Source organism: Burkholderia sp. B10, from assembly GCF_004368385.1.
GTDB classification, from domain to species: domain Bacteria; phylum Pseudomonadota; class Gammaproteobacteria; order Burkholderiales; family Burkholderiaceae; genus Burkholderia; species Burkholderia vietnamiensis.
Genome location: NZ_PQMX01000001.1, coordinates 113,904 through 166,322, shown reverse-complemented (window position 1 = coordinate 166,322; position 52,419 = coordinate 113,904). Strand labels below are relative to the sequence as shown.

General features: G+C 69.3%; 67 protein-coding genes (2 of these 67 running past the window's edge). 43 read left to right on the top strand and 24 right to left on the bottom strand.

Translation table 11 applies throughout. The annotated features are described in order from the left end of the window. The 9 genes in view from C3Y15_RS00725 to C3Y15_RS00685 are tightly spaced (at most 32 nt apart) and all read left to right on the top strand, a layout consistent with a single transcriptional unit that may run on beyond the window. Positions 1-302, top strand: partial view of an outer membrane lipoprotein carrier protein LolA gene (locus tag C3Y15_RS00725; protein ID WP_059457749.1) — the end only. Its footprint begins 337 nt before the window's first position; 302 of the gene's 639 nt are visible here — the last part of the coding sequence; its start codon lies beyond the left edge, outside the window; it ends in the stop codon at positions 300-302. After that, on the top strand, positions 302-2,710 hold the full coding sequence (locus C3Y15_RS00720; protein WP_059493959.1) for an MMPL family transporter: 2,409 nt from the start codon (positions 302-304) through the stop codon (positions 2,708-2,710). The genes C3Y15_RS00725 and C3Y15_RS00720 overlap by 1 nt, the downstream gene beginning before the upstream one ends. Then, the gene (locus C3Y15_RS00715) at positions 2,707-3,894 is read left to right on the top strand and encodes a beta-ketoacyl-[acyl-carrier-protein] synthase family protein (protein ID WP_059493776.1); all 1,188 of its coding nucleotides are present in this window, start codon (positions 2,707-2,709) and stop codon (positions 3,892-3,894) included. Before C3Y15_RS00720 ends, C3Y15_RS00715 begins: the two co-directional genes overlap by 4 nt. A gap of 1 nt (position 3,895) precedes the next feature. Next, entirely contained in the window at positions 3,896-4,399 is a 504-nt protein-coding gene (locus C3Y15_RS00710) for a hotdog family protein (protein ID WP_011880096.1), read from the top strand. Then, positions 4,396-5,121: a 3-ketoacyl-ACP reductase FabG2 gene (locus tag C3Y15_RS00705; RefSeq protein ID WP_046424858.1), complete on the top strand. Its 726-nt coding sequence runs from the start codon at positions 4,396-4,398 to the stop codon at positions 5,119-5,121. Before C3Y15_RS00710 ends, C3Y15_RS00705 begins: the two co-directional genes overlap by 4 nt. Next, the gene (locus tag C3Y15_RS00700) at positions 5,121-6,350 is read left to right on the top strand and encodes a beta-ketoacyl-ACP synthase (RefSeq protein ID WP_059493778.1); all 1,230 of its coding nucleotides are present in this window, start codon (positions 5,121-5,123) and stop codon (positions 6,348-6,350) included. The genes C3Y15_RS00705 and C3Y15_RS00700 overlap by 1 nt, the downstream gene beginning before the upstream one ends. Next, a complete protein-coding gene (locus tag C3Y15_RS00695; RefSeq protein ID WP_059493780.1) occupies positions 6,347-7,570 on the top strand; it encodes a beta-ketoacyl synthase N-terminal-like domain-containing protein in 1,224 nt (407 codons plus the stop codon). Before C3Y15_RS00700 ends, C3Y15_RS00695 begins: the two co-directional genes overlap by 4 nt. A gap of 32 nt (positions 7,571-7,602) precedes the next feature. Further along, positions 7,603-8,028, top strand: a complete 426-nt coding sequence (locus C3Y15_RS00690) for a hypothetical protein (RefSeq protein WP_059493782.1) — start codon at positions 7,603-7,605, stop codon at positions 8,026-8,028. Positions 8,029-8,038: 10 nt separating this feature from the next. Further along, positions 8,039-8,473, top strand: a complete 435-nt coding sequence (locus tag C3Y15_RS00685; protein WP_034192755.1) for an excinuclease ABC subunit A — start codon at positions 8,039-8,041, stop codon at positions 8,471-8,473. Between the two features lie 46 nt (positions 8,474-8,519). Here the strand turns inward: C3Y15_RS00685 and C3Y15_RS00680 are convergent, their stop codons facing one another. Then, positions 8,520-9,239 (bottom strand): class I SAM-dependent methyltransferase, encoded by a 720-nt coding sequence (locus C3Y15_RS00680; protein WP_034192754.1) that lies wholly within the window; start codon positions 9,237-9,239, stop codon positions 8,520-8,522. A gap of 109 nt (positions 9,240-9,348) precedes the next feature. On the opposite strand from C3Y15_RS00680, the gene C3Y15_RS00675 reads away from it, so the two are divergent. Next, entirely contained in the window at positions 9,349-10,641 is a 1,293-nt protein-coding gene (locus tag C3Y15_RS00675) for an NAD(P)/FAD-dependent oxidoreductase (protein WP_059493785.1), read from the top strand. Positions 10,642-10,750: 109 nt separating this feature from the next. On the opposite strand, the gene C3Y15_RS00670 is transcribed toward C3Y15_RS00675, so the two are convergent. Beyond that, positions 10,751-11,230: a rubrerythrin family protein gene (locus C3Y15_RS00670; RefSeq protein WP_059493787.1), complete on the bottom strand. Its 480-nt coding sequence runs from the start codon at positions 11,228-11,230 to the stop codon at positions 10,751-10,753. A 219-nt stretch (positions 11,231-11,449) separates the two neighbouring features. On the opposite strand from C3Y15_RS00670, the gene C3Y15_RS00665 reads away from it, so the two are divergent. Genes C3Y15_RS00665 through C3Y15_RS00650 form a run of 4 tightly spaced genes read left to right on the top strand, consistent with a single transcriptional unit; the run spans position 11,450 to position 14,444 of the window. Further along, positions 11,450-11,734: a PepSY domain-containing protein gene (locus C3Y15_RS00665; protein ID WP_059493789.1), complete on the top strand. Its 285-nt coding sequence runs from the start codon at positions 11,450-11,452 to the stop codon at positions 11,732-11,734. 2 nt (positions 11,735-11,736) lie between these two features. After that, positions 11,737-12,360, top strand: coding sequence for a cytochrome b/b6 domain-containing protein (locus C3Y15_RS00660; protein WP_059493791.1), 624 nt, complete (start codon positions 11,737-11,739; stop codon positions 12,358-12,360). Beyond that, complete coding sequence (locus tag C3Y15_RS00655) at positions 12,335-13,066, top strand: response regulator transcription factor (protein WP_059493793.1); 732 nt, start codon at positions 12,335-12,337, stop codon at positions 13,064-13,066. Before C3Y15_RS00660 ends, C3Y15_RS00655 begins: the two co-directional genes overlap by 26 nt. Next, positions 13,044-14,444 carry an ATP-binding protein gene (locus tag C3Y15_RS00650; RefSeq protein WP_224024583.1) on the top strand — a complete coding sequence of 467 codons (1,401 nt, stop codon included), beginning with the start codon at positions 13,044-13,046 and terminating at the stop codon, positions 14,442-14,444. The genes C3Y15_RS00655 and C3Y15_RS00650 overlap by 23 nt, the downstream gene beginning before the upstream one ends. Before the next feature lie 35 nt (positions 14,445-14,479). Here the strand turns inward: C3Y15_RS00650 and C3Y15_RS00645 are convergent, their stop codons facing one another. The 15 genes from C3Y15_RS00645 to iscU all read right to left on the bottom strand — a co-directional run bounded on the left by C3Y15_RS00645 (position 14,480) and on the right by iscU (position 25,497). Continuing rightward, positions 14,480-14,926 (bottom strand): hypothetical protein, encoded by a 447-nt coding sequence (locus C3Y15_RS00645; protein ID WP_059493795.1) that lies wholly within the window; start codon positions 14,924-14,926, stop codon positions 14,480-14,482. Positions 14,927-15,063: 137 nt separating this feature from the next. Next, a complete protein-coding gene (locus C3Y15_RS00640) occupies positions 15,064-15,540 on the bottom strand; it encodes a hypothetical protein (protein WP_106919386.1) in 477 nt (158 codons plus the stop codon). Between the two features lie 5 nt (positions 15,541-15,545). After that, entirely contained in the window at positions 15,546-15,872 is a 327-nt protein-coding gene (locus tag C3Y15_RS00635; RefSeq protein ID WP_014725844.1) for a (2Fe-2S) ferredoxin domain-containing protein, read from the bottom strand. A gap of 15 nt (positions 15,873-15,887) precedes the next feature. Then, positions 15,888-16,187 (bottom strand): ferredoxin family protein, encoded by a 300-nt coding sequence (locus C3Y15_RS00630; RefSeq protein WP_011880112.1) that lies wholly within the window; start codon positions 16,185-16,187, stop codon positions 15,888-15,890. Continuing rightward, positions 16,184-17,494 (bottom strand): FAD-dependent monooxygenase, encoded by a 1,311-nt coding sequence (locus C3Y15_RS00625; RefSeq protein ID WP_011880113.1) that lies wholly within the window; start codon positions 17,492-17,494, stop codon positions 16,184-16,186. Before C3Y15_RS00625 ends, C3Y15_RS00630 begins: the two co-directional genes overlap by 4 nt. 11 nt (positions 17,495-17,505) lie before the next feature. Continuing rightward, positions 17,506-18,612: an electron transfer flavoprotein subunit alpha/FixB family protein gene (locus tag C3Y15_RS00620; RefSeq protein WP_059454637.1), complete on the bottom strand. Its 1,107-nt coding sequence runs from the start codon at positions 18,610-18,612 to the stop codon at positions 17,506-17,508. After that, entirely contained in the window at positions 18,609-19,457 is an 849-nt protein-coding gene (locus C3Y15_RS00615) for an electron transfer flavoprotein subunit beta/FixA family protein (RefSeq protein ID WP_014725846.1), read from the bottom strand. The genes C3Y15_RS00620 and C3Y15_RS00615 overlap by 4 nt, the downstream gene beginning before the upstream one ends. A 14-nt stretch (positions 19,458-19,471) precedes the next feature. Further along, complete coding sequence (gene nifW, locus C3Y15_RS00610; protein ID WP_014725847.1) at positions 19,472-19,810, bottom strand: nitrogenase stabilizing/protective protein NifW; 339 nt, start codon at positions 19,808-19,810, stop codon at positions 19,472-19,474. A 6-nt stretch (positions 19,811-19,816) separates the two neighbouring features. Beyond that, complete coding sequence (gene cysE / locus C3Y15_RS00605; RefSeq protein ID WP_124259701.1) at positions 19,817-20,611, bottom strand: serine O-acetyltransferase; 795 nt, start codon at positions 20,609-20,611, stop codon at positions 19,817-19,819. Continuing rightward, complete coding sequence (gene nifV / locus C3Y15_RS00600; RefSeq protein WP_046424825.1) at positions 20,608-21,744, bottom strand: homocitrate synthase; 1,137 nt, start codon at positions 21,742-21,744, stop codon at positions 20,608-20,610. Before nifV ends, cysE begins: the two co-directional genes overlap by 4 nt. Positions 21,745-22,051: 307 nt before the next feature. Next, entirely contained in the window at positions 22,052-22,387 is a 336-nt protein-coding gene (locus C3Y15_RS00595; RefSeq protein WP_059493798.1) for a 2Fe-2S iron-sulfur cluster-binding protein, read from the bottom strand. Between the two features lie 19 nt (positions 22,388-22,406). Continuing rightward, positions 22,407-24,281, bottom strand: coding sequence for a Fe-S protein assembly chaperone HscA (hscA, locus tag C3Y15_RS00590; RefSeq protein ID WP_059493799.1), 1,875 nt, complete (start codon positions 24,279-24,281; stop codon positions 22,407-22,409). A gap of 45 nt (positions 24,282-24,326) precedes the next feature. Beyond that, entirely contained in the window at positions 24,327-24,650 is a 324-nt protein-coding gene (iscA, locus tag C3Y15_RS00585; protein WP_011880121.1) for an iron-sulfur cluster assembly protein IscA, read from the bottom strand. A 7-nt stretch (positions 24,651-24,657) separates the two neighbouring features. Continuing rightward, positions 24,658-25,032: an iron-sulfur cluster insertion protein ErpA gene (erpA, locus tag C3Y15_RS00580; RefSeq protein WP_011880122.1), complete on the bottom strand. Its 375-nt coding sequence runs from the start codon at positions 25,030-25,032 to the stop codon at positions 24,658-24,660. 27 nt (positions 25,033-25,059) lie between these two features. Further along, positions 25,060-25,497: a Fe-S cluster assembly scaffold IscU gene (gene iscU / locus C3Y15_RS00575; protein WP_046424817.1), complete on the bottom strand. Its 438-nt coding sequence runs from the start codon at positions 25,495-25,497 to the stop codon at positions 25,060-25,062. A gap of 307 nt (positions 25,498-25,804) precedes the next feature. Here iscU and nifA point away from each other — a divergent pair, with 307 nt between their 5' ends. The 15 genes from nifA (at position 25,805) to C3Y15_RS00500 (ending at position 36,845) form a co-directional block, all read left to right on the top strand. After that, on the top strand, positions 25,805-27,514 hold the full coding sequence (gene nifA / locus C3Y15_RS00570; protein WP_059493801.1) for a nif-specific transcriptional activator NifA: 1,710 nt from the start codon (positions 25,805-25,807) through the stop codon (positions 27,512-27,514). Positions 27,515-27,894: 380 nt separating this feature from the next. Beyond that, positions 27,895-29,484, top strand: coding sequence for a nitrogenase cofactor biosynthesis protein NifB (gene nifB / locus C3Y15_RS00565; protein WP_059493803.1), 1,590 nt, complete (start codon positions 27,895-27,897; stop codon positions 29,482-29,484). Between the two features lie 42 nt (positions 29,485-29,526). After that, on the top strand, positions 29,527-29,721 hold the full coding sequence (locus C3Y15_RS00560) for a 4Fe-4S binding protein (protein WP_011880126.1): 195 nt from the start codon (positions 29,527-29,529) through the stop codon (positions 29,719-29,721). Positions 29,722-29,783: 62 nt separating this feature from the next. Beyond that, entirely contained in the window at positions 29,784-30,188 is a 405-nt protein-coding gene (locus tag C3Y15_RS00555; RefSeq protein ID WP_059454644.1) for an iron-sulfur cluster assembly accessory protein, read from the top strand. A 16-nt stretch (positions 30,189-30,204) separates the two neighbouring features. Next, the gene (locus C3Y15_RS00550) at positions 30,205-30,777 is read left to right on the top strand and encodes a hypothetical protein (protein ID WP_059493805.1); all 573 of its coding nucleotides are present in this window, start codon (positions 30,205-30,207) and stop codon (positions 30,775-30,777) included. Continuing rightward, positions 30,774-31,718, top strand: coding sequence for a 4Fe4S-binding leucine-rich repeat protein (locus tag C3Y15_RS00545; RefSeq protein ID WP_081052187.1), 945 nt, complete (start codon positions 30,774-30,776; stop codon positions 31,716-31,718). Before C3Y15_RS00550 ends, C3Y15_RS00545 begins: the two co-directional genes overlap by 4 nt. After that, complete coding sequence (locus tag C3Y15_RS00540) at positions 31,711-32,106, top strand: nitrogen fixation protein NifZ (protein ID WP_034192744.1); 396 nt, start codon at positions 31,711-31,713, stop codon at positions 32,104-32,106. Before C3Y15_RS00545 ends, C3Y15_RS00540 begins: the two co-directional genes overlap by 8 nt. Before the next feature lie 14 nt (positions 32,107-32,120). Next, a complete protein-coding gene (locus tag C3Y15_RS00535; protein ID WP_226246403.1) occupies positions 32,121-32,387 on the top strand; it encodes a nitrogen fixation protein NifZ in 267 nt (88 codons plus the stop codon). After that, entirely contained in the window at positions 32,384-32,740 is a 357-nt protein-coding gene (locus C3Y15_RS00530) for a hypothetical protein (protein ID WP_041494367.1), read from the top strand. Before C3Y15_RS00535 ends, C3Y15_RS00530 begins: the two co-directional genes overlap by 4 nt. Before the next feature lie 19 nt (positions 32,741-32,759). Beyond that, positions 32,760-33,938, top strand: a complete 1,179-nt coding sequence (locus C3Y15_RS00525; protein WP_059493807.1) for a cysteine desulfurase family protein — start codon at positions 32,760-32,762, stop codon at positions 33,936-33,938. A gap of 27 nt (positions 33,939-33,965) precedes the next feature. Continuing rightward, on the top strand, positions 33,966-34,184 hold the full coding sequence (gene nifT / locus C3Y15_RS00520; RefSeq protein ID WP_059454647.1) for a putative nitrogen fixation protein NifT: 219 nt from the start codon (positions 33,966-33,968) through the stop codon (positions 34,182-34,184). 1 nt (position 34,185) lies between these two features. After that, positions 34,186-34,464 (top strand): hypothetical protein, encoded by a 279-nt coding sequence (locus C3Y15_RS00515; protein ID WP_059454648.1) that lies wholly within the window; start codon positions 34,186-34,188, stop codon positions 34,462-34,464. Continuing rightward, positions 34,454-35,617 (top strand): DegT/DnrJ/EryC1/StrS family aminotransferase, encoded by a 1,164-nt coding sequence (locus C3Y15_RS00510; protein WP_011880136.1) that lies wholly within the window; start codon positions 34,454-34,456, stop codon positions 35,615-35,617. Before C3Y15_RS00515 ends, C3Y15_RS00510 begins: the two co-directional genes overlap by 11 nt. Before the next feature lie 11 nt (positions 35,618-35,628). Continuing rightward, positions 35,629-36,468 carry an SIR2 family protein gene (locus tag C3Y15_RS00505; protein WP_059493809.1) on the top strand — a complete coding sequence of 280 codons (840 nt, stop codon included), beginning with the start codon at positions 35,629-35,631 and terminating at the stop codon, positions 36,466-36,468. 80 nt (positions 36,469-36,548) lie between these two features. Further along, the gene (locus tag C3Y15_RS00500) at positions 36,549-36,845 is read left to right on the top strand and encodes a 2Fe-2S iron-sulfur cluster-binding protein (RefSeq protein WP_011880138.1); all 297 of its coding nucleotides are present in this window, start codon (positions 36,549-36,551) and stop codon (positions 36,843-36,845) included. 114 nt (positions 36,846-36,959) lie between these two features. On the opposite strand, the gene C3Y15_RS00495 is transcribed toward C3Y15_RS00500, so the two are convergent. The 7 genes from C3Y15_RS00495 to C3Y15_RS00465 all read right to left on the bottom strand — a co-directional run bounded on the left by C3Y15_RS00495 (position 36,960) and on the right by C3Y15_RS00465 (position 40,422). Further along, positions 36,960-37,196, bottom strand: coding sequence for a zinc ribbon domain-containing protein (locus tag C3Y15_RS00495; protein ID WP_014725861.1), 237 nt, complete (start codon positions 37,194-37,196; stop codon positions 36,960-36,962). Between the two features lie 24 nt (positions 37,197-37,220). Next, positions 37,221-37,655, bottom strand: a complete 435-nt coding sequence (locus tag C3Y15_RS00490) for an ArsC/Spx/MgsR family protein (protein ID WP_059461447.1) — start codon at positions 37,653-37,655, stop codon at positions 37,221-37,223. Between the two features lie 14 nt (positions 37,656-37,669). Beyond that, positions 37,670-38,437 (bottom strand): ankyrin repeat domain-containing protein, encoded by a 768-nt coding sequence (locus C3Y15_RS00485; RefSeq protein WP_059493811.1) that lies wholly within the window; start codon positions 38,435-38,437, stop codon positions 37,670-37,672. Beyond that, positions 38,434-38,667, bottom strand: a complete 234-nt coding sequence (locus C3Y15_RS00480) for a hypothetical protein (protein ID WP_059493812.1) — start codon at positions 38,665-38,667, stop codon at positions 38,434-38,436. Before C3Y15_RS00480 ends, C3Y15_RS00485 begins: the two co-directional genes overlap by 4 nt. Continuing rightward, positions 38,664-39,206 carry an ankyrin repeat domain-containing protein gene (locus C3Y15_RS00475; RefSeq protein WP_059493814.1) on the bottom strand — a complete coding sequence of 181 codons (543 nt, stop codon included), beginning with the start codon at positions 39,204-39,206 and terminating at the stop codon, positions 38,664-38,666. Before C3Y15_RS00475 ends, C3Y15_RS00480 begins: the two co-directional genes overlap by 4 nt. Positions 39,207-39,350: 144 nt before the next feature. Next, positions 39,351-39,959 carry a hypothetical protein gene (locus tag C3Y15_RS00470; RefSeq protein WP_014725866.1) on the bottom strand — a complete coding sequence of 203 codons (609 nt, stop codon included), beginning with the start codon at positions 39,957-39,959 and terminating at the stop codon, positions 39,351-39,353. 43 nt (positions 39,960-40,002) lie between these two features. Continuing rightward, on the bottom strand, positions 40,003-40,422 hold the full coding sequence (locus C3Y15_RS00465) for a group II truncated hemoglobin (RefSeq protein ID WP_059493816.1): 420 nt from the start codon (positions 40,420-40,422) through the stop codon (positions 40,003-40,005). 373 nt (positions 40,423-40,795) lie between these two features. Here C3Y15_RS00465 and nifH point away from each other — a divergent pair, with 373 nt between their 5' ends. From nifH to C3Y15_RS00395, 14 genes are all read left to right on the top strand, one after another. After that, entirely contained in the window at positions 40,796-41,677 is an 882-nt protein-coding gene (gene nifH, locus C3Y15_RS00460; RefSeq protein WP_011880146.1) for a nitrogenase iron protein, read from the top strand. Positions 41,678-41,759: 82 nt separating this feature from the next. After that, positions 41,760-43,223: a nitrogenase molybdenum-iron protein alpha chain gene (nifD, locus tag C3Y15_RS00455; RefSeq protein ID WP_011880147.1), complete on the top strand. Its 1,464-nt coding sequence runs from the start codon at positions 41,760-41,762 to the stop codon at positions 43,221-43,223. A gap of 77 nt (positions 43,224-43,300) precedes the next feature. Then, positions 43,301-44,860 carry a nitrogenase molybdenum-iron protein subunit beta gene (nifK, locus tag C3Y15_RS00450; RefSeq protein WP_011880148.1) on the top strand — a complete coding sequence of 520 codons (1,560 nt, stop codon included), beginning with the start codon at positions 43,301-43,303 and terminating at the stop codon, positions 44,858-44,860. Between the two features lie 13 nt (positions 44,861-44,873). Beyond that, positions 44,874-45,194, top strand: a complete 321-nt coding sequence (locus tag C3Y15_RS00445; RefSeq protein ID WP_014725868.1) for a hypothetical protein — start codon at positions 44,874-44,876, stop codon at positions 45,192-45,194. Positions 45,195-45,454: 260 nt separating this feature from the next. Then, the gene (locus tag C3Y15_RS00440; protein WP_059493966.1) at positions 45,455-45,934 is read left to right on the top strand and encodes a hypothetical protein; all 480 of its coding nucleotides are present in this window, start codon (positions 45,455-45,457) and stop codon (positions 45,932-45,934) included. Positions 45,935-46,240: 306 nt separating this feature from the next. After that, a complete protein-coding gene (gene nifE / locus C3Y15_RS00435) occupies positions 46,241-47,734 on the top strand; it encodes a nitrogenase iron-molybdenum cofactor biosynthesis protein NifE (protein ID WP_059493818.1) in 1,494 nt (497 codons plus the stop codon). A 20-nt stretch (positions 47,735-47,754) separates the two neighbouring features. Next, entirely contained in the window at positions 47,755-49,167 is a 1,413-nt protein-coding gene (gene nifN, locus C3Y15_RS00430; protein WP_059493820.1) for a nitrogenase iron-molybdenum cofactor biosynthesis protein NifN, read from the top strand. Further along, the gene (gene nifX / locus C3Y15_RS00425) at positions 49,164-49,580 is read left to right on the top strand and encodes a nitrogen fixation protein NifX (RefSeq protein WP_011880153.1); all 417 of its coding nucleotides are present in this window, start codon (positions 49,164-49,166) and stop codon (positions 49,578-49,580) included. Before nifN ends, nifX begins: the two co-directional genes overlap by 4 nt. Beyond that, a complete protein-coding gene (locus tag C3Y15_RS00420; RefSeq protein ID WP_014725872.1) occupies positions 49,573-50,064 on the top strand; it encodes a NifX-associated nitrogen fixation protein in 492 nt (163 codons plus the stop codon). The genes nifX and C3Y15_RS00420 overlap by 8 nt, the downstream gene beginning before the upstream one ends. Before the next feature lie 23 nt (positions 50,065-50,087). Next, entirely contained in the window at positions 50,088-50,279 is a 192-nt protein-coding gene (locus C3Y15_RS00415; protein WP_011880155.1) for a CCE_0567 family metalloprotein, read from the top strand. 16 nt (positions 50,280-50,295) lie between these two features. After that, on the top strand, positions 50,296-50,604 hold the full coding sequence (gene fdxB, locus C3Y15_RS00410) for a ferredoxin III, nif-specific (protein WP_011880156.1): 309 nt from the start codon (positions 50,296-50,298) through the stop codon (positions 50,602-50,604). 14 nt (positions 50,605-50,618) lie between these two features. After that, positions 50,619-51,206 carry a nitrogen fixation protein NifQ gene (locus tag C3Y15_RS00405; protein ID WP_046424779.1) on the top strand — a complete coding sequence of 196 codons (588 nt, stop codon included), beginning with the start codon at positions 50,619-50,621 and terminating at the stop codon, positions 51,204-51,206. A 99-nt stretch (positions 51,207-51,305) separates the two neighbouring features. Then, positions 51,306-51,923, top strand: coding sequence for an oxygen-binding protein (locus tag C3Y15_RS00400; protein ID WP_052747048.1), 618 nt, complete (start codon positions 51,306-51,308; stop codon positions 51,921-51,923). A gap of 2 nt (positions 51,924-51,925) precedes the next feature. Beyond that, positions 51,926-52,419 carry the 5' portion of a DUF2325 domain-containing protein gene (locus C3Y15_RS00395; RefSeq protein WP_059493822.1) on the top strand. The gene runs 49 nt beyond the window's last position, so the window shows 494 of its 543 coding nt (coding positions 1-494); it begins with the start codon at positions 51,926-51,928; its stop codon lies off the right edge, out of view.

Below are 52,419 nucleotides of genomic sequence, written 5' to 3'. Positions count from 1 at the left end.
GCCGCGGCGTCGCGCAGGTGTCGCGGATGATGCGCGACATGCTCGGCGGCGACCTGTCCGCGCTGTATGCGCAGTTCGACGTCGAAGCGAGCGGCACGCCCGAACGATGGCGGATGGTGTTGCGGCCGAACCAGCCGCAGCTCGCGCAGGCGGTGCGCGTGCTCGAAATGAGCGGCGGCGCGTATCTGGGCCGGCTCGACATGACCTTCGCGAACGGCAACGCGAGCGCGCTGGAGTTTGCTCGGCCGACGCCGGTCGACGCACCGGCGCCGGCCGAGCGCGCATGGCTGGAGGCGCGCTGATGAGCACGGCGCGCGACGTGAGCGGCGGCGCACCTGCACGCGCGCGACGGCGCATGCTGTGCGGCGCGTGGCTGCTCGTCACGCTGGCTGCCGCGGCGATCATCCTGTGGCGCTTCAGCGGGCCGTCGCCGCTGCAGACGAACCTGCTCGCGCTGCTGCCGGCGACCGAGGCGAACCCGGTCGCGGAACGCGCGGTCGACCTGCTCGGCGACGCGCTCGGCAACCGCACCGTGTTCCTCGTCAGCGACCGCGACGCGGCCCGCGCGAAGGCCGCCGCGAAACGCTTCGGCGCGCGGCTCGCCGCGAGCGGCGCGTTTCGTTCGGTGACCGTCGAGGTGCCGCCGTTCGACCTGTCGCAGATCGCGGCCACCTACATGCCCGCGCGCTTCGGCTTGCTGACCGATGCCGATCGCAAGTCGCTGGAGCGCGGCGACCCCGCGCTCGGCGAGCAACTGGCCCGGCGCCTCTATGCGCCGCCGGCCGACGGCCTGCAGACGCCCGTGGCCGACGATCCGTTCGGCTGGCTGCAGCACTGGCTCGGCGCGCTGCCGCTGGCGGCGTCGGATCTGTCGATGGAAGACGGCATGCTGGTGTCGCATCGCGACGGCGCGACCGGCGTGCTGGTGATGACCGCGCTGCCGGGGTCGGCCTATGAATCGACGGTGCAGCACGCGGTACGCGTCGCGACGGACGCTGCGCAACGTGCGCTCGCGGCCGACTTCGCCGGCGTCCGCGTCGACCGCGCCGGCGCCGTGTTCTACGCGCAAGCGGCGCGCGCCAGCGCCGAGCGCGACGTGCACGTGATCGGCGCGGTATCGCTGGCCGGCATCGCGCTGCTGCTGATGAGCGTGTTCCGTTCGCCGCGCCTGCTGGTGCTCGCGTTCGCGTCGACCGCGTTCGGCATCGTCTGCGCGCTCGCGGCGACGCTGCTCGTGTTCGGCAAGCTGCACCTGCTGACGCTGGTGTTCGGCGTGAGCCTGATCGGCGAGGCCGTCGATTATTCGATCCAGTATTTCGTCGCGTATCTGTCGGCGGGGCCGCAATGGGATGCGCGCCGCGGCGCGGCGGCGGTGCGGCCGGCGCTCGCGGTCGCGCTCGCGACCAGTCTGCTCGGCTATGCGATCCTGATGTGGGTGCCGTTCCCGGCGCTCAAGCAGATCGCGTGCTTCGCGATCGTCGGCATCGCCTGCGCATTCGCCGCGGTGACCGGCTTCCTGCCGCTGATGCTGACACGGCCGCCGCGGCGCGTGCCGGCGCGCGTGTTCGCGAACGCGGCCCGCTTGCTGCGCGGCTGGCAGTCGCTGCTGGCCGGCCGGCGCGCGGTGGCCGTCGCCGTGCTGGTGGCGCTGGTCGCCATCCCGGGCTGGGCGCTGCTGAACAGCGACGACGACGTTCATCTGCTGATTCAGCGCGACGCGGATCTCGCGCGGCAGGAAAGCAGCATTCGCGCGGCGGTCGGCCTCGCGAACACCGCCCAGTTCTTCGTCGTTCAGGGCGCGTCCGACGAACAGGTGCTCGAGCGCTCGGAGGCGCTGATCGGCGCGCTCGATGCGCAGCGGCTCGGCCGCGTGCAGTCGATCGCGACGTTCGTGCCGTCGGCGCAGCGGCAGGCGCGCGACCGTGCGGTGCTCGCCGCGCAGGTATTCGCCGACAGGGCCGCGTTGCGCGCGACGCTCGCGCACGCGGGCTTTCGCGACGAGGTCGCCGACGCGTGGCTGCGCGCGTTCTCCGCCGACGCCGCGGCGACGCTGTCGGTCGACAGCTGGCTCGCGGCGCGCTGGTCGGCGCCGTTCCGGCATCTGTGGCTCGGTCGAATCGACGGCGGCGCCGGCCCGGTCAGCGCGGCGCTCGCGATTCCCGAGCGCGTCGATGCGGCGAACGTCGCGACGTTCGCGGCCGTCGCGCGCACGTTGCCGGGCGTGTCGTGGGTCGACAAGGCCGCGAGCGTATCGAGCCTGTTCGGCGCGTATCGCGTCGACAGCGGCCTCTGGCTGGCCGGTGCGCTCGTCGTGGTCGGCGCGCTGCTGATGTGGCGCTACGGCGCACGCGGCGGCATCGCGACGACGTTGCCGGTCGTGTTCGCGATTGCGTTGACGCTCGCCGCGTTCGGCTATGCGCGCGTGCCGCTCACGCTGTTCAACTGGCTCGCGCTGATGCTGGTGCTCGGCGTGGGCGCGAACTATGCGGTATTCCTGCGCGAAGGCTGCATGCGCGACGCGGCCGGCCTGGGCGCCGTATGGACCGGCGTGCTGCTGTCGGCGGCCACGACGCTGCTGTCGTTCGGCATGCTCGGCGCGAGCGCGATGCCCGCGCTGCGCAGCTTCGGCACGACGCTCGCGCTGGGCATCGTCTTTTCGGTGCTGTTCGCACCGCTCGCCACGCCATCCGGCCAGGAGCGCCGCGCATGAATTCGACTCGAACGGCCGTCTACCTGTCGGCGCCCGGCATGATCAACGCGCTCGGCGCCACGACCGACGCGATCGTCGACGCCCTGGGCCGCGGAGTCGCGCCCGGAATGGCGCCGCGCGCCGACGCGCCGGCCGGCGGCTGGGTCGGGCGCGTGACCGCAGCGCTCGAGTGCGCGCCGCCGGCCGCGCTCGCGCACTTCGACTGCCGGAACAATCGGCTGTTGCTCGCGGCGCTGGCGCAGATTCGGCCGCTGGTCGACGCGGCGCTCGCGCGTTACGGCCCACGCCGGATCGGCGTCGTGATCGGCACCAGCACGTCCGGCGTCGACGCGGCGGAACACGCGCTCGCACGACGCGCCGCGGCCGGCGCGATGCCCGCCGGCTTCGATTACCGGCAGATGGAGATCGGCACGGCCGCGCCGTTCGTGCGCGCGGCGCTCGGCGTGGCCGGGCCGGCGTACACGCTGTCGACGGCCTGCACGTCGAGCGCGAAGGCATTTGCGGCCGCGCGCCGCCTGCTGCAGCTGAAGATCTGCGACGCAGCGATCGTCGGCGGCGCCGATTCGCTGTGCGAGCTGACGCTGCAGGGCTTCGCGTCGCTGGAATCGGTCAGCCCCGGTCGCACCAATCCGATGAGCCGCAACCGCAACGGCATCAACATCGGCGAAGGCGCCGCGCTGTTCGTGATGAGCCGCGACGAAGCGGCGGTCCGGCTGGCCGGCGTCGGCGAGTCGAGCGATGCGCACCACATCTCGGCGCCCGACCCGGCCGGCCACGGCGCGGAGGACGCGTTGCGCGCGGCGCTCGCGGACGCCGGCGTGGCGGCGTCCGCGATCGGTTACGTGAACCTGCACGCGACAGCGACGCGCCTGAACGACGAAATGGAAGCCAACGTCACCGCCCGGGTGTTTCCGCACGGCGTGCCGGCGAGCGGCACCAAGCCGCTGACGGGCCACATGCTCGGTGCGGCGGGCGCGACCGAGCTCGGCTTCGGCTGGCTGACGCTGGCGCGCCGGATCGCGCTGCCGGCCCACGTGTGGGACGGCGAGCACGACCCGGCGCTGCCGGCGCTCGACCTCGTGCGCGACGAGCGGCGGCTGGCCGGCGACGCAGCGGGACGCTACGTGATGAGCAATTCGTTTGCATTCGGCGGCAGCAATGCCAGCCTGATTCTGGGGGCCTGACATGGATGCCGGACCATTGACCGATGCGCTGCACGCGGGCGCGGACATCGCGGTCTGCGACGTACCGGAGGTGTTGCCGCATCGCGGCACGATGCTGTTGCTCGATGCGATCGAGCGCTGCTCGGAAACCGGCATCGAGGTGCGCGCGACCGTGCGCCGCGATGCATGGTATGCGGACGGCAACGGCGCGATGCCGGCATGGATCGGCATCGAGCTGATGGCGCAGGCGATCGCTGCGCACGTCGGCCTGCTCGCCGCCCATGCGGGCGGCCGCGCGAAGCCCGGCGTGCTGCTCGGCGCGAACCGCTATGTCGCGCATCGCCCGGCGTTCGGCGCGGATACGGTGCTGCGCATCGTCGCGCGCGAACTGCTGCGCGGCGACGAAGGGCACGGCGCGTACGACTGCGCGATCCATGCCGACGGCGGCTGTTACGCGGAAGCGGTCGTCAAGGTGTACCAACCGCAGGACTTTCAATCTTTCATCGAAGGGAGCTTCAATTCATGACTCGGCGAGTTCTCGTGACAGGCGCGAGCCGCGGCATCGGCCGCGCCGTGGCAATGCGCGTGGCGTCCGACGGTTTCGCCGTGACGGTTCATTGCCGCAGCGGGCGCGCGGATGCGGAGGCCGTCGCCGAGACGATTCGCGCGCAGGGCGGCACGGCGAGCGTGCTGCAGTTCGACGTGCGCGATCGCGCGGAATGCCGGCGCGTGCTGGAAGCCGACGTCGCCGCGAACGGCGCGTACTACGGCATCGTCTGCAACGCGGGCGTGACGCGCGACGGGGCGTTTCCCGCGCTGTCCGAAGAGGACTGGGACATCGTGATCGAAACCGGCCTCGACGGGTTCTACAACGTCGTTCATCCGCTGACCATGCCGATGGTGCGCCTGCGCGGCGGCGGGCGCATCGTGACGATCGCGTCCGTGTCGGGCGTGATGGGCAATCGCGGCCAGGTCAATTACAGCGCCGCGAAGGCCGGCCTGATCGGCGCGACCAAGGCGCTGGCCGTCGAGCTGGCATCGCGCAGGATCACGGTCAACTGCGTCGCGCCCGGGCTGGTGGATACCGGCATGCTGGGCGAGGTGCCGCTCGAGCACGCCCTGAAGACGGTGCCGATGGGCCGCGTCGGTCAGCCCGACGAAGTCGCGGCGGTGGTGGGCTTCCTGATGTCGGATGCGGCGAGCTACGTCACCCGGCAAGTGATCGGCGTCAACGGCGGGATGGTGTGATGAAGCGAGTGGTCGTGACGGGGATGGGCGGCGTGACCGCCTTCGGCCAGCACTGGCACGAGATCGACGCGCGCCTGCGCGAGCGGCGCAACGCGGTGCGGCGCATGCCGGAATGGGATTGCTACGAAGCGCTGCATACGCGGCTCGCGTGTCCGTTGCCGGCGTTCGAAGTGCCGAAGTCCTATCCGCGCAAGAAGACGCGCTCGATGGGGCCGGTGTCGATGTATGCGGTGCGCGCGAGCGAACTGGCGCTGGCGGACGCGCGGCTGACCGACGATCCGGCGATCCGCGACGGCCGGATGGGCGTCGCGTACGGGTCGTCGTCGGGCTCGGTCGAGCCGATCCGCGCGTTCGGCACGATGATCGAAACGGGCTCGATGCGCGACGTCACGTCGAACAGCTACGTGCAGATGATGCCGCATACGACCGCGGTCAACGTCAGCCTGTTCTGGGATCTGAAAGGGCGCATCGTGCCGACCTCGTCCGCGTGCGCGTCGGGCAGCCAGGCGATCGGCTACGCGTACGAAGCGATCGCGACGGGCAAGCAGGCGCTGATGCTCGCGGGCGGCGCGGAAGAACTGTCGGGCCCCGCGGTGGCGGTGTTCGATACGCTGTACGCGACCAGCACGCGCAACGAGACGCCCGACCTGACGCCGCGCCCGTTCGATGCGGCTCGCGACGGCCTGGTGGTCGGCGAAGGCGCGGCGACGCTGGTGCTCGAGGAATACGAGCACGCGAAGGCGCGCGGCGCGACGATCCACGCCGAGATCGTCGGGTTCGGCTGCAATTCCGACGGCGCGCACATCACGCAGCCGACCGCCGACACGATGGCGATCGCGATGCGGCTCGCACTCGGCGATGCAGGGCTCGACGCCGGCGCGATCGGCTACGTCAACGCGCACGGCACGTCGACCGACCGGGGCGACGTGGCCGAGAGCCACGCGACGGCCTCGGTGTTCGGCGAGCGCATGCCGATCAGTTCGCTGAAGAGCTATGTCGGCCACACGCTCGGCGCATGCGGCGCGCTCGAGGCGTGGTGGACGATCGAGATGATGAAGCGCAACTGGTATGTGCCCACGCTCAATCTCGAGACGGTCGACCCGGCCTGCGCGTCGCTCGACTACATCGTCGGCGACGCTCGCCCGATCGATGCGGAATTCGTGATGAGCAACAACTTCGCGTTCGGCGGGATCAACACGTCGTTGATCTTCCGGCGGATGGCGCCGTGACGACGCGCGTCGTCGTCACGGGGCTCGGCATCGTGTCGTGCCTCGGCAATTCGCTCGATGCGGTGTCGGCCGCGCTGCGCGCCGGCCGCTCGGGCGTGACGCGCGTGCCGGCGTGGCGCGATCGCGGCTTTCGCAGCCAGGTCGCGGGCGTGGCGTCCGTCGCCGCGGCGGCGCGCTTCGCGCGCAAGCACGAACGCTTCATGGGCGACACGGCGCGCTTTGCCGCGCATGCGGCCGCGGCCGCGCTGGACGATGCGGGCCTCGACCCGGCCGCGCTGCGCTCGCCGCGCGTCGGCGCGATCGTCGGCTCCGGCATCGGATCGATCGCCGATTACGACGACGCGATGGCCGTCGCGCAGCAGCGCGGCATCGACCGGACGCCGCCCTACGTCGTGCCGAGGGCGATGAGCAGCACGGCGTCGGCATGCGTGGCGCAGCTGTACGGCATCGAGGGCGTGTCGTACTCGCCGTCGTCCGCGTGCACGAGCGGCGCGCTCGCGATCGGCCACGCGATGCAATTGATCCGCCACGGCTGCCAGGACGTCGTGCTGGCCGGCGGCAGCGACGCGCTGCACGACAACATGACGTTGATGTTCGACGCGATGGGCGTGCTGTCGAGCGGTTTCAACGACACGCCGGACAGCGCGTCGCGCCCGTATGCGCTCGACCGCGACGGCTTCGTGATCGCGTCGGGCGCGGGCCTGCTCGTGCTCGAATCGCTCGACCATGCGCGCTCGCGCGGCGCGCGGATTTACGCGGAGGTGAGCGGGTTCGGGCAATGCACGGACAACGCCGGCATGGCGACGCCGCATGCGCGCGGCATCGCCCGCGCGATGCGCGATGCGGTCGAAGCCGGCGGCGGACGGCGCCCGGACTACGTCAATACGCACGCGCCGTCGACCCAGCCCGGCGACGTCGAGGAGCTGCAGGCGCTGCGCGACGTGTTCGGCGCCGACGTCCCGGCGTTCTCGTCGACGAAAGGAATGACGGGCCATCCGCTCGGCGCGAGCGGCGCACATGAAGCGATCTACACGATGCTGATGATGCGCGACGGTTTCGTCGCGGGAACGGCCGTCGCCGGCCAACCCGATCCCGCCATCGCCGGCATGCCGCTCGTGCGCGACGCGCGCGACGCGACGATCGGCCGCGCGCTGTCGGTTTCGTTCGGCTTCGGCGGCAGTTGTACGAGTGTGTTGTTGGACGCCTGGAAGGGCGATTGATCTGAACCTGATGAGCTGAGAGGGCGATAACCATGAAACAAGCAGGACTTCTGGCCGGCATGCTGGCCGCGGCCGCGTTGCTGACGGGGTGCGGCACGGTGGTGCGTTCGCTGCCTTTGCCGGCAGCGGCGACGGCGGCGGACAGCAGCGGCGTCGCGGTCTACTTCGGTGCGCAGCTGCATCCGGACGTGAAGGCCGTCATCGGCCCGCATTCGGCGTCCGTGCGCGTGCAGCGCGGCACGCTGAACGAGCAGCCGACCTGCGAGCTGGCGCTCGCCGAGGCATTGAACCGCCTTCGCACCTATGCGAAGAATCATGGCGGCGATGCGGTCATCAACGTGACGACGCGCTTTCACGAGAACCAGTCGAATTCGACCACCGGCTATACGTGCGGCGTGAGCCCCAGCGCGGGCGCGATCGCCGTGTCGGGCGATGTCGTGAAACTGAACGTCCGATAACGGAGTACCGATGAAACATCGCATCGCACTGGCGTTGCTCGCCGCGTCGTTTGCTGCCCCGGCCGCCTACGCGCGCGACACGATCGACACCTACCCGATCGACAGCGCACTGACGAGCGAGCCGGGCAAGGTCGACGACAGCGTCGCGCTGTATTTCGGCGATCGGCCGCATCCGCGCGTGCTCAAGTCGTACGGGACGTTCGCGACCAACAAGAAGACCAACGCGTTCGGCAAGAGCGACGAGGCCGCGTGCCAGCACGTGTTCCTGTCGGCCGTGATCGAGCTTCAGGCGCGTGCCAAGCAGGAAGGCGGCAATGCCGTGATCGGCATCAACAGCAACTATCGGAACGTGTTGCACTCGAGCACGAGCGCGTACACCTGCGGCGCCGGCGCATTCGTGGCCGGCGTGGCGCTGACGGGCGAAGTCGTGACGTTGAAGCGGTAGGGCGCGCCGATCCGCAACGGGCCGCCGCGAGGCGGCCTCGTCGGGCTCAGGCAGGCTTGCGTGCGGCGACGTTGACGAGCGTCTCGCGACGCTTGCCGGGCTTCGGCGTGTACAGGCCGATGCGCTCGAGCAGGCCGAAGTCTTTCGCGCGGCTCCACCACAGGTACGGGAACGATACGTTGCGGGCGTCGAACGCGAAGCCGGCATCGCGCAGCATCGCGAGGTAGCCGTCGGCGCTTTTCTGAACCTGCATCGGATGGCGGAACAGCAGCCGGATCACCCACGACTTGATGTACGCGTCGGTCGATTCGGCGAACAGCAGCACGCCGCCCGGTTTCAGGACGCGGCGAAACTCGGCCAGTGCCTCGTCCTGATGAACGAGGTGGTGAAAGGTCTGGTGGCAGAACACGACGTCGACGCTCGAATCGGCCAGTGGAATCTGCGTGCAGTCGGCCCGATGCAGCTCGACCGGCGTGGCGCAGCGGCCGGCTTGTTGCGTCGCTTGCGCGAGCGATTCGTCGTGGCAGTCGACGCCGATGATCTTGCCGGGCGCGAACGCCTCGCTCAGCAGCCGGAACGACTTGCCCTGGCCGCAGCCCGCATCGAGGAGCACCGGCGCGGCCGGCAGCGGCGCGGCGAGGAGCCGCTTCAGGTCGGCGATCGCCACCCTGAGCACGTGATGCTCCCAGGTGTGCGTGCGCAGAAACCAGACGCCGAAGCGGGTTTCGGGAACATAGGCGGGAGCGTGCGTGCGGTGGGACGTCATGGGCCTTGGTCGGAATCCGGGATTTGTTTGGCGCCCATTGTAGTTTGCAACGCCATGTTGCGGCGTGAGAAACGTAAGATACCCAATCAATCGAAATGAACGGGCAAGCATGAACGAAATGAAATCGAATTCGGTCGACGTCGCCATCATCGGCGCCGGGCCGTCCGGCGCCGTCGCCGCCGCGCTGCTGCGCAACGCGGGCCGCTCGGTGCTCGTGCTCGAGCGCCAGCATTTTCCGCGTTTCTCGATCGGCGAGAGCCTGTTGCCGCAGAGCATGCGGTATCTCGAAGAGGCCGGCATGCTGCAGGCCGTCGTCGAGGCCGGCTTCCAGTTCAAGAACGGCGCGTATTTCGTTCATCGCGACCGGATGTCGTCGTTCGATTTCCGCGACAAGTTCTCCGACGGCTGGGGCACGGCCTATCAGGTCGAACGCGCCGCCTTCGACGATCTGCTGATCCGCTGCGCGGAGAAGCAGGGCGCGCAGGTGCGATTCGGTCATACCGTGCGTGCGTTTCACGCCGGCGCTACGCCGCGGCTCGACGTGGTCGACGAGGCCGGCCACGAATATTCCGTTCAAGCGTCGTTCGTGCTCGACGCGAGCGGCTTCGGCCGCGTGCTGCCGCGGCTGCTGGGGCTCGAAGCGCCCACCGGCCTGCCGACGCGGGCCGCGATCTTCTCGCATGTCGAAGATCGTTTGCCGGCCGGCTCCACCGATCGCGACAAGATCTGCATCGCCGTGCATCCCGAGCGGCGCGACGTCTGGTACTGGATGATTCCGCTGACCAACGGGCGCTCGTCGGTCGGCTGCGTGGCCGATGCGGCGTTCCTCGACGTGCCCGAAGCGGAGCAGGAAGCGCTGCTGCGCGAATTGCTGCAGACCGAGCCGACCCTGGCGCGGCTGGTCGGCAGCAAGCCGTTCGTGATGCCGGTGCGCCGCATCTGCGGCTATGCGTCGAACGTCGAGTCGCTGCACGGCCACGGCTATGCGCTGCTCGGCAACGCGGGCGAGTTTCTCGATCCGATCTTCTCGTCGGGCGTGACGATCGCGCTGCGCTCGGCCCATCTGGCGGTCGCCACGCTGGAGCGGCAGCTGCGCGGCGAGACGGTCGACTGGGCACGCGATTACGACGTCGCGCTGCGCAAGGGCATCGACACGTTCCGCGCGTTCGTCGAGCGCTGGTACTCGGGCGCGCTGCAGGACATCGTGTTCCACGAAGACAAGGCATCCGACGTGAAGCGCATGGTCTGCTCGATCCTGGCCGGGTACGCGTGGGACGAGACCAATCCGTTCGTTCGGGAACCGTCGCGCGGGCTCGATATCCTCGCGCAATTGTGTTGCCCGACGGGGGCGTCCGGCAACGCCGCTCAAGCGGCGACGCCGGACGGGGCGCGACGCCGTTGAATCCGAAGGCGTTCCTGCTCGCACAAGCACGGCGTTTCCGCTCCCCGAAGCGTCGCAATCTTCCGGCGAGGAGCAGGACGCAAAGCGGACCGGCGTGAATGCGCGTGCGTTACTTGCTGGTCGTCCGCAGTTTCTCGCTCGCCGCGCGGAACGCGGCGTAGTGATCGCCCTCGTCGGCGGCGATCTGCCGGAACATCGCCGCCACTTTCTTGTCGCCGGCCGCGTCGGCCTGCTCCGCGAACTTGACGTACATCTTGGTGTTCTCGTAGTGCTCGCCGGCCATGCCGTCGGCGAGGTTGGCCTCGTCGGACTTCGCCAGATTCAGCGCTTCCGCCTCGCGTGCGAAGTGCTCGTTGGCCTCCACGTTCGCGCTCTCGTCGAACAGCTTCGCGATCTCCGGGTGGCCGCTCTTGCGCGCGTGCTCGGCGTAGGCGAGGTACTTCAGGTGCGCGTAGGCCTCGCCGTGCATCGCGGCCTCGAGGTTCTGCTTCGTCTGGTCTTTCAACGGACCGTCGGCGAACGCGGGAGCCGCGACGAACGAAAGCGCCGCCAGCGCGGCGACGGGCATCTGTTGCTTGAAGCGTTTCATGATCGGTATCCTTTTCGGGAACGTCGCCGACCGTGGCGACACCGACCATGTTGTCGTGCAGGATTGACAATGTCCTGACGTGCGCCGCGACGTGCAACGTCCATCGAGGCATGACGACGCGCATCGGCGCGGGTTTGTCAGGACATGGTCAGAAGGCGTCTCTAAGCTTGGCGATGAGCGCGTCTTGCGCTCGCCGTTTCAGGCTAGAGGAGCCGCAACATGAATCGCAACCGCATCGGCAGCATCGTCGCTATCATCCTGCTGGGCAGCATCGCCGGCCACGCCGTCGCCAGCCCGACCTGCACGCGTCAGCCCGAATCGCAATGGCTGAGCGAGACGGAGATGCAGAAGAAGATCGGTCAGATGGGCTACAAGGAAATCAAGGTGTTCAAGAAAACCACGTCCGGTTGCTACGAGATCTACGGTCGCACGGCCGACGGCCGCAAGGCCGAGGTCTATTTCAATCCGGTGACGGGCGCGGTCGTCGAAAGCAACGTGGACTAGCCATGCTGCCGCTGCATCGTCACGACACGCAGATCACTCCCTCCGCCGCCGGACATGACGCGAACGCGCGGTCGATCCCGGTGTGGGACCTCGTCGTGCGCATCTTTCACTGGAGCGTCGTGGCCGGCGTGCTCGCGAACTACGTGTTTCTCGAAGCCGGCAAGGCGCCGCACCGTTACGTCGGTTACGCGGTGGCCGGCGCGCTCGCCGTGCGCGTCGTATGGGGCTTCGTCGGCAGCGCGCACGCGCGCTTCGCGGACTTCGTCACGACGCCGCGCGCGGCGGCGATGCACATCGCGAGCGCCGCAGCCGGGCGCGACCGCCGCTATGTCGGCCACAACCCGGCGGGTGGCCTCATGATGCTCGCGCTGATGGCGCTGCTCGCCGCCGTCTGCATCACGGGATGGATGCAGGGCCTCGACCGCTTCTGGGGCGAGCAATGGCTGCAGACCACGCATGCGTTGCTCGTCGACGCCGTGCTGGTCATGGCGGCGCTGCACGTGACGGCCGCGCTAGTGGAGAGCCGCCGACATCGCGAGAACCTCGTGCTTGCGATGGTGACCGGGCGCAAACGGGCAGCATCTGAAACGGACGTCGATCATGCGGCTGCTGCTCATCGAAGATAACGCCAGGCTCGCGTCGCTGCTTGCCGACGGGCTGGCGAAGGAAGGCTTCGCGGTGGACTGGTGCGCGACGCTCGATCTCGCGACGCGCGCGTTCGCGTCGAATCCCTACGACCTGGTGCTGCTCGATCTCGGCATGCCGGACGGCAACGGCGTGACCTTCGTGAAGGCGCTGCGCCGCGGCGGCCATACGGTGCCGGTGCTGATCGTCACGGCGCGCAGCAGTCTGGACGACCGCGTGATCGGGCTCGATTCGGGCGGCGACGACTATCTGGTCAAGCCGTTCGAGCTGCGCGAGCTGGCGGCGCGGTGTCGCGCGCTGCTGCGCCGGCCGGGCGCGTGCCTCGGCACCACGCTCGCGGTGGCCAATCTCGAACTCGATACGGCGGGGCGGGAAGTGCGCGTCGCGGGGCGCGTCGTGCCCGTGCCGCCGCGCGAGCTCGGGCTGCTCGAATGCCTGATGCGGCGGGTGGGGCACGTCGTCACGAAAGGCGCGCTCGAGGATTCGCTGTACGCGCTCGAAGCGGAGGTCACGCCGAACGCGCTGGAGGCGGTGGTGTCGCGGCTTCGGCGCCGGCTCGCCGCGGCGCACGCGCAGGTCGCGCTGCACACCGCGCACGGGATCGGCTACATGCTGACCGGCACATCGGCGTCCGCGTCGGACGGCGACGGCGACGGCGACGGCGATGAAGCGCAGCGCAATGGTTGACGGCGCGGGCACGCGGGTGCGGCGACGCCGCACGCTGTTCTTCACGATCTCCGTGCGGCTGGCCGTCGTCGGTTGCATCTTCATGCTGGTGCAGTTGCTCGCCGTCATGTGGATGTACGTACGCAACCCCAACGAGCTCGATCAGTTGCTGATCTCGGCCGAGGCGACCCGCATCGCGCGGGCCATCGCCGCCGACGGCGCGGATGCCGGCCTCGCGCGTTCCGCGGATCTCGCGCAGCCGCTCGCGCCCGACACGCGCCGCGCGTTCGTCGTTCACGAGAAGGGCGGCGCGATCGTCGCGCGACATGACGACGGCGAGGTGCGGATCGAACAGGAGGCGCCCATGTCGTTCCTGGTGATCCGCACGCAGCGCGAAACCTGGGGCGACCGCTTTCTGCTCACCGGCACGCGGCGCGTGACGGTGGCCGACCGCCCGTACTGGGTGACCGTCGCGATCGCCGGCCGCGGCTTCAAGCCGTTCGTTCCGGTGATCTTCGACGAGATCCGCTTCCATGTCCTGCTTCCGCTCGCGCTGCTGTCGGGCTTGCTGCTGCTGTTCAACTTCAGCGTGGTGCGCAGCACGCTGAAGCCGCTCGATGAAACGATCGCCGCGGTGGATCGCATCGATCCGGCGCAGATCGCCACGCGCATAACCGATGCGACGCCGCTGTGGGAGGTGCAGGCGCTGGTCGGATCGGTGAACCGCATGCTCGACCGGCTGCAGCGGTCGGTGGAAACGCTGCGCGAATTCGCGGGCGACGCGGCGCACGAGTTGCGCACGCCGCTGGCGATCCTGATGCTCGGCATCGGAAGCCTGCCCGACGGAGAGACGAAGACGAAGCTCGCGCGCGACGCGCAGCGCATGAAGCGGCTGGTGGACCAGATGCTCGACATGGCGCAGGCGAGCACGGTCGAAATCGCCGCGGACGATCGTGTCGACCTCGGCGCGCTGGCGCGCGACGTCTCCACCGACCTGTTGCCGCTCGCGGTGGCGCGCGGCCGGTCGATCACGTTCGTCGACGCAGGCGGCGCGACGATTCGCGGCCACCCGGAAGCGCTCGGCCGGGCGCTGCGCAACGTGATCGAGAACGCGCTCGAGCATACGCCGAGGGGCACGACGGTCGAGGTGGTGAGCGGGCCGGGCAGGTGTTGCTCGGTCCGCGACCACGGCCCGGGCGTTCCGGCGCGCGAGCGCGCGAGAATATTCGACCGCTTTTATCGGGTCGACCGGAGTCGCAACGCGGGCGCGGGGCTCGGCCTCGCGATCGTCGCGACGATCATGGAGGCGCACGGCGGCTGGATCGAAGTCGACGATGCGGCTGACGGCGGCGCGTTGATGCGTCTGCGGTTCCAGGTCGGCCATGCGGGCGCGGCGTAGCGGGGATGCATAACGACATGCACGCTCGCCTGCCTTCACGCCGCCTGTCGTGCGACGCCGAGTGCGAGCGCCGCCTTCGCGAGCAGCCGACGCAAACGCTCGTTGGCGGTCGCGACCGCGTGAAGCGGCGCGCGCGCCAGTTGCCGATCGTGCAGCGTCAGCAATCGCGCGACGTGCCCGTGGTCCTGCGCGTCCATGCGCCATTCGCCCGTGGTATGGCCGCGGTCGGTGCATCGGCGCAGCGCCGCTTCCATCTCCGCGAACGCAGCCTGGTCGCCGCCCCCATAGCCGGCTTCGTGAAGAAACTCGGCCAGGAACAGGATCTCGACGAGCCGCGAGAGCTGCCGCTCGTTGCCGTGGCCCGCACGGATCGCGGCCAGCACGAGGTGGTACTCGAGCGATCGCCGGTCGACCGTCGCACGCGGCGTCGGCAGCAGCATGGCCTTGTTGCGCGAGCGAACCGGCGAACGTGGAAGCGTCATCGTGCGTGATCCTTCAGGCGGAACATCGGACCGCGAATGGCCATGCACCGGCGCATGCCGCGTATGCGGACCGGCCGGGCGGCCGGTTCCGCTGCGTTCCACTGCGAACCATCTCGACCTCCTTCATGCGCGGCCCGTCACCGTTCCGGAACCTGGGCGAGCAGCGCATCGACGACGCCGTAGCCGACGCGATCGGCCGGATCGAGCGCGCGCAATTTCTCGACCAGCGCGCGCGCGACGCGGTACTCGCCCAGCCGCACGCTGATGAACGCGAGCGCCTTCAGCGTGAACAGCCAGAAGCGGGCGGGGCCGGGCACCGAAAAATCGGCGTCGCTCGCACGCACCGTGCGCCAGTCGCGTGCCAGCGACGCCTGCTCGGCCGCGACCGCGAGCGCCTTGATCGCGACCTGTTGCGCGTGCGCGAGCTCGCCTGCCGCCGCATGGAACTTGTAGAGCAGGTAATACGCGGGCAGGCTGCGCGGCGCGCTGAGCACGGCCGCCCACAGCGCCGCGCCGGTCTCGTCGCGCGTCGCCCCGCGCGCCGAGTCGATCAGATGCCGGATCGACGCGGGCACGTCGCCGCCGAACAGCTCGGCGGACTCGGATCCCGTCATCAGGTTCACCAGATCTCCCTCGGCGCGAGCAGACGTGCGACCGGCTCGCCGCGTTCGAGGTGGCTGGAGAAGATCTCGTCGACGTCGGCCGGCGTGACGCCGCTGTACAGCACGGCTTCCGGATAGACGACGACATTCGCGCCGCGCTCGCACGGGCCGAGGCAGCCCGCGTAGGTGATGGCGACCGTGTCGTAGGCCTGGCGCTTCTGCTGCTCGGCCCAGAACGCCTGCAACAGCGCGGCCGAGCCGTGGCCGCCGCCGCAGGAGCCGCGCGGATGGTTCGGCGGCCGGTTCTGCGTGCAGACGAAGACGTGTCGTGTCGGACGTGGCATCGCGGTATCCCTCCTTCAACCGAACTTGAACAGGATCCCGTGGCCGCCCCGCGGGTACTCCCATTCGATGTTCTGATGTTCGCTGCACAGGATCCGGCAGCTCCCGCACTCGAGGCAGCCGTCGGTGATCAGCGTCACCGCGCCGTTGCCTTCGGCCTTGTAGCACGACGCCGGGCAGACGAACGTGCAGCTCTTTTGCCTGCAGTCGTTCAGGCAGACGTCCGTGCTCTTGATGCGGATGTGCGGCCGGCCCGCGTCGACGCGGTAGCGGTTCTGAAACAGCTTTTCCTCGACGTTGACTGTCACGGTGCTCATCGGAATGCCCTCCAGATTTTGAACGCGTCGCCGACCAGCCCGGCGAACGAACGGCTCTTGCGGAAGCTCGACACGATCGCGCGCTCCTTGGTCTTCTTGTCGACGCCGTCGACGGTGATCATCGTGCGCGCGGCGTTCGCGACCAGATCCGGATAGGTCGTGAAGAACTGCGGATTGCGGTGCAGCGTGTCCGGCATGTCGCGGTACTTGTACAGATCCTTCATCACGAAGCTGTCGTCGAGCTTCGCCTTGTACGCCTTCAGCTCGCCCGCGCGATAGCCGCGGCCGGCTGCCTTCGCCGCGATCACCGTCTCGGCCGCGAGGCGCCCGGTCGTCATCGCGAGGTTCGAGCCTTCGCGGTGCGCGGCATTCACGAAGCCGCCCGAGTCGCCGACGATCATCCAGCCGTTGCCGTACACGCGCGGCACCGCGTGGAAGCCGCCTTCCGGGATCAGGTGCGCGCAGTATTCCTTCATCTCGCCGCCCTCGATCAGCGGCGCGATCGCCGGATGGCGCTTCATCTGCTCGATCAGCACGTACGGGCTCGTGCGGTTCGCGTTCTGCTTGAAATCGGACAGCATGCAGCCGACGCCGATCGTCAGCGATTCGCGGTTCGTGTAGAGGAAGCCCGTGCCCATCATGCCGTCGGTGATCCGGCCGACCATCTCGATCACGACGCCTTCGTCCTCGCCGATGTTGAAGCGCTGACGGATCGTCTCCTCCGGCATGAACAGGATTTCCTTGACGGCGAGCGCGACGTTGCCGGCGTCGATCTCGTCGTGGAAACCGGCCTTGCGCGCGAGCGTCGAATTCACGCCGTCGGCGAGGATCACGACGTCGGCGTAGACGTCGCCCTGCTCGCGATCGCACTGCACGCCGACCACCTGGTCGCCGTCGAGGATCAGATGGTTGACGGTCGTCTCGCAGATGACCAGCGCGCCGGCCTCGCGCACCTTCGACGAGAACCACTTGTCGAACTGCGCGCGGATGATCGTGTAGCGGTTGTACGGCGGCTTGTTGTAGTCGTCGCTGCGCACGTGCGTGCCGACGAACGACGTCTCGTCGAGCATCCACAGGCGCTGCTCGATGATGTGACGCTCGAGCGGCGCGTCGTCGCGAAAGTCGGGGATGATCTCCTCGAGCGCCTTCGCGTAGAGGATCGCGCCTTGCACGTTCTTGCTGCCCGGATACTCGCCGCGCTCGATCTGCAGCACCTTGAGGCCGGCCTTCGCCATCGTGTAGGCCGCGGCATTGCCCGACGGCCCCGCGCCGACGACGATCGCGTCGAATTGCGACGGTTTTTTCATTTCGCTGCTCCTTATGCGACCTGTTTGCCGCGAACCGACAGGTGTTCCGCGAACGCTTGCGTGAGCGCGGGCAGCACCTGCATCGCATTGCCGACGATGCCGAAGTGCGCGAAGTCGAAGATCGGCGCGTTCGGGTCGGTGTTGATCGCGACGATCACGTCCGCGCTCTCCATCCCGACGCGATGCTGGATCGCGCCGGAAATGCCGGCCGCGATGTAGAGCTTCGGCCGCACGGTCTTGCCGGTCTGGCCGACCTGCCGGTCGGCCTCGACCCAGCCGGCCTGCACGCACGGGCGCGTCGCGCCCACCTCGCCGCCGAGCACGCGCGCGAGCTCGAACACGAGGCGGAAGTTCTCCGGGTTCTTCAGCCCCTTGCCGCCGCTCACGATCACGTCGGCATAGGGCAGGTTGATGCGGTTGCTGTTCGCGTCGGCGATGAAGTCGAGCAGCTTCGTGACGATGTCGGTTTCGACCATGCCGAACGTCTCCTGCACGATCTCGCCGCCGCGGCCGGGCTCGGCGCGCGGCATCGCCATCACGCGCGGGCGCACGGTCGCCATCTGTGGCCGGTACGCGAGCGTCATGATCGTGCACAGCAGCGAGCCGCCGAAGGTCGGCCGCGTCGCCGCCAGCGCACGTGTGGCCGGATCGATGTTGAGCGCGGTGCAGTCCGCCGTCAGTCCGGTCAACAGCGTGGTCGCAACCGAGCCGGCGAGGTCGCGGCCCATCGACGTCGCGCCGAGCAGCAGGATTTCGGGCTGGTAGCGATTGACGAGCTCGGTGAGCGCCTTCGTGAACGGCTCGTTCCGGTAGCCGTGCAGGACCGGCGCGTGAATCACGTAGGCCTTGTCGGCGCCGTAGCCGAACGCGTCGGCGGCGAACGTCTCGAGCGCTTCGTCGGGGCCGCCGAGCAGCACGACGGACACGTCGCTGCCGAGCTTGTCGGCGAGCTTGCGCGCCTCGCCGACGAGTTCCCACGACACGCCGTGCACGTGGCCGCGGTCGTGCTCGACGAACACCCAGACGCCCTTGTACGCCTTCAGGTGCTCGGGCAGCTCCAGATTGCGGCCGCCGGCCTTCCTGACGGGCGCGGCGGGCGGGTTGGCGGCGGTCGTCATGTCGACTCCTTCATCAGCAGGTCGGTTTCGAGCGTCGGATGACGCGTGAAGATCTTCTGCAGCAAGGTCAGCGACACGTCGCGCAGCGTCGACGTGTCGAGTTCGAGCAGGTCGGCCTTCTCGCTGCGCGGGGTCGGGCCGAACACCTTGCTGACGACGGTCGGCGATCCCTTCAGCCCGATCTTCGTCACGTCCTCGATGCCGGCGTCCTCCTTGTTCCATCTGCGCACCGGAAAACCGGCCGCATGGATCATCGCGGGCATCGTCGCGAAGCGCAGCTCGTTGGTGTTCTCGAGCATCGTGACGAGACACGGCAGCGCGGTCTTCAGCACCTGCACGCCGCCTTCCGCGCGGCGCTCGACGACGATCGTGCGCGCCTCGGGATCGATCTCGACGATCCGCGACACGTAGGTCAGCAACTGCATCCCGAGCCGCTTCGCGATGCCGGGGCCGACCTGGGCGGTGTCGCCGTCGATCGTCTGCTTGCCGGTGAACACGATGTCGACCGCCTGTTCGCGCGCGATCTGGCGGATGCCGGCCGCGAGCGCATAGGAGGTCGCGAGCGTGTCGGCGCCCGCGAACGCGCGGTCGGTCACGAGGATCGCGTCGTCGGCGCCGTAGCTCACGCATTTGCGCAGCGCGTCCTCGGCCTGCGGCGGCCCCATGCAGAGGGCGGTGACCATGCCGCCGAAGCGGTCCTTCAGGCGCAGCGCCTCTTCGAGCGAGAACAGGTCGTACGGATTGGGGATCGCGGGCACGCCCTGCCGCATGATCGTGTTGGTGACCGGATGAACCCGGATCTGCGCCGAATCCGGAACCTGCTTGATGCAGACGACGATGTGCATGGTGGGTTTCTCCGTCATGCGGTGCCGCGCGCCGGCAGCGACGCGCGGAGAGTGTCGACGGACACGTGCTGCCGCCCGTCGACGTCCTGGAATACCTTGAAGACCTTTTCCTCGGCGGGCGTCGACGCGACGAAGTCGCGGTAGGCCCGTGCGAGCTGGTCGCGGTAGGCGGCGAACAGCGCGGCTTCGGTGTCCTGCGGGATCGACGCCTGCTGCCGGATGTACTGGAAGAAGCGCTTGAGGATGTGCAGACGGCAGACGTCGACCACCTTCTGGTCGAACGGCACGCCAAAGAACTGCAGGAAGTCCTCCGCGGAGGACAGGTGTTTCAATCGTTCGGCGAGGGGCGTCATGGCGAATCACTCCGGACGGCGGGACGGGGATGGCGCGTGCACGGCGTCCATGCAGCCGTCGCCGCAGCATGGTTCGCCGGGTGCGCCGGGACGCGGCGGCAGCGGGCCGCCTTGGCTGGACTGCTCGAGCCGGGCGACGCGATCGAGCAGGCACGCGAGCGCCTTGCCGACCGGGTCGGGAATCAGGTGATGGTTCAGGTCGTAGCCGTGCGCGGTGCGCCGGTCGCGCGGCGCGACCACGCGCGCCGGAATCCCGACGACGGTCGCGTGGTCCGGCACCGCGTCGATCACGACCGAGTTCGCCGCGATCCGCGCGCCATCGCCGACCGCGATCGGGCCGAGGATCGTCGCGCCCGCGCCGACGATCACGCGCTCGCCGAGCGTCGGATGGCGCTTGCCTGCGTGCAGGCTGGTGCCGCCGAGCGTGACGCCGTGATAGAGCGTGCAGTCGGCGCCGATCTCGGCCGTCTCGCCGATCACGACGCCCGAGCCGTGATCGATGAACAGGCGCGGGCCGATCGTCGCGCCGGGATGGATGTCGACCTGCGTGACCATGCGCGCGACGAACGACAGCACGCGCGGCAGATAGCGCCAGCCGCGCCGCCACAGCGCATGCGCGACGCGGTGCGCGGCGAGCGCGTGCAGCCCCGGATAGATGGTCCAGACCTCGAGCCGGCTGCGCGCGGCCGGATCGCGCTCGAGCACGCAGCGTGCGTCGCCGCGCAGCAAGGCCCACCATGAGCGGCCGGCGGCGCGCTCGGCCGCCGCCGATGGGGATGCGGTGCGCGGCACGGCGCTCATGACCATTCCTCGATGAGTTCGCGCGTCTCGACCAGGAACCGGTACAGATCGGCCGCGTTCGGCGCCTGCTTCGTCTGGGTCGCATGCTGGCGGATGCGCGCGAGCAGCAGCGGCACGAGCTGGTCGGCGACCGGCAGCCCGAGCGCCTCGTACGCATGGCGCACGCCGTGCGAGCCGGAATGCTTGCCGAGCACGAGCGAGCGCGCGCGGCCGAGCTCGGCCGGATCGAAGCTCTCGTAGGTCGTCGGATTCTTCGCGAGGCCGTCGGTGTGGATGCCCGACTCGTGCGTGAACACGCCGCCGCCGACGATGCTCTTGTTGAGCGCGACCTGCCGCCCCGACGCATGCTCGACGAGCCGCGAAATGCCGACGAGCGCGGTGGTGTCGACGCCGGTGTCGCGGCCGAGCAGATGGCGCGAGCACATCACGACTTCCTCGAGCGCCGCGTTGCCCGCGCGCTCGCCGAGGCCGTTGACCGTCGTGTTCGCATGCGTCGCGCCGGCCCGCAGCGCCGCGAGCGTGTTGGCGGTGGCGAGCCCGAGATCGTTGTGCGCGTGCATCTCGATCTCGATGTCGACGGCGTCGCGCAGACGCGCGACGGCTTCGTAGGTCGAGAACGGATCGAGCACGCCGAGCGTGTCGGCGAAGCGGATGCGCTGCGCGCCGCATTGCTGCGCGAGCCGCGCGACGTCGGCGAGGAACGCCGGGTCGGCGCGCGACGCGTCCTCGGCGCCGAGCGAGATCTTCAGGTCGCTGCGCACGGCCTCGCCGATCACGCGCCTGATCTGCGCGAATACCCAGGCGCGCGGCTGGCGCAGCTTGTATTGCAGATGAATGTCCGACACCGGCACGGACAGGTGGATGATGTCGGGCCGGCAGCGCAGCGCCGCGGCGAGGTCGCCCGGCGTCAGGCGTCCCCAGACCATGACGCTCGCGTCGAGATTCAGGTCGACGATCGAGCGGATGTCCGCGATTTCGTCGGCGCCCATCGACGGGATGCCGATTTCGAGTTCGGGCACGCCGGCGTTCGACAACGCGGTCGCGATCGCGCATTTCTCCTCGACGGTGAACGCGACGCCGGCGGTCTGTTCGCCGTCGCGCAGTGTCGTGTCGTTGATGATCGGAATGGACATGGTTGCGATTCCAGAGGGCGTTGCGATACGTATTTGCAAAGGTCGTGCCAATTGCGCATGGGGGCGCGAGAGGCCGTCGCGACGCGGGTTTGCGCGAATCGCGCAGCGCGCGGATGGCGGCTTGCCGCCCACGCGTGTCGCGAATGTGCTGTTTCGGACAGCGGTGCGTCGGCTGGATGTCGGGTCGTCGGCGCGCGGTGCGCGCGACGTTGCGCGTGCAACGTGTCGCGCAGGCGGACGTACGGGCGGGATGAGCGGCAGGCGCGTGACGAAGAGACGAACGGCGGCCCGAGGACGGCCCGCGCGCTCAGCGTTCGCGTGCGAGATTGCGCGTGTGGCGCGGGAGTTCGATCGTCAGGTCGTCGTTGCCGAGGCTCACGCAGCACGCGAGCCGCGACTGCGCGTCGAGCCCCCACGCGCGATCGAGCTGGTCGTTCTCTTCGTCGTCCGGCGGCGCGAGCGACGCGCCGCCTTCCCGCACGTACACATGGCAGGTCGCGCACGCGGCGACCATTTCGCAAGCGTGCTCGAGCGCGATGCCGCTCGTGAGCAGGCTCTCGCACAACGACGCGCCGCGCGGCGCATCGAATGCATGGCCGTTGGGACACAGCGCAGGATGAGGCAGAACCCGGACGCAGGGCATACGCGCTCCTCGGTATCCGTTACGCGAGGCTGTCGAGCGCGCGCCCGGCGAGCGCGCTGCGGATCGACGCATCCATCCGGCGCGCGGCGAACTGCTCGGTGGCGCGGGACAGCGCGTCGGCGGCCTCGCGCAGCGCGTCGAGCGGCGCGGCCGTGCCGAGCGCGTCGGCGACGCGGAACAGCGCCTGCCGGACCGCCGCGAGTTCGTCGGCCGACAGCAGCGATGCGTGCTCCGTCAGCGCGGCTTCGGTCGCGTCGAGCATCCTGCGCGCATCGACCTGCGCTTCGCGCCACGCGCGCAGCTGCATGTCCGCCACGGACGTGTCGATCGCATCGCGCAGCATCGACGCGACCTGGTCGTCGCTCAGGCCGTAAGACGGCTTCACTTCGACGTGCGCATCGACGCCGCTGCGCTGCTCGCGCGCGGTGACGGCCAGCAGCCCGTCGGCGTCGATCTGGAACGTGACGCGGATGCGTGCGGCGCCGGCCACCGCGGGCGGAATCCCGCGCAGCGTGAAGCGTGCGAGCGAGCGGCAGTCGCCCACCGATTCGCGCTCGCCCTGCACGACGTGAATCGACATCGCGGTCTGGCCGTCCTTGAACGTCGTGAATTCCTGCGCGCGTGCGACCGGAATCGTCGAGTTGCGCGGAATGATCTTCTCGACGAGGCCGCCCATCGTCTCGATGCCGAGCGACAGCGGGCACACGTCGAGCAGCAGCCACGCGTCGCTGCCGGCGTTGCCGGCGAGGACGTCGGCCTGTTTCGCGGCGCCGAGCGCGACCACCTGATCGGGATCGATGTCGGCCAGCGGCTCGCGGCCGAACAGGCTGCGCACCGCGTCGCGCACGACCGGCATCCGCGTCGATCCGCCGACGAGGATCACGCCGTCCAGCTCGCCGATCGCCAGCTGCGCGTCGCGCAGCGCGCGTTTGGTCGCCGCCAGCGTGCGCGCGACGAGCGCTTCCGCGAGCCCCGCGAACGCCGCGCGCGACAGCGTTTGCCGCAGCTCGACGCCGCTCGACAGCCGGATCGCGAGATCGGCGCTCGCCGCGTGCGACAGCGTTTCCTTCGCCGCCCGCGCGGCGCTCAGCATCGCGCGCTGGTCGCCGGGCGCGTGCGAGGCGAGCGGGTCGACGCCGTGCGCGCGGCACAGCCACGCCGCGATCGCGTGATCGAAATCGTCGCCGCCGAGCGCCGAGTCGCCGCCCGTCGCGAGCACTTCGAACACGCCGTTCGCGAGCTTCAGCACCGACACGTCGAAGGTGCCGCCGCCGAGATCGTAGACGACGTACGCGCCTTGCGCGCCGCGGTCGAGGCCGTAAGCGACCGCGGCGGCCGTCGGCTCGTTCAGCAGGCGCAGCACGGTCAGGCCGGCGAGCCGCGCGGCGTCCTTGGTCGCTTGCCGCTGCGCGTCGTCGAAATACGCGGGCACCGTGATGACGACGCCGGCCAGCTCGCCGCCGAGCGCCGTCTCGGCGCGCACGCGCAGCGCGCGCAGGATCTCGGCCGACACCTCGACGGGCGTGCGCACGCCGCCGGCCGTGTCGAGCGCGACCATGCCGGGCCGTTCGACGAACCGGTACGGCAGGGCGTCGGCGCCCGCGACATCCGCGAGGCCGCGGCCCATCAGGCGCTTCACCGACACGATCGTGTTCTGCGGATCGTCGACCTGACGCAGCTGCGCGAGCCGGCCGACCTCGGTTGCGCCGGACGGCAGATAGCGCACGATCGACGGCAGCAGCGCGTGGCCGTCCGCATCCGGCAGCACGCGCGCGAGCGCGCTCTGCACGGTCGCGACGAGCGAGTTGGTCGTGCCGAGGTCGATGCCGGCGGCGAGCCGGTGCTGATGCGGCGCGGCGGCGCGGCCGGGTTCGGCGATCTGCAGCAGGGCCATGGCGGGTCTCCGTGCGGTCGGTGCGAATGTCGCGTGCGGGCGTGCTCAGACGGCGAAGCTCTCGCCGCAGCCGCAGTTCGCGGTCGCGTTCGGGTTGTGGAACTTGAAGCCTTCGTTCAGGCCCTCGCGGACGAAGTCGAGCTCGGTGCCGTCGAGCATCGGCAGGCTGCGCGGGTCGACGACGACGGTCACGCCGTGCGTCGCGAAGCACAGATCGTCGTCGTTCGGCGCGTCGACGAATTCGAGCGCGTAGGCGAAGCCGGAGCAGCCGCTCGTCTTGACCGCGACGCGCAGGCCGAGCCCGGCGCCGCGCTTTTGCAGCGCTTTCTCGATGTGGCGCGCGGCCGCTGGAGTGACGGAGATGGCCATCGCGCGCTCACACGGAAAAGGAACTGCCGCAGCCGCACGTGCTCTGCGCGTTCGGGTTCTGGATCACGAAGCGCGAGCCTTCGAGCCCGTCCTCGTAGTCGACGCGGGCGCCCGCGAGGTATTGCCGGCTCATCGCGTCGATCAGCAGCGTGACGCCGTCGGTGACGACTTGCAGGTCGTCATCGGCGACCTGGTCGTCGAACGCGAAACCGTATTGAAAGCCCGAGCAGCCGCCGCCCGACACGTAGAGCCGCAGTTTCAGCTGCGGGTTGCCTTCCGCGTCGATCAGCGCCGCGACTTTCGCGGCCGCGTTGGGCGTGAAGTCCAGAAAGGCCGGCAGCGGGACGGGCGCGGCGTCGGCGGACGGTTGCAGGAGTTCCATGGGGTGATCCTCGAAGGAGTGAAGCGTTCAGTTCGGCGTGGACGTGCAGACCGGCTGCTCGGCGAGCGTCTCGCCGCCGCCCGCGCCCGGATGCCGCGAGCGGAAATCGGCGACGGCGGCCTTGATCGCGTCCTCGGCGAGAATCGAGCAGTGAATCTTCACGGGCGGCAGCGCGAGTTCTTCGGCGATGTCGGTGTTCTTGATCGCGAGCGCTTCGTCGAGCGTGCGGCCGCGCACCCATTCGGTGACGAGCGAGCTCGACGCGATCGCGGAGCCGCAGCCGTAGGTCTTGAATCTCGCGTCCTCGATCACGCCGTCGGCATTCACGCGGATCTGCAGCCGCATCACGTCGCCGCATGCGGGCGCGCCGACCATGCCGGTGCCGACGTCGTCGGCGCCGGCGTCGAACGAGCCGACGTTGCGCGGGTTTTCGTAGTGGTCGAGGACCTTGTCGCTATAGGCCATTGCATGCTCCGCGTGGAGGGATGACGACGGTGGGTTGACGACCGCCGGATTTGCAACATCCATGCCACGCTTTTTTTTCGCTTGATATCGTGGATGTCGAGCTGCGCATTGTCGAGTTTGTCGCGCGCACCCGGCGAACGGCGCGCGACCTTGTCGCCTTTGTCTGGTCGTTTCTCGCCTGTGTCGGCTTTGTCGCCGCGGGCAGGCGTCACGATCCGGCGGCACGAGATGGGCGCAGATATTGCTTCGCCATTACGTCGCGCCGGAGTGCTGCACGCGCGGGCGAGCCATCGCAGGAGCGAAAGCCATGCCGAATTCCCATGCAAGCGAGCATCGCCGTGATCTCGACGTGGTCTATGAAGTGGGCAAGACGCTGATATCGTCGCTCGACGTCTCGCAGACCTTCCTCACGTCGCTGCGTTACCTGTCCTACACGCTGGGCTGGCGCTCGGCGTTCGTCGTCGTCGTCGAGCCGGACGGCTACCTGCGCGGCCTGTGCTGCACCGGCCTCGCCGACGACTGGCGCCAGCGCGTGCGCTTCCTGCCCGGCGAGGGCATCGTCGGACGCATCTTCACGAGCGGCTCGCCGGTGATCGTGCCGGAAGTGCGCGACGAGCCGCTGTTCCTCGATCGCACGGGCGGCGCGGGCGAGCCCGACGACGGCTCGGTCGCGATGCTCGGCATGCCGATTCGCCACGAGCAGCGTACGCTGGGCGTGCTGGTCGCGTTTTGTTCGAACCCCGATCGCAACCGCGTGTTCGCGAACGACCTGTATCTGATGAAGATCGTCGCGACGCTGATGGGGCAGGCGATGCTGCTACATCGCAGCGTCAGCTGCGCGCACGACCGCCTGCAGGACGAGGTGCGGCGCATGCAGAAGGCGATCCGGCCGGTGCAGCAGCTCGATCAGGTGGTCGGCGTGTCAGCGCCGATGCAGCAGGTGTTCTCGCAGGTCCATCAGGTCGCGCCGGCCCGCACGACGGTGCTGCTGCGCGGCGAGAGCGGCACCGGCAAGGAGGTGATCGCGCGCGCGATCCACCGGCTGTCGCCGCGCAACGACCACGCGTTCATCTCGGTGAACTGCGCGGCGCTGACCGAGACGCTGCTCGAAAGCGAGCTGTTCGGGCACGAGAAGGGCGCGTTCACCGGTGCGCAGGGATTGCGCAAGGGGCGTTTCGAACTGGCGCATGGCGGCACGTTGTTCCTCGACGAGATCGGCGACATCTCGCCGTCGTTCCAGGCGAAGCTGCTGCGCGTGCTGCAGGAGCGCGAGTTCGAGCGGGTCGGCGGCGCGGCGCCGGTGAAAGTCGATGTGAGATTGATTCTCGCCACCAATCGCAATCTCGAGCGGATGGTGAAGGAAGGCGAGTTCCGCGCCGATCTCTACTACCGGATCAACGTCGTCAGCATCCAGTTGCCGCCGCTGCGCGAGCGGCGCGACGACATCCCGGCGATGGCCCAGCATTTTCTCGATCGCTTCAACCGCGACAACGGCCGCGCGCTGCGCTTCAGCGAGGACGCGATGCGCGTGCTGACGAGCTGCTACTGGCCCGGCAACGTGCGCGAGCTCGAGAACTGCGTCGAGCGCACCGCGACGATGACGCATCACGACACGATCGACCGCCTCGCGTTCCTGTGCCAGGAGGACCGCTGCCTGACGAAGGTGCTGCATCACATCGAGCGCGAGGACGCGGTGCGTCCCGCGCGGCTGCTCGACATTCCGATCTGCGAGGTGCCCGCGCCGGGCGCCGGCGATCACCGCGGCTTGCCGCGCGACGGCGGCTTCGCGGACGACCCGTTCGACGATGCGTTCCATGACCACGAGCACGACCACGACGACGCGTTCGCGATGAACGGCGACGACGAAGGCAAGCCGGAAGGCGAGCGCGAGCGCCTGATCTGGGCGATGGAGCGCTGCGGCTGGGTGCAGGCGAAGGCCGCGCGCCTGTTGAAGATCACGCCGCGACAGATCGGCTACGCGCTGCACAAGTACGGCATCGAGGTGCGGCGGTTCTGATCGCCACCGCCACCGCCACCGCCGCGCCGCGCGTGCGCTGAGCTGCACGCGCGGCGTTTGACTGCGCGCTTGCGCCGCCGCATGCGCGCACGCCGCTTCCGCTTCCGCTTTCCTTCCCGACCGGCCTCACGCGCACGCGCGCATTCCCATCCCGCCGCAGCCGCCGACGCATCGGCGCGCTTCCCTCCGTCGCTCCCCGATTGTGTCGTTTGTCGCAACCGCGACAGCGGCGGCCGCCGTTCTCGTCGCGGAACGCGCGCCGGCCCGACAAACCGGACATCGGATCGGCCGCTCAGGCGCGCCGCTGCGTGCGTCGCGGCGTGGCACGGTTCTGGCTTTTAACGTCGCACGTCGTCCCCGTCGAATTCCAGGAGAAGTCCATGCACAGCGCACAGAACGTCGGCATGCCCCCCGCGTCGGCCTATATCGGCATCGGCGAGATCAAACCGCTCGGTATGCCAGCGGACGTCCCGGCGGGCGGCGGTTGCGGCACGCACGGCGGCGACGGCAAGGCGAGCTGCGGCTCGTCGGGCGGCCCCGACGACATGCCCGCCGAGATCTGGGAGAAGGTCAAGAACCACCCGTGCTACTCGGAAGAGGCGCATCACCACTACGCGCGGATGCACGTCGCCGTCGCGCCCGCCTGCAACATCCAGTGCAACTACTGCAACCGCAAATACGACTGCTCGAACGAGTCGCGCCCCGGCGTCGTGTCGCAGAAGCTCACGCCCGAGCAGGCGGTCAAGAAGGTCGTCGCGGTCGCGAGCGAGATTCCGCAGATGACGGTGCTCGGCATCGCCGGCCCCGGCGATTCGCTCGCGAACCCGCAGAAGACCTTCGACACGTTCCGGATGCTCCAGGAGCAGGCGCCCGACATCAAGCTGTGCCTGTCGACCAACGGCCTCGCGCTGCCTGCGCTGGTCGACGAGATCTGCCGCTACAACATCGACCACGTGACGATCACGATCAACATGGTCGACCCGGCCGTCGGCGCGAAGATCTATCCGTGGATCTTCTGGGACCACCGGCGCGTGACCGGCTACGAGGCCGCGCAGATCCTCCACGAGCAGCAGATGAAGGGGCTCGAGATGCTCACCGCGCGCGGCGTGCTGACCAAGATCAATTCGGTGCTGATCCCCGGCGTCAACGACGAGCACCTGATCGAGGTGAACCGCGAGGTGAAGAAGCGCGGCGCCTTCCTGCACAACATCATGCCGCTGATCTCCGAGCCCGAGCACGGCACCTATTTCGGCCTGAACGGCCAGCGCGGACCGAGCGCGCAGGAACTGAAGGCCGTGCAGGACGCGTGCATGGGCGGCGCGAACCTGATGCGGCACTGCCGGCAATGCCGCGCGGACGCGGTCGGCCTGCTCGGCGAGGACCGCAGCGACGAGTTCACGCTCGACCGGATCGACGAGATGGAAGTGGTCTACGACCTCGATCGCCGCCGGGCCTATCAGGACCGCGTCGAGGCCGAACGCAGCGCGCAGCATGCGGCGAAGCAGGAGGCGCTCGCGGCGTCGATGGCGAGCGACGTCGCCACGGATCTCAAGGTGCTGGTCGCCGTCGCGACGAAGGGCGGCGGGCGCGTCAACGAGCACTTCGGCCACGTGAGCGAATTCCAGATCTTCGAGGTGTCCGCATCGGAAGCGCTGTTCGTCGGCCATCGCCGCGTCGACCTGTACTGCCAGGGCGGTTTCGGCGACGACGAGCAATTGCCGTCGGTCGTGCGCGCGATCAACGACTGCCATGCGGTGCTCGTCGCGAAGATCGGCGCGTGCCCGCGCGACGAGCTGGCGCAGGCCGGCATCGAGCCGGTCGAGCGTTTCTCCGGCGAGTTCATCGAGAAGGCCGCGCTCGCATGGTTCGACGATTACCGCGGCCGCGTCGCGTCCGGCGCGGTCGTGCATGCGGATCGCGGCGACGCGGCGATCCGGCAGGGCGCGTACACCGGCAGCGCGGCGGCGTAACGCGCGCGTCATCAGGATCTCACCCACAACAGGAGCGTCACCATGTCCCTGAAGATCATCGCTTCGACCTGCACCGGCTGCTCGGCGTGCGAACCGGAGTGCCCGAACGTCGCGATCGGCGAAAAAGGCGGCGTATTCGCGATCGATCCCAAGAAGTGCACCGAATGCGAAGGGCACTTCGACAGCCCGCAATGCGTCGCGGTGTGCCCGGTCGACGGCTGCATCGTGCCGGCGTGAGCCGCGTGCCGGCCGCCGTCCACGCGTTCAACGCGTTCAACGACAAGGAGTGAATCGCGATCATGCTGCCGAATGTCACCATCACCGCCGCGGCGGACAAGTTCATGCGCCGTATCGTGCGCTTCTCGGGCTTGCCGGCCGGCGCGGGCTTCCGGCTCGTCGTCAGCGCCGGCGGCTGCTCGGGCTATAACGCGGCGTTCAGCGCCGAGGCCGCGCCGCAGGCGGGCGAGGCGGTGCTCGACGCCGACGGCCTGCGCGTGTTCCTGCCCGCGGAAAGCCGGATGCTGCTCGACGGCGTGACGATCGATTTCGTCGAAACGGCGACGCAGTCGGGCCTCACGTTCACGAACCCGAACCAGGCGCCGTGCGCGTGCAGCAGCGCCGCGCCGGCGGAGCCCGGCGTCGCGAAGATCGGCATCGACGCGATCGGCCGCGGCCGGCCGCCCGAGCTGTCGCGCGCGTCGTGACCGACGGGAGCGGACCATGTACGGCGAATCCCGCACGCTCGACGACGCACTCTCCGCGTTCGCGTGTTCGGCGCTCGGCGGCGGTCTGCCGGCACCCGTTGCCGCATGGATCGACGCCGCCGGGCGTTTGCAGCACCGCCCGGACGACGCGCTGGCATTGCTCGAACGCGCGCGGGCGGCGCTGCCCGCGCATCCGGCGCCGCTGATCGCGTTGTACCGCTTCCATTTCTACGGCCATCGGCTCGCGCAGGCGCGTGCGGTCGGCGAGGCAGCGCTTGCGCTCGTGCGCACGGCGCTCGGCTCGCGCGTCGGCGATGCGCCGCCGACGGGCGACGCGGTGCGCTACGACGCGACGGTGCGCTTCCAGCTGTTCGTGATGAAAGGGCTCGCATACCTGAACCTGCGGCTCGGCGAGCGCGCGGCGGCGCGCTCGCTGCTCGACGAATTGCGGCGCCTCGACCCGGACGACCGGGTGGGCGGCGCACTGCTGCTGCACGTGCTGACGCGCGACGAACGCTGCGCGGACGGCGATGACGACGACGCGCTGCACGCGCATCCGGCGCGCGGCTGGGCGGAGACGCCGAGATGAACCGCTCGCCACGCTCCCCGCGCGCAGGGCGGTCGCCGCGCGAGCGCGCCGCCGCGCCGTCTCGCGATAGCGCGCTCGGCCGGGCGCGCAGCGTCCCGGCGCAGGCCGACGCGAACGCGCCGACCGCGCCGCGCGCGTCGGCGCCCGCCGGCGACATCCCGCCGCTGGACTGGCAGGGCGGCGCGCTCGACTGCGCGCGCTGCCCGTACGCGGCGCTGCGGGGCCGCGCGGGCGAAGCCGGCTGCGAGCCGGGCCGCGCCTGCATGCAGGACGCGTATGCGCGCCGGATCGACCGCTTCTTCAGCTGGCATCCGGCGCTCGCCAACGAACAGCTCGCGCACCCGTATTTCGAGGTGCGCGCGATCGCCGCGCGCTACGCGGACGTGTTCCGCCTGCCCGCGCTGATCGACGATCCGGACGAAACCGTACGGCTGCAGGTGGCGTTGCGCCTGCCGCACGCATATCTGTCGCGGCTCGCCGGCGATCCGCATCGCGAGGTGCGGATCCGCGTCGCGCAGCGCGTCGATCCGGCCGTGCTCGCGAGCATGCGGACCGATCCCGACTACGGCGTGCGCGACTGGGTCGCGCGCCGCCTGCCGGTCGCGCTGCTGCCGTCGATGGCGCGGGACGCCGATCGCGGCGTGCGCATGCGCGTGGCCGAGCGGCTCGACATGCCGGCGCTGCTGCGGATGGTGGACGATGCCGACGCCGAGGTGCGTCGGCGCGTCGCCGCGCGGCTGCCGGCGCCGTTGCTCGGCAACCTGCTCGGCGACGCGGATTGGCGCGTGCGCTGGGAGATCGCGCGGCGCGCGCCGCCGGGCATCGTCGTGCTGCTGCTCGACGATGCGGACGACGAAGTGTGCGCGCTCGCCAGGCGCCGGCTGCGTTCGGACGATCCGTCGCAACCGCTGGAACTCGATAGTGGAGCGGACCATGGCTGACATCAACCGCGACGACGACGTGATCGAGGTCGCCCATCCGCCGCGTTTTTCGTTCGGCGAGCGGGTGGTCGCGCGCTCGGCGGTGCGCAACGACGGCACCTACAGCGGCAAGGACATCGGCGAGGTGCTCGTCAACAAGGGCGACGTCGGCTACGTGACGAGCATCAACACGTTCCTGCAGCAGTTCTATATCTATGCGGTCGACTTCGTCGACACCGGCCACCGGGTCGGGATGCGCGCGAAGGAGCTGTGCACGCTCGACAACCTGCCCGACGACGTGCTCGCGAAGCTCGGCGCGCACGCGAGCCGGCTCGGCGAGCTCGGGCGGGCCGTTGCAGCCGACGGGCCGCACGCCGCGGCGCGCGGAGAACCGGAGACGTCATCGTGAACATGATGGAGCCCATGCGGGAGCCCGAATATTCGTGGGGCATGCGCGTCGTCGCGCTGGACGATCTGTGCAACGACGGCAGCTATCCGGACCATGCGCCCGGCGCGCGCCTCGTCGACGCGGGCGCGGTGGGCGAGATCGTCAACGTCGGGCAGGTCGTCGACACGGGGGAGCCCGTCTACCTGGTCGAATTCGGCCGGCAGGTGATCGGCTGTACCGAGGACGAGATCGCGCCGGCGCCGGCCGGCCTGCTGCCCGAACACGACGGGGCGGCGCGATGATGACGCAGGGGCGAGCGGCGCCAGGGCGCGGCCAGCCGGCGAGCGTCGTCGATTTCACGCAGCGGCGCATCGAACGCGCGCTGCGCGAGCGTGCGCGCTATCGCTACGTGAGCCCGCGCGTGCTGCGCGACGCCGACGGCTTCCGGATCGAGAGCCCGTGCTGCTCGCGCAACGTCGACCCGGGCGGCGGCGTGATCGACATCGCGCGGCTCGCGCGCGGCCCCGCCGGGCGCTGGAGCCTGTACGCCCGCGATCATGCGGCGCGCCGCTGGTCGTGGCGGTACGAAAGCGCCGATCTCGACCTGCTGCTGGAGCTGCTGTGCGTCGACGCCGAGCGCGTGTTCTGGCCGTGACGCACGACGGGGAGCGACGATGATCTATCTCGACCACAACGCGACGACGGCGCCCGCGCCCGCGGCGATCGACGCGATGCTCGCCGTGCTGACCGACGTGTGGGCCAACGCGTCGTCGCAGCATGGCGCCGGACAGCAGGCGAAGCGCACGCTGGCCGCCGCGCGCGCGACGATCGCCGGCGCGCTCGGCTGCAAGGCCAGGGAAGTGGTCTTCACGAGCGGCGCGACCGAGGCGAATCATCTCGCCGTGCTCGGGCTCGGGGCGCCGGCCGCAGCGTCGGCGTCTGCCCCGGCCCCGGCGCCGGCCGTGCGGCGCAGGCTTGTCTTCGGCGCGACGGAGCATGCGGCGCAGCTGAAGCTCGCGCACGCGCTCGCCGCGCAGGGCCGTCCGGTCGATTTCATCGCGGTGCGACCGGACGGCGTGCTCGATCTCGACAGCGCCGCGCGCGTGATCGGCCCGGACGTCGCGCTGGTGTCGGTGATGGCGGCGAACAACGAGACCGGCGTGCTGATGCCGATCGCCGACGTGAAGGCGCTCGTGCAGGCGGCGGGCGCGCTGCTGCACGTCGACGCGACGCAGCTGGTCGGCAAGCTGCCGTTCGATTTCGCGGCGCTCGGCGCCGACGCGGTGTCGCTGTCCGCGCACAAGCTGCACGGGCCGAAAGGGATCGGCGCGCTGCTGGTGTGCGACGGCGTGCCGCTCGCGGCGCAGTTTCCCGGCAGCCAGGAGCGGCACCGGCGCGGCGGCACCGAAAACCTGCCCGCGATCGTCGGCTTCGCCGCGGCGCTCGAGCGGCTGGCCGATGCGCTCGCCGACGCCGCGCGGATCGCCGCGCTGCGCGACGCGTTCGAGGCCGGCCTGCGCGCGGCGCTGCCCGGCGTGCACGTGTACGGCGCGAGCGCGCCGCGCTTGCCCGGCACGAGCTGCCTGCGCGTCGGCCGGCTGGACGCCGACACCGTCTTGCAGCGCTGCGAGCAGATCGGCGTGTGCGCGTCGTCGGGCTCGGCGTGCTCGTCCGGCGGCAGCGAGCCGTCGCACGTGCTGAGCGCGATGGGCGTGCCGCGCGACGAGGCGCTCGGCGCCGTGCGCTTCTCGCTCGGCGCGGCCACCAGCGCGCGCGACATCGATTACCTGCTCGCCGCGCTGCCCCCGTTGTTGAAGCCGTTGCTGGCCGAAGCGGCCGTGCAGCCGACCTGAACCCGTCGTATCCCCGGAGTCTTTATCGTGAAAGTGATGATCCGCAGAGACAGCAAAGGCGTGCTGAGCGCCTACGTGCCGAAGAAGGACCTCGAGGAGCCGATCGTGTCGATGGCGCGGCCGCAGATGTGGGGCGGGCTCGTCACGCTCGGCAATGGCTGGCAGCTCGAGCTGCCCGAGATGGATCCCGCCACGGCGCTGCCCGTGACGGTCGAAGCGCGGCGTATCGCCGGCGTGGAGGAATGACATGGCGCTCACCGCCGAGCAAGTCCAGGCCGCGGCCGAGCTGATCGGCTCGGCGTCGACGCTCGACGCCGCCGCGAGCCGGTGGCGCGAGCGCTTTCCGGACGTGCGCACGATGCGGCTCGGCGCGGCCGACATGTGCGGCGAGACGCCCGCGTTGCGCGTCGGCGCGCGGGCCGTCTACTTCGTCCGGATCGCCGGGATGTGCCTGTCGATCACGGCGCATGCGAGCGAAGCGAACGCGCTGATCCTGACCGACGATGGGAGCGGCCATGGAACTTGACGAGATTGCGCTCGCCGAGCCGGCGTGCGGTGCGCGTGAAATCGAGCTGGTGAGCGCGGTGCTGCGCTCGTCGCGCTGGAGCGACGGGCCGATGCGCGAAGCGTTCGAGCGCGCATTCGCGGGCTGGGCCGGCCGCGCGCATGCGGTCGCGGTCGCGAGCGGCACGCTCGGCGCGTGGCTCGCGCTGCGCGCGCTCGGCATCGGGGCCGGCGACGAGGTGATCTGCGCATCGCACACCTGGCATCAGGTCGCGCAGGCGATCACGCTCGCGGGCGCGACGCCGGTGTTCGCGGACATCGATTACTGGAGCGGCTGCCTGAGCGCCGACAAGGCCGGCTCGAAGATCGGGCCGCGCACGCGGGCGATCCTCGCCGGCAACACGAACGGCCATCCCGCCGCGTGGGGTCCGCTGCGCGAGCTGGCCGATGCGCACGGGCTCGCGCTGATCGAGGACAGCACCGAGGCGCTCGGCTCGCGCTACCGCGGCCGCACGGTCGGCTCGTTCGGCGACGTCGCGATTTTTGAGTTCTCGGCGCCGAGCGCGCTGTGCGCGGGCGAGGGCGCGATGCTCGTCACCGACGACGACGCGCTCGTGCACGAGCTGCGTTATCTGCGCGAGCGGCGCGTCGCGGACCGCGGCTCGGTGTCGGTCGGCGCGCGCGTGCCGCTGCAGGCCGGTATCAGCGAGCTGACGGCCGCGCTCGGTCTCGCGCAGCTCGCGAGCCTCGACGAGCGCCTCGCGCAGCGCAAGCAGGTCGAGCGCTGGTATCACGAGCAGATGCGCAGCTTCGAAGGCATCAAGCCGCCGTACACGGCCGACGACGTCGACGAGGTGAACTGGATGCTGTACGTCGTGCACCTCGGCAAGCGCTTCACGCAAAGCGCGCGCGCGCAGATGATCGACGATCTGAAGTCGTGCGGAATCGAGACCGCCGCATACAGCCATCCGCTGCACGAGCAGTTCCACTACATGCAGGCGGGCGACTCGATCGGCCGCAAGCGCGGCGTGCTGCCGGACACCGAGCGCATCGGCGACCGCGCGCTGGCGCTGCCGCTGCACACCTTGCTCGACGCCGACCAGGTGAAGTTCATCGTCACGACCCTGAAGGACACCGCGACCAACGTGGGCGCGGGAGCCGCGATCTATCTGTGAGGAAGCCGTTCATGAGCATGTCGATCGAGCACATCGCCCGCCGGATCGAGGCAGGCAGCATCATTCCGTATCTCGGCCCGGGCCTGCTCGCGCTGTGCGCCGACGTGCGCGTGCCGGCCACCGCGGAGGCGCTGGCGCGGCTGATGACCGACAAGGTCAGCGTGCCGCACAAGATCCGCCACCGGCTCACGCAGGCCGCGCAGTTCATCGAGAACTTCAAGCATCGCAAGTCGGTGGTGAGCCTGATGAACGACGCGTTCGCGGCCTCGCCGGCGCCGTCGGCGCTGCATTGCGCGCTCGCCGCGAGCGGGGCGGGCCTGTATGTCGACACCTGGTACGACGACACCTTCGCGACGGCGCTCGCGCGCATGCGGCCGGGCGGCTGGGCGCAGGTGCAGGGGCTGTCGCAGTCCGAGCACTTCGGCGAATGGTTCGCCGGCTACGACGCGCACGGCGCGCGGCTGCCCGAGGTGCCGTCCGCCGGCGCGCTGCTCTACAAGCCGATCGGCGCGCATGCGCCCGCCGCGAACTATCTGGTGTCCGACAGCGACTTCGTCGAAGTGCTGACCGAGATCGACATCCAGACGCCGATTCCGCCCGCGGTGCAGGCGTGGCGCAGCGGCCGCAGCTTCCTGTTCGTCGGTTGCCGCTTCGACGACCAGCTCGCCCGCAGCTTCGCGCGTCAGATCATGAAGCGTTCGTCCGATACGCACTGGGCCGTGCTGCCCGACGAGCCGACGCGGATGGAGGCGCGCTTCCTCGACGAGCAGCGCATCGAGCGGATCGCGATGCCGCTCGATGCCTTCGCCCGCGCGCTGGTCGCCGAGTTGAGGCACGCGCTTCCCGCGTGACGGCCGCGGCGCGGCGTGTCGTCACGCGGTGGTTTCCGCCGTTTTCCTTGTTGTCTTTATCGTCCCGTGAGTATCTGACCATGACCATCCTGACCGTTCTTCCTTCCGGTAAATCCTACGATGTCGCCGTCGGTGCGACGCTGTTGCAGGCGCTCCTCGGCGTCGGCGAGGCCATCGCGCACAAATGCGACGGCAAGGCCGAATGCGGGTCGTGCCATCTGTTCGTGCAGGAGGGCCGCAAGAGCCTGTCGAAGATTCAGCGCACCGAGAACGAAAAGCTCGATGCGATCGTCGGGGTCGGCTCGAAATCGCGGCTTGCGTGCCAGGCGGTGCTCGGCGACGAACCGGTGACCGTCGAGCTGTTGAGCTTCGTGTGAGGCAGACGTGAGGCCGTCGTGAGGCGGCATGCGGAGGCGGGCGTCGATGTCGCGAGCGGCTCTTGAGAACCGCATCGCGCGCGCCGCCCGACCGACGCGCCCCCCGTCGTTCCGCTACTTCAGCAGCTTCGCGCGCTCCGCGGCCGAGAAGTTGCTCAGATGGCCCTCATGGGCCGCCTGCCGGCGGGCGTTCCTGACGATCTCGCGCGAGCGTCCGGGCGGCGCGGGCGCGCTGACCTGCTTGTCGAGCGCGGTGCTGCCGCAGTGCGGACACGCGGGCGACGCGCCCGCCCGCACCAGCGCTTCGAAGGTCCGGCCGCAGTCGCGGCACCGATAGTCGTAAAGAGGCATGGCGGCTCTCCGGTCAAATTGCATTCAGGCGGACGCGGCGGCGCAGCCCGTCGTGGCGGCCGCACAGCCTTCGAGCGAACCTGGCGGCGCGTCTGCCGCCGTCAACGGACCGAGGCCGATCCACGCATGCACGCGCGCCGCATCGAAGCCGACCATCCGGCCGTCGCCCGCTTCCATCAGCGGCCGGCGGATCAGCAACGGTTCGGCCAGCAGCAGCGCGAGCGCGGCCGCGGCGTCGAGCGCCTCGGGGACGATCCGGCCGGCTTTCACGTCCGGCGCCGCGCGGTTGAACCATTCGTGCACCGGCAGCGGCTCGAGAAACGCGAACAGCGTCTTCGGCGTCCACGGCCAGCGCAGCAGATTGCGCACCTCGAGCGTGTGGCCGGCGGCGACCAGCAGCGCCTTCTGCGCCGCATTGCCGCCGCAGCCGGGTTTTTCGTAAAACGTGACATGAGCCATCGCAAGATCCTTCATCAGAGTCGGCGCAGCAATTGCAGGCATTCGGCCGTCGCGGCCATGTCGAGGGCGGTGAAGCCGTCGCGCGAGCGGATCGCCGGATCGGCCCCCAGCGCGAGCAGCGCACGGACGACCGCGGCCTTGCCCGACGATGCCGCGTACATCAGGCAGGTCGCGCCCGTCACGTTCGCATGGTCGAGCGGCACGCCGGCCCGCGCGAGCCGCTCGATGCCGGCCGGGTCGCCGTGCACGCAGGCGAGCCACAGCGCGTTGTTGCCGTCCGCGTTGATCGCATCGACCGCCACGCCGTGTGCCAGCAACGCGTCGACGGCGTCGTGCGCGCCGCGCCACGCGGCAACCATCAGCGGCGTGTTGTCGTGCGCGTCGCGCGCGCTCGGGCCGACGAAGCCGACGCTCGCGAGCCACGCGGCAAGCGCCGGCTCGACCGGGCTGCCGGACGGGTTCGCGCCGGCAACGCTCGCGGCCCATGCCGCGTGCCCGCCGATCAGGTCGCAGACGACCGTGAAGCCGAAGTCCGCGAACATGCGCGCCCAGGCCTGGCTCGCGTTGCCGCGATGGCAGTAGATCAGGATCGGCCGGCCGCGCCGCGTGCGCAGCAACAGCTCGTCCTGGTTGTCGCGCGACAGCCGCACGGCGTCCGGCCAGCCGGAGCGCGCATGACTGTCGGCATCGCGCGCGTCGAGCACCAGCGCATCGGGATGACGGCCGCGCCACGCGCCGAGCTCGTTGACCGTGAGACGTCGAAAGACGCGTTGCCCCTTCATTGCGAACGCTCGCGCTGCATGCGCTTGCCGACGACGCGTGCGTCCGCGAGCGGCAGCGGTTCGAGCGGCGCGCCCTCATCGCGCCGGAACGCGGTGTGGTATGCGTCGCGGCTCGGTCCGGCTGCATGGCGCTCGTGCCGGAATACCGGCCGGAGCAGATGGTCGAGAGCGCCCGCCGCATCGGCGCGCGTGTAACCCGAAGCCGGGCGACGCGAAGCACACGCGCTCATGCCGCGTCGTCCTGCGCCGCATGCGCGAGCCGGTGCGATTCGCGCAGCAACTGCAGCGCACGATCGGTGGCCATGTCGCGCGCGCTGCGGCCGTCCGGCGCGCATAGCGTCTCGCTCGCGCCGCATGACAGCAGCAGCTGCATCACCTCGATCCGGCCGCTCGCGGCCGCCTGCATCAGACACGTGACGTCGTCGTCGTTCGCGTGGTCGACGTCGGCGCCCGCCTCGATCAGCCGCAGGATCGGCGCGGGCGCGCCGCCGATGCACGCATACCACAGCGCGCCGTTGCCGGCGTCGTCGAGTGCGTCGAGCCGCGCACCGTGCGCGAGCAGCGCGTCGAGCACGCCGTCCTCGCCTTGCAGCGCGGCCAGCATCAGCGGCGTGACGCCGCCGATGCCGCACGAGTGCAGATCGGGATAGTCGTGCCACGCGAGCCAGGTGGCGAGCGCGGCGGGCATCCGTGCGCGCGGCGGGTCGTCGTCGCGCACCGCGCGCAGGTTGCCGCCGCGGCGTGCGACGAAGGAACTGTGCAGGGACATGGTCGTGCTCCGGCTCCGGTTGACGGACAGGGTTCGGCCAAGCGGCCCGCGGGCGCCGGTGCCGGCGCGCGGGAAACGCCGGGCCGCCCCACGTTGCTCAGGCCCGCTCGTGCGGGTGGCGTGAAGCGACAGGTTCGCGGCCGCTCATACGGGCCGATTCTCGTTCGGGTTGCGCACGGGGCCCATCAGTTCGAGCCCTTCCGCGTACGTGATCGTGTCGAACGTGACGTCGAACTTGAGCGCCGCGTCGGCGACGGCGTCGAGCTTGCCCGCGGTGTCCTTCTTCTTCAGTTCGCTCTTCTCCAGATAGAGCAGCTCGAGCATCTCGTTGTAGACGGTGCTCTCCAGAATCGGCAGCACGTAGAACATCGCGCCCTTGTACGGCACCTGGTAGCGCTTGCTCAGGTCGATGTTGTCGCAGAACAGGAAGTACTTGCCGCCGGCGCTCAACGTGTCGCCGAGCACTTCGGCGACGTCCTTCAGATATTCGAAGCTCAGCAGGAAGCCCGCGAAGAACGGCAGGTGCGGCTCGCCGAAGGTCGCGACGGCCATCACCTGATCGCAGGTCAGCTCGGGCGGGCGCGCTTCGTCGGCGAGCTTGGCCGCGAAACGCAGCGCGAGTTCGCCGCGGAATCCGACCCGCCCGAAGGTATTCGTGAGCCCCTTCAGCACGGGGTTGAGCAGACGGCCTTCGGCTTCGAGCCGCGCGAACGCGGTGTCGTCGAGCGTGGTGCGGGTGAGCGCTTCGGTCATGATGAAAAATCCTCGGTGTCGTCGTCAAAGGTGAGGGCGAACGTCATCGCCCGGTGTTGCGCAACCAGTCGGCCAGCGTGAAGAACGCCTGCATCAGTTCGTCCCGCAGTGCCGGCTCGACGCCGCATTCGTCGAGCGCCGCGCGCATGCAGGCGAGCCACGCGTCGCGCTCGGCCATGCCGATCGCGAACGCGCGATGCCGCATCCGCAGACGCGGGTGCCCGCGCTGCGCCGAATAGTGACGCGGGCCGCCGAGCCACTCGCACAGATAGGTGACGAGCACCGTCTTCACCGGGCCGAGATCCGCGCCGTGCATCGCGCGGATGCCGGCGGCGTCGGGCCGCGTGTCCATCTGGCGATAGAACGCATCGACGATGCGCGCGAGCGCGGCTGTGCCGCCGAGACGATCGAAAGGCGACGGCGCCGCGTGAAGCGAATGAGCGGAATGGGCGGGCGTGTTCATGAAGCCGCTTGGTGCAACAACCGTACCAGGCGAGATCCGCCGGGCCGCAGCGGACGAAGCGGACAAAACCACGCATGGATGCGCGACAACTGCGTGTCGTTTGCGACGCTGCGCGCGGCGTTTGTCGGGAATCCGACACGACGAGGGAAGCCGGCGCCGACCTCGCGCCGCGCGCAGCCGGCCCGTCGCGACGGGCGTTGCAACGAATGTCGTGCGGGTTGGCACGGAAGCTGCAATTGCTGGGCTGCGGACAACTCCTGGCCGATGCGCGGTGCGACAGAAGAAGACCAAAGGCGATACGGACACGGCAGGCTGACATGGTCGCGATTTCGCAACCCTGGTTTCAACCTCTTTTCTCAATGTGGAGCACGCAATGTCTCAACTTCGGCAAATCGCCTTCTATGGCAAAGGCGGCATCGGCAAATCGACCACGTCGCAGAACACGCTCGCGGCGCTGACCGATCTGGGCCAGAAGATCCTGATCGTCGGCTGCGACCCGAAGGCCGACTCGACGCGCCTGATCCTGCACGCGAAGGCGCAGGACACGATCCTGTCGCTCGCGGCGGAGGCCGGCTCGGTCGAGGATCTCGAGCTCGAGGACGTGATGAAGATCGGCTACAAGGACATTCGCTGCGTCGAGTCGGGCGGCCCGGAGCCGGGCGTCGGCTGCGCGGGGCGCGGCGTCATCACGTCGATCAACTTCCTCGAGGAGAACGGCGCGTATGACGGCGTCGACTACGTGTCGTACGACGTGCTCGGCGACGTGGTGTGCGGCGGCTTCGCGATGCCGATTCGCGAGAACAAGGCACAGGAGATCTACATCGTGATGTCGGGCGAGATGATGGCGATGTACGCGGCCAACAACATCTCGAAGGGCATCCTGAAGTACGCCAACAGCGGCGGCGTGCGCCTCGGCGGCCTCGTTTGCAACGAGCGTCAGACCGACAAGGAGCTCGAGCTCGCCGAAGCGCTGGCGGGCATGCTCGGCACCCGGCTGATCCACTTCGTGCCGCGCGACAACATCGTGCAGCACGCGGAGCTGCGCCGCATGACGGTGATCGAGTTTGCGCCGGATTCGAAGCAGGCGAACGAGTATCGCCAGCTCGCCAACAAGATTCACAACAACGCGGGCAACGGCACGATCCCGACGCCGATCACGATGGACCAGCTCGAAGATCTGCTGATGGAGCACGGGATCATGAGCGCGATCGACGAGTCGCAGGTCGGCAAGACCGCGTCGGAACTGACCGCGTAACGCGCGTCGCGCGACATGCCCCGCCGCGCGGCGCGCGCGGCGGGGCGCGCAGTGGAGAACGACCTCACATATGGAGCATGCTATGACCGCCACGGTTGAAGAGCGCAAGGCCGCGAACAAGGCCCTGATCGACGAAGTGCTGAAGGCCTATCCGGAGAAGATGGCCAAGCGGCGCGCCAAGCATTTGGGTACCTTCGAGGAGGGCAAGCCCGACTGTGGCGTGAAATCCAACATCAAGTCGCTGCCCGGCGTGATGACGATCCGCGGCTGCGCGTATGCGGGCTCGAAGGGCGTCGTCTGGGGGCCGATCAAGGACATGATCCACATCAGCCACGGTCCGGTCGGCTGCGGCCAGTACTCGTGGGCGGCGCGCCGCAACTACTACATCGGCACCACCGGCATCGACACGTTCGTCACGATGCAGTTCACGTCCGACTTCCAGGAGAAGGACATCGTGTTCGGCGGCGACAAGAAGCTCGACAAGATCATCGACGAGATCCAGCAGCTGTTTCCGCTGAACAAGGGCATCTCGATCCAGAGCGAATGCCCGATCGGCCTGATCGGCGACGACATCGAAGCGGTGTCGAAGAAGAAGGCGACCGAATACGCCGGCCACACGATCGTGCCGGTGCGCTGCGAAGGCTTTCGCGGCGTGTCGCAATCGCTCGGCCACCACCTCGCGAACGACGCGATCCGCGACTGGGTGTTCGACAAGACCGATCCCGACAAGCGCCCCGCGTTCGAATCGACGCCGTACGACGTCGCGATCATCGGCGACTACAACATCGGCGGCGACGCATGGTCGAGCCGCATCCTGCTCGAGGAAATCGGCCTGCGCGTGATCGCGCAGTGGTCGGGCGACGGCACGATCGCCGAGCTGGAGAACACGCCGAAGGCGAAGCTCAACGTGCTGCACTGCTACCGCTCGATGAACTACATCAGCCGGCACATGGAGGAGAAGTACGGGATTCCGTGGGTCGAGTACAACTTCTTCGGCCCGACGATGATCGAGAAGAGCCTGCGCGAGATCGCGAGCCACTTCGACGACACGATCAAGGCGAACGCCGAGAAGGTGATCGCGAAGTACCGCCCGCTGATGGACGCCGTGATCGCACGGTACAAGCCGCGGTTGCAGGGCAAGAAGGTGATGCTGTTCGTCGGCGGCCTGCGTCCGCGCCACGTGATCGGCGCATACGAGGATCTCGGGATGGAGGTGGTCGGCACCGGCTACGAGTTCGGCCACAACGACGACTACCAGCGCACGACGCACTACGTGAAGGACGGCACGCTGATCTACGACGACGTGACGGGCTACGAGTTCGAGAAGTTCGTCGAGCAGGTGCAGCCGGACCTCGTCGGTTCCGGGATCAAGGAAAAGTACGTGTTCCAGAAGATGGGCGTGCCGTTCCGGCAGATGCACAGCTGGGACTACTCGGGCCCGTACCACGGCTACGACGGCTTCGCGATCTTCGCGCGCGACATGGACATGGCGATTTCGAGCCCGGTCTGGAGCCTCGCGAAGGCGCCGTGGAAGAAGGCCGCCTGACCCCGCCCGCCGACGCTCGCTGCAGACCGCCGGCACCGCGCCCACCGCCCATTTGACGACTGAATCAGGAGTACGTGATGCCACAATCCGCCGACAAGATCCTCGATCACGAGTTGCTGTTCCGCGAACCCGAGTATCAGGAGATTTTCCGCACGAAGAAGGAGCAATTCGAGTTCAACCATCCCGACGAGGCGGTCAAGCAGATCGTCGAGTGGACCAAGACCGAGGACTACAAGCAAAAGAACTTCGCGCGCGATTCGCTGACGGTGAATCCCGCCAAGGCGTGCCAGCCGCTCGGCGCGGTGTACGTCGCGAACGGCTTTCACAAGACGCTGTCGTTCGTGCACGGCTCGCAGGGCTGCGTCGCGTATTACCGTTCGCACTTCTCGCGCCACTTCAAGGAGCCGACCTCGTGCGTCAGCTCGTCGATGACCGAGGATGCGGCGGTGTTCGGCGGCCTGAACAACATGATCGACGGCCTCGCGAACGCATACAACCTCTACAAGCCCGAGATGATCGCGGTGTCGACCACCTGCATGGCCGAGGTGATCGGCGACGATCTCGACGCGTTCATCAAGAACAGCAAGCAGAAGGGCAGCGTGCCGGAAGACTACGACGTGCCGTTCGCCCATACGCCGGCGTTCGTCGGCAGCCACGTCACCGGTTACGACAATTCGCTGCTCGGCATCCTCAAGCACTTCTGGGACGGCAAGGCCGGCAGCGCGGCGCCGCTCGTGCGCGTGCCCGACGACAGCGTGAACTTCATCGGCGGCTTCGACGGCTTCGTCGTCGGCAACATGGCCGAAATTCGCCGGATCTTCGCGCTGTTCGACGTGAAGGTCAACGTGATCTGCGATCCGTCCGAGACCTGGAACACGCCGACCGACGGCGAGTTCCGCATGTACGAGGGCGGCACGACGAAGGAGGAGGTCGAACGCGCGCTGCACGCGAAGGCGACCTTCGTGTTCCAGGAGTACTGCTGCGAGAAGACCAGCAAGTTCATCGCCGAGCACGGCCAGGAAGTCGTCGTGCTGAATGCGCCGGTCGGCGTGGCGGGCACCGATCATTTCCTGATGGAAATCTCGCGCGTCACCGGCAAGCCGATCCCGGCGGAGCTCGAGAAGGAGCGCGGCCAGCTGGTCGACGCGATGGCCGACAGCCAGGCGCACCTGCACGGCAAGCGCTACGCGTTGTACGGCGATCCGGACCAGATGCTCGGCTACACGCAGTTCCTGCTCGAACTCGGCGCGGAGCCCGCGCACGTGCTCGCGACCAACGGCAACGAGGCATGGGCGGCGAAGGTGCAGGCGATGTTCGACGCGTCGCCGTACGGCGCGGGCTGCAAGGTGTATCCGAAGCGCGACCTGTGGCACATGCGCTCGCTGCTGTTCACGGAGCCCGTGGATTTCCTGATCGGCAACACCTACGGCAAGTATCTCGAGCGCGACACGAAGACGCCGCTCGTGCGCATGGTGTTCCCGATCTTCGATCGCCACCACTACCACCGCTATCCGACCTGGGGCTACGCGGGCGCGCTGCGCACGCTGATCATGTTGCTGGACGAATTCTTCGAAGCGCTCGACGCGAACACGATGGTGCCGTCGAAGACCGACTACAGCTACGACATCATCCGTTGACACGGAGGCGGCGATGACGGAACGGGTACTCGTCAAGACGACGCAGGACGGCCGCAAGGTCGAGGTGATCGACGGCTGGGTCTGCCTCGCAGGCGTGCGCGAGACCGATCATCTGGTGCCGTTGGGCGAGCATCCGAACCGCCAGGCGATCGCGCGCACGGTGCGCGGCGCCACGCACGTGGCGGGGCGCCTGCCGCTCACGCACGACGAGGCCGCGATCGCGCAGGGCGCGCTGGCGGCCGCGCAGCGCGCGTTCGACGCGAGCCCGCAAGGGATCGCGCAGCGCATCCGGAAGGCCGTATGGGCGAAGACGGCAGCGGAGGGCGTCGAATGAGCGCCGGCCGTTGCGATACGACGGCGTTACGACGTGGCGTCGCTCGGTCGCGGCGCGGTCGGTCCAACAGGGTTTTACCTCGCGAAATTTGGCCCGCCGCCAGTATGGGGCGGCTTTTTTTCGGCGCGGCGAGCGAGCGGCGCGCGTGACGAGGATTCGACGGCGTGCGCCGTGGCAGCGCTCGGCCATCGCCGGGCCGCGATGCACGGCCCGACGCATGCGCCGTGGCCGCAGCGGCCGGATGGCGCCAGGAGGACGCGGTGATCTACGTGCTTGAACTGCCGGAAGCCGGCGCGCCGAACGCATGGTTCGCGTACGACGACGCCGATTTTGCGCGCAAGGTGGCGGCGTCCGACCCGCTCGCGCGCGACGAAATCCACGACACGCTGACGGTGCGCGAGCTGCTCGCGTTCGACGGCGCCGAACCCGACGCGGCGCTGCGCACCGCGTATCCGGCGCTGTGCGCGCTCGGCGACGCCTATGGCTGGGACGCGACGCTCTACCGGGCCGACTACGTGCTCGGTCGCGGCGTCTGCGGCAACCAGCCGGTCACGCTGCGCGACGCGGCGGCGGCCGCGCTCGCCGCACGCGGCGCAGCCATCGTGTACTGGACCGACGACGACGCGCTCGCCGCGTTCGAGGGCGGCGATCCGCGCGTGGCGGGCGAGCGAAACTGGCGGGCGAGGCGGGCGCTGTACGAGCAGCTCGTCGCGCTCGACGTACTGGCCGACGACAACTGACGGGCGGCGCACGAACATGAAGAAACGGCGAACCGCACGAACGCCGGCCGATGCGTCGGCGAACGCTTTCGCGACCGGATGCGGGAACGAGCGATCGCCCGCTCGCACCGGCGCTGCGCCTTACAGCGTTCGCCGCTCGAGCGCCACTCGCGCGTTGTCGGGTTCCGTTCAAAACCGTCCAAAGCGCGTCCGAATCCCGACAACGCGCGCGCCCCGTCAGACCGCATCGAACGGTGTTCATGGGGCCGAGCCGCATGGTATGGAATTTGCGGATATCCCGTTGCACGAACCTGAGAGGAACCCGTCATGTCCGCATCGCTGAAAGCCAAGATTGCCGAAGTGTTCGACGAACCGGGTTGCGACAAGAACCAGGACAAGAGCGAGAAGGCACGCAAGAAGGGCTGCACGAAGCAGCTTTCGCCCGGCGCGGCGGCCGGCGGCTGCGCGTTCGACGGCGCGAAGATCGCGCTGCAGCCGATCGTCGACGTCGCGCATCTCGTGCACGGCCCGATCGCGTGCGAAGGCAACTCGTGGGACAACCGGCACTCGGCATCGTCGGGCTCGCAGTTGTACCGCACCGGCTTCACGACCGACATCAACGAGCTCGACGTCGTCTACGGCGGCGAGAAGCGGCTGTTCCGAAGCGTGCGCGAAATCATCGAGAAGTACGATCCGCCCGCCGTGTTCGTCTACCAGACCTGCGTGACCGCGCTGATCGGCGACGACATCGAGGCCGTCTGCAAGCGCGCCACCGAGAAGTTCGGCAAGCCGGTGATTCCGGTCAACTCGCCCGGCTTCGCGGGGCCGAAGAACCTCGGCAACAAGCTCGGCGGCGAGGCGCTGCTCGACTACGTGATCGGCACGCGCGAGCCCGACTACACGACGCCCTACGACATCAACATCATCGGCGAATACAACCTGTCCGGCGAGCTGTGGCAGGTCAAGCCGCTGCTCGATGCGCTCGGCGTGCGCATCCTGTCGTGCATCTCCGGCGACGGCCGCTACGACGCGGTGGCGAGCGCGCATCGCGCGAAGGTCAACATGATGGTGTGCTCGAAGTCGATGATCAACATCGCGACGCGGATGCAGCAGCGCTACGGGATTCCGTATTTCGAGGGCTCGTTCTATGGGATCGGCGACATGAGCGACACGCTGCGGCAGATCGCGACGCTGCTCGTGCGGCAGGGCGCGCCGGCCGACCTCGTCGAGCGCGCCGAGCGTCTGATCGCGAGCGAGGAAGCGCGCGCGTGGGCGCGCATCGCGCACTACAGGAAGCGCCTCGCCGGCAAGCGCGTGCTCCTGATCACGGGTGGCGTGAAGTCGTGGTCGGTGGTCGCCGCGCTGCAGGAGGCGGGGCTCGAGATCGTCGGCACCAGCGTCAAGAAGAGCACGAAGGAAGACAAGGAGAAGATCAAGGAGATCATGGGCGACGACGCGCACATGATCGACGACATGACGCCGCGCGAGATGTACGCGATGCTGCGCGACGCGAAGGCCGACATCATGCTGTCGGGCGGACGCTCGCAGTTCGTCGCGTTGAAGGCCCGCATGCCGTGGCTCGACATCAACCAGGAGCGCCACCATCCGTACGGCGGCTACGAAGGGATGGTCGAGCTCGTGCACGAGATCGATCGCGCGATCTTCAACCCGGTGTGGCAGCAGGTGCGGATCCCCGCGCCGTGGGGCGACGACGGCGAGACGCTCGGCGCGGCGCAGGCCGCTGCCGCGGCTGCATCGGCACCGATTCCGCATGGCGTGCATGCGTGGGCGATGGGGCTCGAACCGGGCGTCGTCGCCTGAGCGGGCCGGGGAGAGCTGCGATGGCTGAAGTCGTCGATTCGAAAAAGGCTTGCGCGGTCAATCCGCTCAAGATGAGCCAGCCGCTCGGGGCGAGCTATGCGTTCATGGGCCTCGACGCGTGCATGCCGGTGATGCACGGCTCGCAGGGCTGCACGTCGTTCGGCCTGGTGCTGCTCGTGCGTCACTTCAAGGAGGCGATCCCGCTGCAGACGACCGCGATGAACGAGGTCACCACGATCCTCGGCGGCTACGAGAACATCGAGACGGCGCTGCTGAACATCCGCAAGCGCGCGGCGCCGAAGATCATCGCGATCTGCTCGACGGGGCTCACGGAAACCAAGGGCGACGACGTCGAAGGCTATCTGCGGACCGTACGCACGCGCAAGCCGGAGCTCGACGATACCGAGATCGTCTACGTGTCGACGCCCGACTACGTCGGCGGCTTCGAGGACGGCTACCGGCTTGCGGTCGCCGCGATCGTGCGCGCGCTCGTGAAGCCGCTGCCGGCGAACGCGCGGCAGGTCACGCTGCTGCCGGGCAGCCACCTGTCGCCGGCCGACATCGACGAGCTGCGCGAGATCGTCGCGGCGTTCGGGCTCGACGCGATCGTGCTGCCGGACCTGTCCGGCTCGCTCGACGGCCACATCGCGCCGGACTGGCGCGGCACGACGCTCGGCGGCACGACGCTCGAGCAGATCCGGGCGGCGGGCGCGTCCGCGTTCACGATCGGCGTCGGCGAGCAGACGCGGATGGCGGCCGAGACGCTTCATGCGCTGACCGGCGCGCCGTTCGAGATCTTCGAGCGGCTCACCGGGCTCGAGCCGAACGACCGGCTGCTCGTGCGGCTCGCGCAGCTCGCCGGGCGGCCGGTGCCGGACAAGTATCGGCGGCAACGCAGCCAGTTGCTCGACGCGATGCTCGACGGCCACTTCTACACGGGCGGGATCAAGGTCGCGCTCGGTGCGGAGCCGGACCTGCTGCTCGCGCTCGGCTGCCTGCTGCACGAGATGGGCGCGGAGCTGCGCTGCTGCGTCAGCACGACCGCGTCGGCCGCGCACGCGCTGCTGCCCGCGCCGCACGTGCTGCTCGGCGATCTCGAGGACCTGGAGCAGCGTGCGGCGGATTGCGATCTGCTGGTCACGCATTCGCACGGCCGGCAGATGGCCGAGCGGCTCGGCAAGCCGCTGATGCGCGTCGGCTTCCCGGTGTTCGACCGGATCGGCAACGCGCACCGCTGCCAGGTCGGCTATCGCGGCACCATGAACCTGATCTTCGAGATCGCGAACCTGATGATCGAACGGATTGCGCATCACGGCCCGGGCGACTGGCCGCTGCCGCCGCACGCGGTCGATCTCGCGGCGCGCGATCCCGCGCGCACATTGGACATTCCGATCGTCGCCCAACCGATATTCGACCAGGAGCACACCGCATGAAGATCGCCTTCGCGACCCAGGACAAAGAGCACGTCGACGCGCATTTCGGCTGGGCGAAAAGCATCGTCACGTACGACGTGCGGCCGGACGGGCACACCTTCGTCGAGTCGTTCGAGTTCGGCGGCAAGCTCGAGGAGGACGGCGACGAGGACAAGCTCGCGCCGAAGCTCGACGCGATCAGGGACTGCGCGATCCTGTACGTCGCCGCGATCGGCGGCTCGGGCGCGGCGCGCGTCGTCGCACTGAAGATCCATCCGATCAAGGTGCCGCAGCCCGAACCGATCGGCGAGATCCTGGTAAAGCTGCAGGAGGTGCTCAACGGCACGCCGCCGCCATGGCTGCGCAAGGCGCTCGCGAAGGACGGCGGGCGCACATTCGATTTCGACGAAGACGACGAGGTATCACATGGCTGACGCCACCATCGACACGACGCCCGACGCGGCCGCGGACGAAGCGCTGCTCGCGACGCCGTTCGTGCAGCAGCTGATCAAGCAGCTGCGTGCACAGGACCTGCACGGCACCTGGGAGAACCGCAGCGACCTGCAACTGCTGAAGCCGTTCATCCTGAGCGCGGACGAGCGGCGCGCGATTCCGATCATCGGCGACCCCGACCCGGAGACGCTGTGGCGGCTCGAGCTGTTCTATGCGGCGGTTGCGGTCGCGATCGAACGCGAGACGCGCCAGATGGTGTCGCCGATGATGAAGATGAGCCATGAGGGCTTCGGCCGGATGGTACTGATCGCGGGGCGGCTCGTCGTCGTCAACAAGCAATTGCGCGACGTGCACCGCTTCGGCTTTCCGTCGCTCGAGAAGCTCGCGGCGGCGGGCGGCAAGTTCCTCGACGACGCGATCGAGATGATTCGCGCGTACCCGGCCGTCGCGCAGTACGGCGCGTGAGCGGCGCAACGTGGAGAAAATCGATGACCAACCAAGCCGACGAACTGAAAGCGCGCCTCAAAAAGCTCAATGCCCAGGCGACGCAGGCGAAGATGGATCTGCACGACCTGTCCGAGGAACTGCCGACCAACTGGGAGCAGATTCTCGCCGTCGCGCAGCGCTGTCACGATGCGCATGCCGCATTGATGGAAGCGCGCAAGGCGAGCGCCGCGTGACGCGAGGCACCCGACCATGAGCGAAACCTTCAACGTGAAACTGCCGAGCGGGGAGACCTGGACGCCGACGTTCGTGTCCACGCTCGACGAGGCCAAATGCATCGGCTGCGGCCGCTGCTTCAAGGTGTGTCCGCGCGGCGTGCTCGAGCTGGTCGGCGTCGACGAGGACGGCGAGCACGTCGCGCTCGACAGCGACAGCGACGATGACGACGAGTACGAGAAGAAGGTGATGACGATTGCGCACCGGCAGCTGTGCATCGGCTGCACCGCGTGCGCGAAGATCTGCCCGAAGAAGTGCTATACGCACGCGGCGGCGCAGGTTTGACGGGGCGAGCGGCGATGGACGTGCGCGCGATCCTGATGCGTTGTGCGCTCGACGCGCAGGATCCGACCGTGCTCGCGTTCGTCGGCCCGCTCGCGGTAGCGTTTGCACGCGGCGAGGCCGACGCCGCGACGACCGCCGGGCTCGGTGCGACCGATACGCACCGCGTGCTGGATCGCTGGTTTCCGGGCGCACGGGCCGCACTCGCGGCGTGCGCCGAGTCGCCCGGCGCTGCGCTGCCGCCGATGCACACACAACCGCACACGCCGCGTGACGACGAGTTCGACGATCTCGTCGCGCTCTTCGTCGAGCACGCCGACTCCGATGCGGGCACGCGCGACGAAGCGCGCTGCGTCGCCTGCGTGCTGGCGGCCGCCTGCGCGGGCGACAACCATCTGTGGCAGGACTTGCTGCTGCCGTCGCGCCGCGAGCTGTCCGCGCTGATCGGGCGGTGGTTTCCACGGCTCGCCGCGAAGAACACGCGCGACATGAAGTGGAAGAAGTTCTTTTACAAGCAGCTGTGCGAGCGCGAAGGACTGTTCGTCTGCAGGGCGCCGAGCTGCGGCGCGTGCGCCGATTACGCGCACTGCTTCGGACCGGAATAGCGGCGTTTCGCGCGACGTGGCGCGGAACCTGCTTCGTTTCGGACATCGTTATGTAGCGCGATATATAACCGACAAACCGAACAGGGAGCCGACACGCTCATGAACCCGAACCCGGGGGCCACGCCCCGCGCACGCTGGACGCCGTGTACGCGCGCCTGCTATCGGACGCTGCAATGGCCGGCCGCGCCTTTTCCACACGAGCGGCGCGACGCCGTCGGGCCGACCGTATGCCCGACGCTGCCCGCGCCGCCGCACCGGCTGCTCGCGATCTGCACGGAAGCGGGCCTGCGCGATCTGGTGGCGTGCCACATGGCGCGCTTGAAGACGACGCCGCTGTTCGCACGCGCCGGCGACTGCTTCGATTGCATCGTCGAGCGCGTCGCCGACTTCGTCGTCGAATCGTGCGGCGGCCCGCTGTATTTCAGTCAGCGTCACGCGCGTCTGCAGGCGGGCGCCGGGTTGCCGCTGCTGCTCGACGAGGAGGGGCGGGAGCTGTGGCTCGTGCATTTGTGGCATGCATTCGACGACGTCGGCTTGCCGAGCGCGTTGCGCGCGGATTTCTGGCGCTGGGCGGAACCGTTGTCGGTGCAACTGCTCGCGCCGCATGCGCGGCACGACCGGCTGACCCGCTATTCGTACGACACCGTGCAAAGCTGGTTCGCGACGCCGCCTGCGCAGCCCGACCCGCCGGGCCGGGATCGCACCGGCGCGCGCTGATCATGCCGCGGCCGGCGATGTGCGCGCTCGAGCGCAGCACGCAGCGCGCGTCGCAATCGATGCGCGAGCACCACGAAGCGCTCGCGCGTCTCGCGCGGGTACGCGCGCATGCGGCAAGCCTCGCGCACGAGCTGCAGGCGGTCGAGCAGGTCATGCTCGACGGCGACTTGCTGTCGGCGATGCTGGTCGGCCGCCGCTTCGTCTACGTCGGCGGCCGGCCGGGGAGCAACGCGGTATTGCGCGCATGGTCGAGCACGTCGGGCGGCGAATTCGTTCATCACGTGGCGCGGATCGACGATGACGGCGGTCCGCGCGCGCAGCAGTTCGCGGCGCTGCTGCAACGCGCCGACGCGGTGCTGTGTCCGCTCGACACGATCGATCCCGACTCGCTCGCCGCGCTGCGCGCACACTGCGCGCGCCGTCGCGTACGCTGGATCGCGCTGCGCACGTCGAGCGTCGCCAGCTTCATCGCCGGTGTGCTGAAGGCGCAGCGCAT

Excerpts from the sequence above, each read along its gene's own strand:
- C3Y15_RS00720 (WP_059493959.1), top strand. The coding sequence starts at position 302 with ATGAGCACGGCGCGCGACGTGAGCGGCGGCGCACCTGCACGCGCGCGA.
- C3Y15_RS00715 (WP_059493776.1), top strand. The coding sequence starts at position 2,707 with ATGAATTCGACTCGAACGGCCGTCTACCTGTCGGCGCCCGGCATGATC.
- C3Y15_RS00710 (WP_011880096.1), top strand. The coding sequence starts at position 3,896 with ATGGATGCCGGACCATTGACCGATGCGCTGCACGCGGGCGCGGACATC.
- C3Y15_RS00705 (WP_046424858.1), top strand. The coding sequence starts at position 4,396 with ATGACTCGGCGAGTTCTCGTGACAGGCGCGAGCCGCGGCATCGGCCGC.
- C3Y15_RS00700 (WP_059493778.1), top strand. The coding sequence starts at position 5,121 with ATGAAGCGAGTGGTCGTGACGGGGATGGGCGGCGTGACCGCCTTCGGC.
- C3Y15_RS00690 (WP_059493782.1), top strand. The coding sequence starts at position 7,603 with ATGAAACAAGCAGGACTTCTGGCCGGCATGCTGGCCGCGGCCGCGTTG.
- C3Y15_RS00685 (WP_034192755.1), top strand. The coding sequence starts at position 8,039 with ATGAAACATCGCATCGCACTGGCGTTGCTCGCCGCGTCGTTTGCTGCC.
- C3Y15_RS00680 (WP_034192754.1), bottom strand. The coding sequence starts at position 9,239 with ATGACGTCCCACCGCACGCACGCTCCCGCCTATGTTCCCGAAACCCGC.
- C3Y15_RS00675 (WP_059493785.1), top strand. The coding sequence starts at position 9,349 with ATGAACGAAATGAAATCGAATTCGGTCGACGTCGCCATCATCGGCGCC.
- C3Y15_RS00670 (WP_059493787.1), bottom strand. The coding sequence starts at position 11,230 with ATGAAACGCTTCAAGCAACAGATGCCCGTCGCCGCGCTGGCGGCGCTT.
- C3Y15_RS00665 (WP_059493789.1), top strand. The coding sequence starts at position 11,450 with ATGAATCGCAACCGCATCGGCAGCATCGTCGCTATCATCCTGCTGGGC.
- C3Y15_RS00660 (WP_059493791.1), top strand. The coding sequence starts at position 11,737 with ATGCTGCCGCTGCATCGTCACGACACGCAGATCACTCCCTCCGCCGCC.
- C3Y15_RS00655 (WP_059493793.1), top strand. The coding sequence starts at position 12,335 with ATGCGGCTGCTGCTCATCGAAGATAACGCCAGGCTCGCGTCGCTGCTT.
- C3Y15_RS00650 (WP_224024583.1), top strand. The coding sequence starts at position 13,044 with ATGAAGCGCAGCGCAATGGTTGACGGCGCGGGCACGCGGGTGCGGCGA.
- C3Y15_RS00645 (WP_059493795.1), bottom strand. The coding sequence starts at position 14,926 with ATGACGCTTCCACGTTCGCCGGTTCGCTCGCGCAACAAGGCCATGCTG.
- C3Y15_RS00640 (WP_106919386.1), bottom strand. The coding sequence starts at position 15,540 with ATGACGGGATCCGAGTCCGCCGAGCTGTTCGGCGGCGACGTGCCCGCG.
- C3Y15_RS00635 (WP_014725844.1), bottom strand. The coding sequence starts at position 15,872 with ATGCCACGTCCGACACGACACGTCTTCGTCTGCACGCAGAACCGGCCG.
- C3Y15_RS00630 (WP_011880112.1), bottom strand. The coding sequence starts at position 16,187 with ATGAGCACCGTGACAGTCAACGTCGAGGAAAAGCTGTTTCAGAACCGC.
- C3Y15_RS00625 (WP_011880113.1), bottom strand. The coding sequence starts at position 17,494 with ATGAAAAAACCGTCGCAATTCGACGCGATCGTCGTCGGCGCGGGGCCG.
- C3Y15_RS00620 (WP_059454637.1), bottom strand. The coding sequence starts at position 18,612 with ATGACGACCGCCGCCAACCCGCCCGCCGCGCCCGTCAGGAAGGCCGGC.
- C3Y15_RS00615 (WP_014725846.1), bottom strand. The coding sequence starts at position 19,457 with ATGCACATCGTCGTCTGCATCAAGCAGGTTCCGGATTCGGCGCAGATC.
- nifW (WP_014725847.1), bottom strand. The coding sequence starts at position 19,810 with ATGACGCCCCTCGCCGAACGATTGAAACACCTGTCCTCCGCGGAGGAC.
- cysE (WP_124259701.1), bottom strand. The coding sequence starts at position 20,611 with ATGAGCGCCGTGCCGCGCACCGCATCCCCATCGGCGGCGGCCGAGCGC.
- nifV (WP_046424825.1), bottom strand. The coding sequence starts at position 21,744 with ATGTCCATTCCGATCATCAACGACACGACACTGCGCGACGGCGAACAG.
- C3Y15_RS00595 (WP_059493798.1), bottom strand. The coding sequence starts at position 22,387 with ATGCCCTGCGTCCGGGTTCTGCCTCATCCTGCGCTGTGTCCCAACGGC.
- hscA (WP_059493799.1), bottom strand. The coding sequence starts at position 24,281 with ATGGCCCTGCTGCAGATCGCCGAACCCGGCCGCGCCGCCGCGCCGCAT.
- iscA (WP_011880121.1), bottom strand. The coding sequence starts at position 24,650 with ATGGCCATCTCCGTCACTCCAGCGGCCGCGCGCCACATCGAGAAAGCG.
- erpA (WP_011880122.1), bottom strand. The coding sequence starts at position 25,032 with ATGGAACTCCTGCAACCGTCCGCCGACGCCGCGCCCGTCCCGCTGCCG.
- iscU (WP_046424817.1), bottom strand. The coding sequence starts at position 25,497 with ATGGCCTATAGCGACAAGGTCCTCGACCACTACGAAAACCCGCGCAAC.
- nifA (WP_059493801.1), top strand. The coding sequence starts at position 25,805 with ATGCCGAATTCCCATGCAAGCGAGCATCGCCGTGATCTCGACGTGGTC.
- nifB (WP_059493803.1), top strand. The coding sequence starts at position 27,895 with ATGCACAGCGCACAGAACGTCGGCATGCCCCCCGCGTCGGCCTATATC.
- C3Y15_RS00560 (WP_011880126.1), top strand. The coding sequence starts at position 29,527 with ATGTCCCTGAAGATCATCGCTTCGACCTGCACCGGCTGCTCGGCGTGC.
- C3Y15_RS00555 (WP_059454644.1), top strand. The coding sequence starts at position 29,784 with ATGCTGCCGAATGTCACCATCACCGCCGCGGCGGACAAGTTCATGCGC.
- C3Y15_RS00550 (WP_059493805.1), top strand. The coding sequence starts at position 30,205 with ATGTACGGCGAATCCCGCACGCTCGACGACGCACTCTCCGCGTTCGCG.
- C3Y15_RS00545 (WP_081052187.1), top strand. The coding sequence starts at position 30,774 with ATGAACCGCTCGCCACGCTCCCCGCGCGCAGGGCGGTCGCCGCGCGAG.
- C3Y15_RS00540 (WP_034192744.1), top strand. The coding sequence starts at position 31,711 with ATGGCTGACATCAACCGCGACGACGACGTGATCGAGGTCGCCCATCCG.
- C3Y15_RS00535 (WP_226246403.1), top strand. The coding sequence starts at position 32,121 with ATGCGGGAGCCCGAATATTCGTGGGGCATGCGCGTCGTCGCGCTGGAC.
- C3Y15_RS00530 (WP_041494367.1), top strand. The coding sequence starts at position 32,384 with ATGATGACGCAGGGGCGAGCGGCGCCAGGGCGCGGCCAGCCGGCGAGC.
- C3Y15_RS00525 (WP_059493807.1), top strand. The coding sequence starts at position 32,760 with ATGATCTATCTCGACCACAACGCGACGACGGCGCCCGCGCCCGCGGCG.
- C3Y15_RS00515 (WP_059454648.1), top strand. The coding sequence starts at position 34,186 with ATGGCGCTCACCGCCGAGCAAGTCCAGGCCGCGGCCGAGCTGATCGGC.
- C3Y15_RS00510 (WP_011880136.1), top strand. The coding sequence starts at position 34,454 with ATGGAACTTGACGAGATTGCGCTCGCCGAGCCGGCGTGCGGTGCGCGT.
- C3Y15_RS00505 (WP_059493809.1), top strand. The coding sequence starts at position 35,629 with ATGAGCATGTCGATCGAGCACATCGCCCGCCGGATCGAGGCAGGCAGC.
- C3Y15_RS00500 (WP_011880138.1), top strand. The coding sequence starts at position 36,549 with ATGACCATCCTGACCGTTCTTCCTTCCGGTAAATCCTACGATGTCGCC.
- C3Y15_RS00495 (WP_014725861.1), bottom strand. The coding sequence starts at position 37,196 with ATGCCTCTTTACGACTATCGGTGCCGCGACTGCGGCCGGACCTTCGAA.
- C3Y15_RS00490 (WP_059461447.1), bottom strand. The coding sequence starts at position 37,655 with ATGGCTCATGTCACGTTTTACGAAAAACCCGGCTGCGGCGGCAATGCG.
- C3Y15_RS00485 (WP_059493811.1), bottom strand. The coding sequence starts at position 38,437 with ATGAAGGGGCAACGCGTCTTTCGACGTCTCACGGTCAACGAGCTCGGC.
- C3Y15_RS00480 (WP_059493812.1), bottom strand. The coding sequence starts at position 38,667 with ATGAGCGCGTGTGCTTCGCGTCGCCCGGCTTCGGGTTACACGCGCGCC.
- C3Y15_RS00475 (WP_059493814.1), bottom strand. The coding sequence starts at position 39,206 with ATGTCCCTGCACAGTTCCTTCGTCGCACGCCGCGGCGGCAACCTGCGC.
- C3Y15_RS00470 (WP_014725866.1), bottom strand. The coding sequence starts at position 39,959 with ATGACCGAAGCGCTCACCCGCACCACGCTCGACGACACCGCGTTCGCG.
- C3Y15_RS00465 (WP_059493816.1), bottom strand. The coding sequence starts at position 40,422 with ATGAACACGCCCGCCCATTCCGCTCATTCGCTTCACGCGGCGCCGTCG.
- nifH (WP_011880146.1), top strand. The coding sequence starts at position 40,796 with ATGTCTCAACTTCGGCAAATCGCCTTCTATGGCAAAGGCGGCATCGGC.
- nifD (WP_011880147.1), top strand. The coding sequence starts at position 41,760 with ATGACCGCCACGGTTGAAGAGCGCAAGGCCGCGAACAAGGCCCTGATC.
- nifK (WP_011880148.1), top strand. The coding sequence starts at position 43,301 with ATGCCACAATCCGCCGACAAGATCCTCGATCACGAGTTGCTGTTCCGC.
- C3Y15_RS00445 (WP_014725868.1), top strand. The coding sequence starts at position 44,874 with ATGACGGAACGGGTACTCGTCAAGACGACGCAGGACGGCCGCAAGGTC.
- nifE (WP_059493818.1), top strand. The coding sequence starts at position 46,241 with ATGTCCGCATCGCTGAAAGCCAAGATTGCCGAAGTGTTCGACGAACCG.
- nifN (WP_059493820.1), top strand. The coding sequence starts at position 47,755 with ATGGCTGAAGTCGTCGATTCGAAAAAGGCTTGCGCGGTCAATCCGCTC.
- nifX (WP_011880153.1), top strand. The coding sequence starts at position 49,164 with ATGAAGATCGCCTTCGCGACCCAGGACAAAGAGCACGTCGACGCGCAT.
- C3Y15_RS00420 (WP_014725872.1), top strand. The coding sequence starts at position 49,573 with ATGGCTGACGCCACCATCGACACGACGCCCGACGCGGCCGCGGACGAA.
- C3Y15_RS00415 (WP_011880155.1), top strand. The coding sequence starts at position 50,088 with ATGACCAACCAAGCCGACGAACTGAAAGCGCGCCTCAAAAAGCTCAAT.
- fdxB (WP_011880156.1), top strand. The coding sequence starts at position 50,296 with ATGAGCGAAACCTTCAACGTGAAACTGCCGAGCGGGGAGACCTGGACG.
- C3Y15_RS00405 (WP_046424779.1), top strand. The coding sequence starts at position 50,619 with ATGGACGTGCGCGCGATCCTGATGCGTTGTGCGCTCGACGCGCAGGAT.
- C3Y15_RS00400 (WP_052747048.1), top strand. The coding sequence starts at position 51,306 with ATGAACCCGAACCCGGGGGCCACGCCCCGCGCACGCTGGACGCCGTGT.